Source organism: uncultured Pseudoteredinibacter sp., from assembly GCF_947500695.1.
Taxonomy (GTDB): domain Bacteria; phylum Pseudomonadota; class Gammaproteobacteria; order Pseudomonadales; family Cellvibrionaceae; genus Pseudoteredinibacter.
This window is the reverse complement of record NZ_CANMSS010000003.1, coordinates 57,672-115,342: the sequence shown is the minus strand read 5'-3', so window position 1 is coordinate 115,342 and position 57,671 is coordinate 57,672. Positions and strand designations below refer to the sequence as shown.

The 57,671-nt window shown below is 47.8% G+C and carries 59 protein-coding genes and 1 tRNA gene (2 of these 60 cut by a window edge); 23 read left to right on the top strand and 37 right to left on the bottom strand.

The genetic code is table 11. The features are described from left to right. Positions 1–2,067 carry the 3' portion of a M3 family metallopeptidase gene (locus Q1A08_RS07190; RefSeq protein WP_299771318.1) on the top strand. It extends 72 nt beyond the left edge of the window, so 2,067 of the gene's 2,139 nt are visible here — the last part of the coding sequence; its start codon lies off the left edge, out of view; the stop codon is at positions 2,065–2,067. A gap of 155 nt (positions 2,068–2,222) precedes the next feature. Here Q1A08_RS07190 and ribA read toward each other — a convergent pair whose 3' ends face one another. The 12 genes from ribA to Q1A08_RS07130 all read right to left on the bottom strand — a co-directional run bounded on the left by ribA (position 2,223) and on the right by Q1A08_RS07130 (position 12,046). Further along, a complete protein-coding gene (gene ribA, locus Q1A08_RS07185) occupies positions 2,223–2,825 on the bottom strand; it encodes a GTP cyclohydrolase II (protein ID WP_299771316.1) in 603 nt (200 codons plus the stop codon). A 40-nt stretch (positions 2,826–2,865) separates the two neighbouring features. Continuing rightward, positions 2,866–3,351 carry a phosphatidylglycerophosphatase A gene (locus Q1A08_RS07180; RefSeq protein ID WP_299771314.1) on the bottom strand — a complete coding sequence of 162 codons (486 nt, stop codon included), beginning with the start codon at positions 3,349–3,351 and terminating at the stop codon, positions 2,866–2,868. After that, a complete protein-coding gene (gene thiL / locus Q1A08_RS07175; protein ID WP_299771312.1) occupies positions 3,351–4,319 on the bottom strand; it encodes a thiamine-phosphate kinase in 969 nt (322 codons plus the stop codon). Before thiL ends, Q1A08_RS07180 begins: the two co-directional genes overlap by 1 nt. Positions 4,320–4,330: 11 nt before the next feature. After that, complete coding sequence (nusB, locus tag Q1A08_RS07170; protein ID WP_299771310.1) at positions 4,331–4,780, bottom strand: transcription antitermination factor NusB; 450 nt, start codon at positions 4,778–4,780, stop codon at positions 4,331–4,333. 55 nt (positions 4,781–4,835) lie between these two features. Next, entirely contained in the window at positions 4,836–5,303 is a 468-nt protein-coding gene (ribE, locus tag Q1A08_RS07165; RefSeq protein ID WP_299771308.1) for a 6,7-dimethyl-8-ribityllumazine synthase, read from the bottom strand. A 42-nt stretch (positions 5,304–5,345) separates the two neighbouring features. Further along, the gene (gene ribBA, locus Q1A08_RS07160) at positions 5,346–6,458 is read right to left on the bottom strand and encodes a bifunctional 3,4-dihydroxy-2-butanone-4-phosphate synthase/GTP cyclohydrolase II (RefSeq protein WP_299771306.1); all 1,113 of its coding nucleotides are present in this window, start codon (positions 6,456–6,458) and stop codon (positions 5,346–5,348) included. Between the two features lie 59 nt (positions 6,459–6,517). Beyond that, entirely contained in the window at positions 6,518–7,186 is a 669-nt protein-coding gene (locus Q1A08_RS07155; protein WP_299771304.1) for a riboflavin synthase, read from the bottom strand. Between the two features lie 91 nt (positions 7,187–7,277). Beyond that, on the bottom strand, positions 7,278–8,444 hold the full coding sequence (ribD, locus tag Q1A08_RS07150) for a bifunctional diaminohydroxyphosphoribosylaminopyrimidine deaminase/5-amino-6-(5-phosphoribosylamino)uracil reductase RibD (RefSeq protein ID WP_299771302.1): 1,167 nt from the start codon (positions 8,442–8,444) through the stop codon (positions 7,278–7,280). A gap of 64 nt (positions 8,445–8,508) precedes the next feature. After that, positions 8,509–8,976: a transcriptional regulator NrdR gene (nrdR, locus tag Q1A08_RS07145; RefSeq protein WP_299771300.1), complete on the bottom strand. Its 468-nt coding sequence runs from the start codon at positions 8,974–8,976 to the stop codon at positions 8,509–8,511. 52 nt (positions 8,977–9,028) lie between these two features. After that, positions 9,029–9,295, bottom strand: coding sequence for a hypothetical protein (locus tag Q1A08_RS07140; RefSeq protein WP_299771298.1), 267 nt, complete (start codon positions 9,293–9,295; stop codon positions 9,029–9,031). A gap of 133 nt (positions 9,296–9,428) precedes the next feature. Next, positions 9,429–10,691 carry a serine hydroxymethyltransferase gene (gene glyA, locus Q1A08_RS07135; RefSeq protein WP_299771296.1) on the bottom strand — a complete coding sequence of 421 codons (1,263 nt, stop codon included), beginning with the start codon at positions 10,689–10,691 and terminating at the stop codon, positions 9,429–9,431. Positions 10,692–10,876: 185 nt separating this feature from the next. After that, on the bottom strand, positions 10,877–12,046 hold the full coding sequence (locus tag Q1A08_RS07130) for a cytochrome c peroxidase (RefSeq protein ID WP_299771294.1): 1,170 nt from the start codon (positions 12,044–12,046) through the stop codon (positions 10,877–10,879). 248 nt (positions 12,047–12,294) lie between these two features. On the opposite strand from Q1A08_RS07130, the gene Q1A08_RS07125 reads away from it, so the two are divergent. Continuing rightward, a complete protein-coding gene (locus Q1A08_RS07125; RefSeq protein WP_299771292.1) occupies positions 12,295–12,831 on the top strand; it encodes a phosphoglycerate mutase family protein in 537 nt (178 codons plus the stop codon). Positions 12,832–12,898: 67 nt separating this feature from the next. Here Q1A08_RS07125 and Q1A08_RS07120 read toward each other — a convergent pair whose 3' ends face one another. The 3 genes from Q1A08_RS07120 to Q1A08_RS07110 form a co-directional block, all read right to left on the bottom strand. Then, a complete protein-coding gene (locus tag Q1A08_RS07120) occupies positions 12,899–13,684 on the bottom strand; it encodes a thioredoxin family protein (protein ID WP_299771290.1) in 786 nt (261 codons plus the stop codon). A gap of 164 nt (positions 13,685–13,848) precedes the next feature. Beyond that, complete coding sequence (ilvN, locus tag Q1A08_RS07115) at positions 13,849–14,355, bottom strand: acetolactate synthase small subunit (RefSeq protein ID WP_299771288.1); 507 nt, start codon at positions 14,353–14,355, stop codon at positions 13,849–13,851. A 1-nt stretch (position 14,356) separates the two neighbouring features. Beyond that, positions 14,357–16,090: an acetolactate synthase 3 large subunit gene (locus tag Q1A08_RS07110; protein ID WP_299771285.1), complete on the bottom strand. Its 1,734-nt coding sequence runs from the start codon at positions 16,088–16,090 to the stop codon at positions 14,357–14,359. 462 nt (positions 16,091–16,552) lie between these two features. Between Q1A08_RS07110 and Q1A08_RS07105 the strand changes: the two genes are divergently transcribed. Beyond that, on the top strand, positions 16,553–16,993 hold the full coding sequence (locus Q1A08_RS07105) for a DUF4124 domain-containing protein (RefSeq protein WP_299771283.1): 441 nt from the start codon (positions 16,553–16,555) through the stop codon (positions 16,991–16,993). A gap of 84 nt (positions 16,994–17,077) precedes the next feature. Here Q1A08_RS07105 and Q1A08_RS07100 read toward each other — a convergent pair whose 3' ends face one another. The 7 genes from Q1A08_RS07100 to zapE all read right to left on the bottom strand — a co-directional run bounded on the left by Q1A08_RS07100 (position 17,078) and on the right by zapE (position 23,699). Further along, a complete protein-coding gene (locus tag Q1A08_RS07100; protein WP_299771281.1) occupies positions 17,078–17,476 on the bottom strand; it encodes a ClpXP protease specificity-enhancing factor in 399 nt (132 codons plus the stop codon). A 12-nt stretch (positions 17,477–17,488) separates the two neighbouring features. Continuing rightward, entirely contained in the window at positions 17,489–18,127 is a 639-nt protein-coding gene (locus tag Q1A08_RS07095; protein WP_299771279.1) for a glutathione S-transferase N-terminal domain-containing protein, read from the bottom strand. Between the two features lie 92 nt (positions 18,128–18,219). Next, positions 18,220–20,271 (bottom strand): ubiquinol-cytochrome c reductase, encoded by a 2,052-nt coding sequence (locus Q1A08_RS07090; protein ID WP_299771277.1) that lies wholly within the window; start codon positions 20,269–20,271, stop codon positions 18,220–18,222. 3 nt (positions 20,272–20,274) lie between these two features. Beyond that, positions 20,275–20,868, bottom strand: coding sequence for a ubiquinol-cytochrome c reductase iron-sulfur subunit (gene petA, locus Q1A08_RS07085; RefSeq protein ID WP_299771276.1), 594 nt, complete (start codon positions 20,866–20,868; stop codon positions 20,275–20,277). Positions 20,869–21,299: 431 nt separating this feature from the next. Further along, positions 21,300–21,692 carry a 30S ribosomal protein S9 gene (gene rpsI / locus Q1A08_RS07080; RefSeq protein WP_299771275.1) on the bottom strand — a complete coding sequence of 131 codons (393 nt, stop codon included), beginning with the start codon at positions 21,690–21,692 and terminating at the stop codon, positions 21,300–21,302. A 12-nt stretch (positions 21,693–21,704) separates the two neighbouring features. Next, on the bottom strand, positions 21,705–22,133 hold the full coding sequence (rplM, locus tag Q1A08_RS07075) for a 50S ribosomal protein L13 (RefSeq protein ID WP_299771274.1): 429 nt from the start codon (positions 22,131–22,133) through the stop codon (positions 21,705–21,707). A 456-nt stretch (positions 22,134–22,589) separates the two neighbouring features. Then, entirely contained in the window at positions 22,590–23,699 is a 1,110-nt protein-coding gene (gene zapE / locus Q1A08_RS07070) for a cell division protein ZapE (protein WP_299771272.1), read from the bottom strand. Between the two features lie 206 nt (positions 23,700–23,905). Between zapE and Q1A08_RS07065 the strand changes: the two genes are divergently transcribed. From Q1A08_RS07065 to Q1A08_RS07055, 3 genes are read left to right on the top strand one after another with little or no spacing between them, the layout of a single operon-like run. Next, positions 23,906–24,397, top strand: coding sequence for a DUF1043 family protein (locus Q1A08_RS07065; RefSeq protein ID WP_299771270.1), 492 nt, complete (start codon positions 23,906–23,908; stop codon positions 24,395–24,397). A gap of 27 nt (positions 24,398–24,424) precedes the next feature. Then, positions 24,425–25,534: a trypsin-like peptidase domain-containing protein gene (locus Q1A08_RS07060; protein ID WP_299771268.1), complete on the top strand. Its 1,110-nt coding sequence runs from the start codon at positions 24,425–24,427 to the stop codon at positions 25,532–25,534. 2 nt (positions 25,535–25,536) lie between these two features. Then, positions 25,537–26,214, top strand: coding sequence for a Crp/Fnr family transcriptional regulator (locus tag Q1A08_RS07055; protein WP_299771266.1), 678 nt, complete (start codon positions 25,537–25,539; stop codon positions 26,212–26,214). Positions 26,215–26,252: 38 nt separating this feature from the next. Here Q1A08_RS07055 and Q1A08_RS07050 read toward each other — a convergent pair whose 3' ends face one another. The 4 genes from Q1A08_RS07050 to hemA all read right to left on the bottom strand — a co-directional run bounded on the left by Q1A08_RS07050 (position 26,253) and on the right by hemA (position 30,380). Next, entirely contained in the window at positions 26,253–26,993 is a 741-nt protein-coding gene (locus Q1A08_RS07050; protein ID WP_299771264.1) for a HesA/MoeB/ThiF family protein, read from the bottom strand. Positions 26,994–27,102: 109 nt separating this feature from the next. Continuing rightward, positions 27,103–27,939, bottom strand: coding sequence for a peptide chain release factor N(5)-glutamine methyltransferase (prmC, locus tag Q1A08_RS07045; RefSeq protein WP_299771262.1), 837 nt, complete (start codon positions 27,937–27,939; stop codon positions 27,103–27,105). A gap of 31 nt (positions 27,940–27,970) precedes the next feature. After that, positions 27,971–29,053, bottom strand: a complete 1,083-nt coding sequence (prfA, locus tag Q1A08_RS07040) for a peptide chain release factor 1 (protein WP_299771260.1) — start codon at positions 29,051–29,053, stop codon at positions 27,971–27,973. Positions 29,054–29,114: 61 nt separating this feature from the next. Then, complete coding sequence (hemA, locus tag Q1A08_RS07035; RefSeq protein ID WP_299771258.1) at positions 29,115–30,380, bottom strand: glutamyl-tRNA reductase; 1,266 nt, start codon at positions 30,378–30,380, stop codon at positions 29,115–29,117. Positions 30,381–30,576: 196 nt separating this feature from the next. Between hemA and Q1A08_RS07030 the strand changes: the two genes are divergently transcribed. From Q1A08_RS07030 to Q1A08_RS06980, 11 genes are all read left to right on the top strand, one after another. Continuing rightward, positions 30,577–32,304: a tetratricopeptide repeat protein gene (locus Q1A08_RS07030; RefSeq protein ID WP_299771256.1), complete on the top strand. Its 1,728-nt coding sequence runs from the start codon at positions 30,577–30,579 to the stop codon at positions 32,302–32,304. 10 nt (positions 32,305–32,314) lie between these two features. After that, a complete protein-coding gene (gene lolB, locus Q1A08_RS07025; protein WP_299771254.1) occupies positions 32,315–32,917 on the top strand; it encodes a lipoprotein insertase outer membrane protein LolB in 603 nt (200 codons plus the stop codon). After that, positions 32,917–33,756: a 4-(cytidine 5'-diphospho)-2-C-methyl-D-erythritol kinase gene (ispE, locus tag Q1A08_RS07020; RefSeq protein WP_299771252.1), complete on the top strand. Its 840-nt coding sequence runs from the start codon at positions 32,917–32,919 to the stop codon at positions 33,754–33,756. The genes lolB and ispE overlap by 1 nt, the downstream gene beginning before the upstream one ends. Before the next feature lie 16 nt (positions 33,757–33,772). Beyond that, positions 33,773–33,847 (top strand) — tRNA-Gln (locus tag Q1A08_RS07015). A gap of 155 nt (positions 33,848–34,002) precedes the next feature. Beyond that, positions 34,003–34,932, top strand: coding sequence for a ribose-phosphate pyrophosphokinase (locus tag Q1A08_RS07010; protein WP_299771880.1), 930 nt, complete (start codon positions 34,003–34,005; stop codon positions 34,930–34,932). A 162-nt stretch (positions 34,933–35,094) separates the two neighbouring features. Further along, on the top strand, positions 35,095–35,730 hold the full coding sequence (locus tag Q1A08_RS07005; protein WP_299771250.1) for a 50S ribosomal protein L25/general stress protein Ctc: 636 nt from the start codon (positions 35,095–35,097) through the stop codon (positions 35,728–35,730). Positions 35,731–35,880: 150 nt separating this feature from the next. Further along, on the top strand, positions 35,881–36,354 hold the full coding sequence (locus tag Q1A08_RS07000) for a nuclear transport factor 2 family protein (protein ID WP_299771248.1): 474 nt from the start codon (positions 35,881–35,883) through the stop codon (positions 36,352–36,354). Between the two features lie 3 nt (positions 36,355–36,357). Then, the gene (locus tag Q1A08_RS06995) at positions 36,358–36,624 is read left to right on the top strand and encodes a hypothetical protein (protein WP_299771246.1); all 267 of its coding nucleotides are present in this window, start codon (positions 36,358–36,360) and stop codon (positions 36,622–36,624) included. A 17-nt stretch (positions 36,625–36,641) separates the two neighbouring features. Next, positions 36,642–37,223 (top strand): aminoacyl-tRNA hydrolase, encoded by a 582-nt coding sequence (gene pth, locus Q1A08_RS06990; RefSeq protein WP_299771244.1) that lies wholly within the window; start codon positions 36,642–36,644, stop codon positions 37,221–37,223. Positions 37,224–37,301: 78 nt separating this feature from the next. After that, positions 37,302–38,702: a hypothetical protein gene (locus Q1A08_RS06985; RefSeq protein WP_299771242.1), complete on the top strand. Its 1,401-nt coding sequence runs from the start codon at positions 37,302–37,304 to the stop codon at positions 38,700–38,702. A gap of 132 nt (positions 38,703–38,834) precedes the next feature. Next, complete coding sequence (locus tag Q1A08_RS06980) at positions 38,835–40,631, top strand: M2 family metallopeptidase (RefSeq protein WP_299771240.1); 1,797 nt, start codon at positions 38,835–38,837, stop codon at positions 40,629–40,631. Between the two features lie 517 nt (positions 40,632–41,148). Here Q1A08_RS06980 and Q1A08_RS06975 read toward each other — a convergent pair. Genes Q1A08_RS06975 through Q1A08_RS06955 form a run of 5 tightly spaced genes read right to left on the bottom strand, consistent with a single transcriptional unit; the run spans position 41,149 to position 45,007 of the window. Further along, a complete protein-coding gene (locus Q1A08_RS06975; protein ID WP_299771238.1) occupies positions 41,149–41,475 on the bottom strand; it encodes a deaminase in 327 nt (108 codons plus the stop codon). Between the two features lie 3 nt (positions 41,476–41,478). Further along, a complete protein-coding gene (locus Q1A08_RS06970) occupies positions 41,479–41,811 on the bottom strand; it encodes a glutaredoxin domain-containing protein (RefSeq protein WP_299771236.1) in 333 nt (110 codons plus the stop codon). Positions 41,812–41,850: 39 nt separating this feature from the next. Continuing rightward, positions 41,851–43,320 carry a VWA domain-containing protein gene (locus tag Q1A08_RS06965; RefSeq protein ID WP_299771234.1) on the bottom strand — a complete coding sequence of 490 codons (1,470 nt, stop codon included), beginning with the start codon at positions 43,318–43,320 and terminating at the stop codon, positions 41,851–41,853. Between the two features lie 44 nt (positions 43,321–43,364). Then, positions 43,365–44,306, bottom strand: a complete 942-nt coding sequence (locus Q1A08_RS06960) for a MoxR family ATPase (RefSeq protein WP_299771232.1) — start codon at positions 44,304–44,306, stop codon at positions 43,365–43,367. A gap of 11 nt (positions 44,307–44,317) precedes the next feature. After that, positions 44,318–45,007, bottom strand: coding sequence for a nitroreductase (locus Q1A08_RS06955; RefSeq protein ID WP_299771230.1), 690 nt, complete (start codon positions 45,005–45,007; stop codon positions 44,318–44,320). Positions 45,008–45,267: 260 nt separating this feature from the next. On the opposite strand from Q1A08_RS06955, the gene Q1A08_RS06950 reads away from it, so the two are divergent. Continuing rightward, complete coding sequence (locus tag Q1A08_RS06950; protein WP_299771228.1) at positions 45,268–46,983, top strand: amidohydrolase; 1,716 nt, start codon at positions 45,268–45,270, stop codon at positions 46,981–46,983. A gap of 43 nt (positions 46,984–47,026) precedes the next feature. On the opposite strand, the gene Q1A08_RS06945 is transcribed toward Q1A08_RS06950, so the two are convergent. From Q1A08_RS06945 to Q1A08_RS06935, 3 genes are all read right to left on the bottom strand, one after another. Continuing rightward, positions 47,027–47,599, bottom strand: coding sequence for an isochorismatase family protein (locus Q1A08_RS06945; RefSeq protein ID WP_299771226.1), 573 nt, complete (start codon positions 47,597–47,599; stop codon positions 47,027–47,029). Positions 47,600–47,687: 88 nt separating this feature from the next. Then, complete coding sequence (locus tag Q1A08_RS06940; protein WP_299771224.1) at positions 47,688–48,110, bottom strand: biopolymer transporter ExbD; 423 nt, start codon at positions 48,108–48,110, stop codon at positions 47,688–47,690. Positions 48,111–48,231: 121 nt separating this feature from the next. Further along, on the bottom strand, positions 48,232–48,390 hold the full coding sequence (locus Q1A08_RS06935; RefSeq protein ID WP_299771222.1) for a hypothetical protein: 159 nt from the start codon (positions 48,388–48,390) through the stop codon (positions 48,232–48,234). Positions 48,391–48,603: 213 nt separating this feature from the next. Here Q1A08_RS06935 and Q1A08_RS06930 point away from each other — a divergent pair, with 213 nt between their 5' ends. After that, positions 48,604–50,040, top strand: coding sequence for a coniferyl aldehyde dehydrogenase (locus Q1A08_RS06930; protein ID WP_299771220.1), 1,437 nt, complete (start codon positions 48,604–48,606; stop codon positions 50,038–50,040). 67 nt (positions 50,041–50,107) lie between these two features. Here the strand turns inward: Q1A08_RS06930 and Q1A08_RS06925 are convergent, their stop codons facing one another. Together Q1A08_RS06925 and dinB are read right to left on the bottom strand one after the other, a co-directional pair. Then, on the bottom strand, positions 50,108–51,100 hold the full coding sequence (locus Q1A08_RS06925; protein WP_299771218.1) for a hypothetical protein: 993 nt from the start codon (positions 51,098–51,100) through the stop codon (positions 50,108–50,110). A gap of 208 nt (positions 51,101–51,308) precedes the next feature. After that, positions 51,309–52,376: a DNA polymerase IV gene (dinB, locus tag Q1A08_RS06920; protein ID WP_299771216.1), complete on the bottom strand. Its 1,068-nt coding sequence runs from the start codon at positions 52,374–52,376 to the stop codon at positions 51,309–51,311. A 158-nt stretch (positions 52,377–52,534) separates the two neighbouring features. On the opposite strand from dinB, the gene Q1A08_RS06915 reads away from it, so the two are divergent. After that, positions 52,535–52,942 (top strand): hypothetical protein, encoded by a 408-nt coding sequence (locus tag Q1A08_RS06915; RefSeq protein ID WP_299771214.1) that lies wholly within the window; start codon positions 52,535–52,537, stop codon positions 52,940–52,942. Between the two features lie 240 nt (positions 52,943–53,182). Beyond that, positions 53,183–54,100, top strand: a complete 918-nt coding sequence (locus Q1A08_RS06910) for a hypothetical protein (protein WP_299771212.1) — start codon at positions 53,183–53,185, stop codon at positions 54,098–54,100. A gap of 71 nt (positions 54,101–54,171) precedes the next feature. Here Q1A08_RS06910 and Q1A08_RS06905 read toward each other — a convergent pair whose 3' ends face one another. Then, positions 54,172–55,053, bottom strand: coding sequence for a LysR family transcriptional regulator (locus Q1A08_RS06905; RefSeq protein WP_299771210.1), 882 nt, complete (start codon positions 55,051–55,053; stop codon positions 54,172–54,174). 331 nt (positions 55,054–55,384) lie between these two features. Here Q1A08_RS06905 and Q1A08_RS06900 point away from each other — a divergent pair, with 331 nt between their 5' ends. Together Q1A08_RS06900 and Q1A08_RS06895 are read left to right on the top strand one after the other, a co-directional pair. Next, positions 55,385–56,569, top strand: coding sequence for an acyl-CoA dehydrogenase (locus tag Q1A08_RS06900; RefSeq protein ID WP_299771208.1), 1,185 nt, complete (start codon positions 55,385–55,387; stop codon positions 56,567–56,569). 103 nt (positions 56,570–56,672) lie between these two features. Then, a protein-coding gene (locus tag Q1A08_RS06895) for a CaiB/BaiF CoA-transferase family protein (protein ID WP_299771206.1) crosses the window boundary here: on the top strand, positions 56,673–57,671 show its 5' portion. The gene runs 252 nt beyond the window's last position; the window shows 999 of its 1,251 coding nt (coding positions 1–999); the start codon lies at positions 56,673–56,675; its stop codon lies beyond the right edge, outside the window.

Here is a 57,671-nt window from a genome sequence, read left to right as displayed (position 1 = left end):
AAACAAGACAATACTCTGAGTAACAATCAGGTATTCGCCAAATGGACCGGCCCATACGAAGGGGTCCCTGCTTTTGACAAAGTGAAGCTAGAAGAGCTTAAACCTGCATTAGAGCACGGCATGGCCAACAATTTGGCGGAGATCGAAGCTATCGCCAACAATCCAGAGCCGCCTACCTTTGCCAATACTCTTGAGGCTTACGAGGCTGCCGGTAAGGATTTAGATCGAGTCTACGCTTACTGGGGCATCTGGAGCTCGAATATGTCGAGCCCAGAGTTTCGCGAAATTCGCTCTGAAATGAGCCCCAAACTGTCGGCTTTTTACAGCAAGATCACCCAGAACAAAAAGCTCTTTGCCCGCATTAAAGCGGTTTATGAAGGCAAAGAAATGAAGACTTTGCGTCCAGATCAGCAGCGCCTATTAGAAAAGACTTACCTAGGTTTTAAGCGCTCAGGTGCAGAGTTAAACGGCAAGGAAGCTAAGCGCTACGCCGAGATCAACCAACGCTTATCACAACTGCAAAACCAGTTTTCCAATAATGTATTGGCCGATGAAGAAGGCTATGTGACCTTTTTCAGCAAAAAACAAAGCGCAGGCCTGCCGGAATCTTATCTTGGCGCCGCTGCTGCCGCCGCCAAGTCTAAAGGTAAGGAAGGACAGTACGCAGTCAGTAATACTCGCTCTTCTATGTCGCCATTTTTAACTTATGCCGACGACCGCGAGCTACGCAAGCAGGTATGGACCAATTACTACAGCCGTGGCGACAATGGCGGCGAGCACGATAACAATGCCATCATTGCCGAGATCCTTAAGCTACGTCATGAGCGAGTAGGCCTTCTAGGCTATAAGAACTACGCCTCCTGGCAACTTGAATCGCGTATGGCTGCAAAACCTGAAAACGCCATGAAGCTAATGGAGTCAGTTTGGCCTGCCGCTATCGCCCGTGTCGACCAAGAAATTGCCGACATGCTGGAAATTGCCAAAACCGATGGTGTAGAAAAAATAGAACCCTGGGATTATCGCTATTACGCCGAAAAAGTGCGTAAAGCCAAATACGATTTAAATTCTGATGAAGTTAAACAATACCTCCAGCTTGGAAAGTTGCGCGAGGCAATGTTCTATGTTGCCGAAAGATTGTTTAACTATAAGTTCACCCGAGTAGCAGAAGGCAGCGTGCCGGTATTTCATCCGGATGTAAAAGTTTGGGAAGTGACCGACAAAACCACTGGCAATCATATTGGTTTGTGGTACCTAGATCCTTTCGCTCGCAAAGGCAAACGCTCTGGTGCTTGGGCCACCAGCTATCGCAGCCACACGACTTTTGAAGGCAAGACCAATGTACTGTCCTCAAATAACTCAAACTTTGTAAAAGGTGAGCCAGGCAAAGCTGTACTGATCTCTTGGGATGATGCCGAAACTTACTTCCATGAGTTTGGCCATGCACTACACTTTTTGTCTTCCAATGTTGCCTACCCCTCTCAAAACCGAGGCGTGCGTGACTACACTGAATTCCAATCACAATTATTGGAACACTGGCTGAGCACAGACGAAGTTATCGACAACTATCTGCGCCACCACAAAACCGGCAAACCAATGCCAGCGGAGTTAATCGCCAAGATCAAAAAAGCGGCCTCGTTTAACGAAGGCTTTGCGACTACTGAATACTTGGCTTCGGCACTTATTGATATGAAGTTGCACAGTACCGACCCAAGCAATATTGATCCGGATAAGTTCGAGCGTGAAACCTTGGCAGCGATGAACATGCCAAGCGCCATCGTAATGCGTCACCGCACCCCACACTTTAGCCACATTTTTAGCAGCGAAGGATATGCCGCGAGCTACTATGGTTATTTATGGGCCGAGGTACTTACCGCCGATGCCGCCGAAGCGTTTGCTAATGCGCCAGGTGGTTTTTACGATAAAGGCATGGCTAAGAAGTTAGTAGACCATCTATTCAGCGTACGCGATGCTGTGCCACCCGCTGAGGCCTACGTGAAGTTCCGCGGACGTGAAGCCAATATTGAAGCACTAATGCGCTTGAGAGGCTTTCCGATTCCTAAGAAATAAGTCTAGTTAGTGGCGATTGAACTAGGGCCATTTGGTCCTAGCTCAAATCCCGAGCAAAGATAACACCCAGCAAGAAATAAACGATTTTAATTCTTTTCAAAAACAGTCTTCAATCAATCACTTCCACTGCTGTTATTCTCTACTACCGTGGCAACTTAGGCCTCACCCTCACCCTCAAGCAAGTGCCCCAGCTTACCCTTCTTAGTTTCAAGGTACTTCGCATTATGGGGGTTGCGACCGGTTTCGTGAGGAATTCGCTCTACCACATTTACCCCTAGCTCATTGAGAGCTTTTACTTTACGAGGGTTATTGGTCATCAGTTTTAGAGCGTGAATATTAAGATGATCGAGCATTTCGCGCAAAATAGAGTAGTCGCGCATATCGGCACCAAAGCCTAAGGCCTCATTGGCCTCTACAGTATCGGCGCCTTTGTCTTGCAAATTATAGGCTTTGATTTTATTCAACAAACCAATACCACGACCTTCTTGGCGCAAATAGAAAATCACACCACGGCCTTCTTGGGCTACTCGATGCATCGCGGCTTGTAGTTGTGCACCACAGTCACAGCGCAAACTAAAAAGCCCATCGCCAGTCAGACACTCAGAGTGTATACGAGCCAATACCGGCTCATCACCTTCAATATCACCCATGCTCAAGACAACATGCTCTTTATCATTAGCCGTGTCTTCAAAACCATGCATGGAGAAAATGCCCCAAGGGGTTGGTAATTTGCAAGACTCAATATAGCGGATAGTCACAACAATTCCTCATCAAAGCGGGCAACAAGAGCCCTAGCAATTAACGCAAATAAAATGCCGCCAACTGCAGAATCAGCAGAGCATAGAGGCCTGCTAAAACATCATCAATCATAATGCCAAAACCGCCGCTGACTTTTTTATCCAGCCAGCCAATAGGCCAAGGTTTAGCAATATCGAAAATTCGAAATAGTACAAAGCCGGCCAGCAACCATTGCCAACCGAGCGGCACGGCCAGCATAGCTAACCACATTCCAATAAATTCATCCCAAACAATACCGCCGTGATCATGCACCCCCATGACTTTAGAGGCGTGCTCACAAAGATAAACACCAACCACAAAGCCAATCAACAAGACAGCAAGGTATGTATAGATTGAGCTTGCTTGTAATAAGAACACAAAGGGCAAGGCCGCAATAGTGCCAAAAGTGCCCGGAGCCTTGGGCGATAAGCCAGAGCCAAAGCCAAAGGCTAGAAGTAAACGGGGGTCGCGAATTAGATCTTTAAAACTCAGATTTACAGTGCTCATTAGAAATGCTGGTAGCCTATTGATTCAAGCTCTGCTGGTGCGCCACGAAACAGCGCCTTTACACCTTGGTGCTGATTAGTGGTATGACCGACCAAGCTTACTTGCAAGCCTAAAGCCGCTGCAGAGTCTTCAAATTGCTGCTGTACAGTTTGCGGCACCAGCATACATAACTCATAGTCATCACCACCACTGGCGGCCAGCTGCACAGCGCTTTGCTCATCGAAGCTTTTAATCAATGCCGTAGACAAAGGCAATCTATCAAGATCGACCAAAGCACCAATATCACTACGCTCACAAATATGCCCAAGGTCAGCCAGCAGACCATCGGAAATATCTACCGCGGCAGATAACATTGGAGCAAGCGTTTGAGCCTCTTGAACCCTTGGCACGGGGTGATAATAGCGATTCAAAAAGTGTTGCAAGGATTGCTCATCGGTACTCAGCTCACCACTAAAGCTTTTTACTGCCGCAGCGGCATCGCCCAAGGTGCCACTCACATAAACCAGCTCCGCGGCAGAAGCACCATCGCGACGCAAAGCCAGTTTTGGCTCTACTTCACCATGAACCTGAACCGTGATACTCAAAGGCCCTTTAGTAGTATCGCCACCTACTAAATGGACATCGTATTCACGAGCAACACGCAAAAGACCCTGTGAAAATCCAGCGAGCCAACCCTTATCCATATCAGGCAGGGTTAATGCCAAAGTAAACCAGCGAGGTTTTGCCCCGCAAGCCGCTAAATCACTTAGATTCACTCGCAGGGCGCGCTCACCAATTAAGGCAGGGTCAGCTTGTGCAGGGAAATGCACATCAGCCACTAAGGTATCCATGGACACCGCTAGTAGGCGATCAGCTGAAGGGTAAAGCAAAGCACAGTCATCACCTATTCCAAGTTCGATACCATCCGCTACCGGGGGCGTTAAACCACCGTTTTGGAAGTAGCGTTTGATTAAATCGAACTCGTTCATAGGTATCTTCGCTATTTGCGCTTATTGCTTGCCTTCACTTCAATGGCACGATCTGTCTCAGCCATTTTATCCAGCACCGCATTAATAAATTTGTGGCTATCGGTGGCGCCAAATTTTTTCGCCAACGATACAGCCTCGTTGATAACTACCTTATAGGGTACATCGATACGATGTTTTAGTTCGAAGCAAGCCATCAACAATAATGCGTTGGTGATAGGGTCCAGCTCTTCCAGGCTGCGATCTTGCAAATGTGGTTCAAAGCTCTCCCTTAAACCACTATATTGCTGAGGAACGCTGTGCAATATTTCACGGAAGTACTCAACATCAACATGAGTCATGTCATTGTCAGCGTGAAATTCAGCTTCGATTACATTCAAGCTTGCGCCGGCCATTTGCCATTGATACAGAGCTTGCATTGCATAATGCCTCGCCTTGCGACGAGTTGCGGGAGTTACAGACATCGTATTACCTATCTCAAAGAGCGCGTGACCAGCTGGCAGCCACGCTTATTCACATTTACAAATTGTTCAGTAGAGAAACCATCTCTAGAGCTGTGGTCGCAGCTTCTTCACCTTTATTACCGGCCTTGGTACCAGAGCGCTCAATTGCTTGCTCAATGGAATCAACGGTCAATACACCAAAGGTAACTACAGTATCGCTGTTAAGGCCAACTTGCGCCAAACCTTTAGTACATTCACCAGCGACGTAATCGAAGTGTGGAGTACCACCGCGGATTACCGCACCCAGTGCGATAATGGCATCGAACTCGCCTTTAGCGGCCAGGCGCTGAGCAACAAGAGGAAACTCAAAAGCACCCGGTGCGTACACGATGGTGATTTGATCTTCACTAATGCCATGGCGACGCAAAGTATCCAAAGCGCCGTCTTTTAATGCCTCTACTACAAAGCTGTTCCAGCGACTTACGATCAGTGCATATTTACCCTGGCAGTTGGTGAACTGACCTTCGATGGTTTTAATACTCATAATGAAATTCCTTCGTCTCTAATTTGTAGAGCTGACTAAAATTTATTTACAACTTAAATATTCTTCAACTTCCAACTGGAAGCCAGATAGTGCGCTAAATTTAAACGGCGCACTCATCAAACGCATTTTACGCACACCCAAATCTTGTAAAATCTGGGAGCCAGTACCTACGCTTTTATAAACCATATCTTGACTAGGGCGCTGCTGCTTGCCAGAGATCATCCAATCGATGCTCTCTTCAATGTCGTCAGTAGTTTCGTTGTGACACAATAAGATCACCACGCCACTGCCCTCTTCAGAAACCTTCTGCAAAGCACGCTGAAAACTCCAAGGCTTATAAGTTTTATCGCTTTCACGCAAAATACCCAAAACATCACGCGCAGTATCACTATTGTGAACACGCACCAATACGGATTCTTCATTTTGGATATCGCCTTTCACCAAAGCAAAGTGTTTTTCCTGGCGAGGCTTATCGAGATAAGTGCGCAAGCTAAACTCACCAAACTCGGTGCTTACATTGCGCTCATTAACACACTCTACGGTTTTTTCGTTAAGTGTGCGGTACTGGATCATATCGGCAATGGTGCCAATTTTAAGATCATGTAATTGAGCAAACTTTTCCAAATCTGCACGACGGGCCATGGTGCCGTCTTCGTTCATAATTTCAACGATGGCAGCGGCCGGCTCAAAACCAGCAAGGCGCGCTAAATCACAGCCTGCTTCGGTGTGACCTGCACGGCTCAATACCCCACCAGCCTCAGCCTTCAATGGGAAAATATGGCCGGGCTGCACAATATCTTTAGGCTGAGCATCGCGAGCAACTGCAGCACGCACGGTACGCGCACGGTCCGCAGCAGAAATACCGGTACTTACACCCTCAGCGGCTTCGATAGATACCGTGAAATTAGTAGAGTGGGCAGCGCGATTGTCACTCACCATTAACGGTAAATCCAATTGACCACAACGGTCTTCGGTTAAAGTTAAGCAAATCAAGCCGCGAGCATGGGTGGCCATAAAGTTAATGTCTTCGGCGCGCACCTGCTCGGCCGCAATAATTAGATCGCCTTCATTTTCGCGATCCTCATCATCCATCAGGATAACCATTTTACCCTGACGAATATCGTCAATCAGTTCTTCTACGGTGTTGAGTTGCATAATTCACTCTCTATCTTTAGGAGGCCGTACGCTTGTGCTAGGACAGTGTGTTACGACAGTTATTTGCGGCCGGCAAAGCCGTGCTCTTGCAAAAACGCCATCGACAGATCAGAACTGCCTTCGGCGTGCGCGGCCTGCTCTCCTTGCAGTAAACGCTCTAAATAGCGGGCAATGACATCAACTTCCAAATTGATTTTGCTACCGCTGCGGTATTGCCCCATCACCGTTTTATCAAGGGTATGAGGCACAATGTTCAATTCAAATTCAGCGCCTTGTACAGCATTAACTGTCAGGCTGGTGCCATCGACAGTAATCGAGCCCTTGTGGGCAATGTACTTGGCTAGGTTATCGGGTGCACGCAAGCGAAAACGCTCAGAGCGGGCGTCACTGTGGCGACTGATCACCTCGCCAACACCGTCAACATGGCCGCTGACAATATGACCACCTAGTCGTGTTTGCGGTGTGAGCGCCTTTTCCAAGTTAACGGCCTGCCCTACCTGCCAACTAGCAACGGTGGTGTTATCGATGGTTTCCACCGAAACATCAGCCCAATAGCCGTCACCCGGCAAATCAATAACGGTTAAACAAACACCATTAGTGGCAATTGAGTCACCCAATGCCACATCGCCTAGATCAAGACCGTTACTCTTTACTCGCAGGCGAATATCACCACCGCGAGGCTCTGCGGCGACAATTTCGCCCACTGCTTCAATAATGCCGGTAAACATATCAATCCACTATTCAATTGCCTATGGCCGATGCGCTCCCATTGCCGGCTTAAGACGCCAACACGCTAAGCGATCGTTCGATATCGAGAACTTATGACTCTATATCGGGGCGAGCTAGGATTTTCCAATCCTGCCCGATCGGCTCAATACTTTCGATCATCAATGGCAGATGAGCGGCCATGGTATCCAGCGGCAGCTCAAATATTGGCCGCGCTTTGCTACCCAGCAGCTTTGGCGCCATATAGATAATCAACTCATCCAGCAGGCCACGCCTTAAAAAGCTGCCCGCTAGGGAGGCGCCGGTTTCTACCAACACCTCATTACATTCTCTTCTGCCCAACTCAGTCACCAGCCAGTGCAGATCAATTCGCCCTTCGCGGGGCTTGGCCTGTATAACTTCTAGCTCAGTGCAAGCTGATCGAAGCTCTTGAGCCTTTTCGCAAGCTGGATCTTCTAGGGTACAAATTAAAACCTTGCCCGGTTTACTCAATAACTGAGCTTTTGGATCCATCCTTAGCGCCGAGTCCAAAATCACTCTTAGCGGCTGCTTTTCAGTGGCCAACTGGCAAAGCGCTTCATCTAAGCCAAGGTCGTTCGCACGAACATTCATGGCTGGGTTGTCATGCAATATCGATTCAATACCACTGACAACCGCGCAACTGCTGGCTCGCAGGCGCTGAACATCACTACGGGCTGCGGCCGAGGTAATCCACTTACTCTCACCATTAGCCATTGCTGTACGAGCATCTAAGCTCATCGCAAGCTTAAGCCGAAGCAGTGGCCGACCGTGCATCATACGGGCGATAAAGCCTGGGTTTAATGCTCGGCAATCTTCTTCCAAGACTGGCCCATCAACAACAATGCCCCGTTCTTTTAAATACTCCAGGCCTCGCGCACTCACTTGCGGATTAGGATCTTCCATGCCAAAGACCACGCGCGCAACACCTACTGCGGCTAAAGCCTCACAACAGGGCCCCGTTTTGCCGTGGTGACTGCAGGGCTCTAGAGTGACATAAGCCGTTGCGCCGACTAGCTCAGTGCCGGCGTTATTGGCCGCAGCTATGGCTTCCACCTCGGCATGCCCTAGGCCAGGCTTTTGATGCCAGCCTTCAGACAATAGCTGGCCATTTTTAACCATTACGCAGCCTACCCTAGGGTTAGGCATAGTGCTGTATTGGCCACGCTTAGCTAATTCGATAGCCCGCGCCATCCAGTGCTCATCATCTTGCTGAACGCTAGACTTATCTAACTCTTGCATAGCTCTCGCGTAACTCTTCAATAACTCTTAAATAACTTCTAAGCAGCTTTTAAGTGGCTCAGCCCTACTCTTTATGCTCTGGGCTGCCTTCTAGACGCTCGATCTCTTTACGGAACTCATTGAGATCCTGGAAGCGACGGTATACTGATGCAAAGCGGATATAAGCAACCTCGTCTAATTTTTGCAGCTCCTCCATGACCTTCTCACCAACTCGCATGGCGGGCACTTCGCGCTCACCGGTAGCTTGCAGATAGTGCTTAATCTGGGTCACCGAAGATTCAATCTGCTCCATGCTGACTGGTCGCTTTTCCAAGGCTCTTAACAAGCCAGAGCGCATCTTCTCTTCATTAAAGGGTTCGCGGCTGCCATCTTGCTTAATAATCCTAGGCAATAGCAGTTCGGCCACCTCATAGGTGGTAAAACGCTCGCGACAACTCTGGCATTCTCGGCGACGACGCACCTGGTCGCCTTCGGCTACCAAGCGCGAATCGATAACTTTCGTATCTTCTTCGCTGCAAAATGGGCAGTGCATGTGCAATCCTTATTTGGCATAGGCTATATCGGCGGGCCGCATAATAGCACAATTAAGGCTCACGCATCTTACCGAGCTGCATCCAAGGTAAGGGAATACTCAGCGCGATACATAAAAGGGCCCACCACAGGCCAAATTGGCTTAAATAGTAGGCCAAGGCAAAGACCAATAGCGTCACCAGCGCGCCTTGCCACAAGTATCGAGCGTAGCCCGTTGGCAATGCGCCATTGCGGATCAATCCCAACAACAGTGGCATGCCCAAGTGTAGAGGCAAATAAGTGATAAAGCCTATCAACCAGATAAGCTGGCTACTATTCATATTGCTCCCTCAATAGTCGGCAGCGGCACAAGCTTGCCAAGCCGCGTATCAAAACAGTAAAACAACAGCATCGCAGAGACAAAAACGCCCAGACGACAAAGCCGACTGGGCGCTATTAGCATCGCTATAAAGCTTAGCCGTATACTGGGAAATCCTTACAGATTTCCAATACCTTGCCTTTCACTTCTTCAATAACCTGATCGGAATTGCCGTTTTCTAGCGATTCCAATACATCACAGATCCAATGTGTTAGCTGAACGGTTTCTTCTTCACCAAAGCCACGAGTGGTGATCGCCGGAGTACCTACACGTAGACCAGAGGTGATAAATGGAGAGCGCGGATCATTAGGAACCGAGTTCTTATTAACGGTGATATTGGCATTACCTAAAGCTTCATCAGCGTCTTTACCGGTGTATTCCTTACCAATAAGATCAACCAGCATCAGGTGGTTCTCAGTGCCACCAGAAACGATCTTAATACCACGCTCGATAAAGGTCTTGGCCATGGCCTGAGCATTTTTAACCACTTGCTGCTGATAAGTTTTGTACTCATCGCTCATGGCTTCTTTAAAGCTCACCGCTTTTGCTGCAATAACATGCATCAATGGACCACCCTGACCGCCAGGGAATACAGCTGAATTTAGCTTCTTCTCGATCTCTTCATTGGCACGTGCCAAGATAATACCGCCACGTGGACCACGTAGGGTTTTGTGGGTGGTAGACGTCGTTACATCAGCGATCTGAACAGGGTTAGGGTAGACACCTGCAGCAACCAAACCAGCCACGTGAGCCATATCTACAAATAAGTAAGCGCCCACTTTATCGGCGATATCGCGAAAACGCTGCCAGTCCATAATCTGCGAGTAAGCCGAGAAGCCAGCAACAATCATCTTAGGCTTATGCTCTAGCGCTAAACGCTCAACTTCTTCGTAATCAACTTCGCCAGTTTCAGCGTTCAACCCATACTGAATTGCGTTATAGGTCTTACCAGAAAAGTTAACCTTAGCACCGTGAGTTAAGTGACCACCGTGAGCCAAGCTCATACCCAATACTGTGTCACCAGGAGCACACAAAGCTTGATAAACGGCGGCGTTCGCCTGTGAGCCTGAGTGTGGCTGCACATTGGCGTAATCGGCACCAAATAGCTCTTTTGCACGCTCGATAGCTAGGGCTTCTGCAGTATCAACATATTCACAGCCACCGTAGTAGCGCTTACCTGGATAGCCTTCGGCATACTTATTGGTCAACTTGGTGCCTTGGGCCGCCATAACCATAGGGCTGGTGTAGTTTTCAGAAGCGATTAGCTCGATATGCTCTTCCTGACGGGTTTCTTCTGACTGGATAGAAGCCCACAATTCTGGATCATAAGCGGCAATGGTTTGGTCTTTATCAAACATGGCAAGCCTTTTTCTGCTGTGTATGGTGAGGGTTAAAGAGAATAAGGCGCGGATTGTACACCAAACCGCCGCTGGAGAAAGCCCTTGCCGAGCTTTCCATAGAGCAGAAATTACCAATTGTCTTTTCAACAGCCCGGCAAGACCAAACTGCCGACTATTTAGGCCCCCAAACAGCTAAGACACAGCTACTGCAAGGCCTCGTATCGTCTGTCTGTTAAGGTTTTCATAAAGGCGACAATGTCTTCCACCTCACCATCAGAAAGACCAAGATCACCTAACTCCTCGCGATTGACGGTGCTTTGCACTTCAGCTGCGCGCCAAGGCTTTTGGGTTTCAGGGTTTATCGCACCCGCCACATCACGGCTATTGTAAAAATGTACTACTGTGGCCAAATCTCGAAAAACACCATTGTGCATATAGGGGCCAGTCACGGCGACGTTGCGCAGACTTACAACCCGAAAAGCCCCTTTCAAACTCTCATCACTTATCGCAGGATTCGCGAGCAAGCCTTCATCTTGATAGTCCGAAGCCAAGCCGTTTAGCCTGCGAACTGTCTCATTAGCAGGCACCCCAAGATTATCGTAAGTAAAATCGGTAAATAAACGCTCGGATTTACTTGCTCCCGGCTCCGGCACCGTATGGCAAGCCGCGCAATTGCCTTTATCTTCGGCCTTAAATAGCTCAAAGCCTCGCTGCTCTTGCTCGCTAAAGCTTTCTTTGGCAGCCATAACGCGATCAAACTTCGAATCAAAGCTCGCAAATTCTGAGCTGCGCTCAAAGGCCACTAGCGCATCACTAATCGCGCTATAGGCCAGGCCCGCTGAGGCGAATACGCCTGCCCCATAGATCTTCTCGAAATCAGCAGCGTAGAAGCTTTCCACCTTAGCAGCCAGCTCAGCAACCGTGGTTTGCATCTCTACTGGATTTACAAAAGGCCCCTTGGCTTGCTCATGTAGGGACGCTGCCCGCCCGTTTAGAAAGAAACCACCTTTATAGAGCGACTCTTCCGGGTCAGAGGTATCGAAGAAAAAGTCTGGCGCAAAAGCCAAATAGGCAATGCTTGGGGTATTGATATCACCCAAAGATTTGCCATCCTGCCCTATCGAAACTGCGCCAGGCTCGCCGCGGCGGTGACTCGAAACATTAGGACGAGCATCCATAAAAGCACGACTGGCATCATGGCAGCTCGCACAAGCCTGCTGGCCATCTCTGGATAAACGCAAATCGTTAAACAACGCCCTACCGAGAGCGACTTTCTTTTGTAGCTGCGATGTTTGCGTACTGGGCTCGGAACAAGCCATCAAAAACACAGCGCCAATAATGCTAAGGGCAATGGTGAAAATTCTGGCCCACATGGTAAACACTCAACAGATCACTAAAAACGGGCGCACACCTTACCCCAAGACAGACTGATTCTCATTAGCCAAAAGCGACTAATTAAGATTTAGATGATCTAGGGCAGCCCTGAGCGATCTATAAACAGTCCTGAACGACTTATAAACAGTCCTGAACGACTTAAAAAAAGCCCTGAGCCACATATAGACAAGCCTAGGAAGCACAGGCAGACTGCCGAGTCTTCGCTCCAAATACAGAGGATTTGCGGATGATACTTAAACGGTGTTTCTTGCTTGCGGGGCTTTATACAAGCCTATTTGTTGGCATTGGCTATAACAGCCAAGTTGCTGCCCTTGGCGATCACAGTATTTACTTTGTGCGTCATGCCGAAAAACAAAAAGGTAAAGACCCAGAATTAACGCCAGCTGGCCAATGTCGCGCCCAGTTCTATGCCCAATTTTTTTCCAAAACAAAGCTAGACAGGCTCTTTGCCAGCAAGTATCGACGCAATCAACAAACTGCAGCCCCAGTAAGCGCACAGCAACAATTAACAGCGCTCAGCTTTGATCCTAAAAAACAGCAGGATTTTGCTAAGCAGCTTGCCGCCCTAAGCGGCACGAGCTTAGTAGTGGCTCACAATCATTTGAGCGAGATAATTCGCGCATTAGGCGGACAGTACGAAGGCAATATCGATCACAGCGAGTATCGTTATATTTTCATGCTGGATTTGAGAGACGGCAAACTTGTACAGCAAAGGCAGTTTGTAGGACCGTATTTTTCTGATGGCTGCACAGCGACGCCATAAAAGCAGAGTTGAAAAAATAGAATCAGAAAAGCAGAGACCGCAAAGCCTCTGCTAAACTGCAGCACGGCTATTCCCAGGAGAATTTTTTATGGGACGGGAATAATAGCACTAGCTCTTGTTGATTTTTAACGGCATCTCTCGCCTGCTGCCTAAACTCTGCAGCGCGCTTTTGCACCCCATAGCGAAAACGAGCCAATTCACGCCACTCATCATCTTCTTTTTCAGAAAAGTCCACGCCATTCTCTTGGTAATTTTCTAAAACAGGACCTAAGCGCTGATAGGCGAGCTTGATTCTTTTTGCCTGAGTTTCTTCATATTGTTGAATCTGCGATAAATAATCAGCCAGGCGTTTATTGCCATTTAACTCAGCATCAGCCGTGTATTCAGACATTTTCGCAAAATAGCTTTTGTACTGCTGATAGGAAACACTATCGGCGCTTAACCACTGTGTCATTGAAGGACGATTGATTAGGGTCTCCGTGTCAGGATCGACCACCATCACTGTTGGCGTTCCATAATAAATAGGCAAGCCGAATCGCTTGGCCACATCAAAACCTTTATTGAGATAAGCCACATCCACAAAAACCACCTCATAGTGATCTTGCAAAGTCTTTTTTAGCTCTGGCTTATTAAAATTCTTCAATAAGCCCTGGGTATCGTGGCACCACTGAGCACCCAACACCAACAGCAGCTTTTTATTTTCTCGCTTAGCCAGCGCCAGCTTAGCATCAATCTCAAGCTGAACATCAGCTCCCCTGTAAAAAGGATCACTTGCGGGTTCGCTATGCTTTTCTGCTGAACTTAATGGAGCAAAAAACAACAAAGCACTTAGAAGGACATAAAAAATACGCATTGAGCAGCCTAAATTATCAACAATCAAACGAGCTAATGTAGTGACATTTAGACACAAAGGCAAACCAAGCGATGGCAAATTGTGATAGCAGTCTTTAGCTGCCTGTAAAAACAAAAAAGCCCCGCTAATGCGGGGCCTTGTGGCAACTCATGGAAAAGCTGCCTTTATAAGCTTAAAACCTTTTCACCGCGAGCAATACCGGAAACACCCGAGCGAACCACTTCGAGAATTTGAGCATCACTAACCGCCTGTACAAAGGCATCCAGCTTATCGGAGGCGCCAACGATTTGAATCGTGTAAACAGTGCTGGTGACATCAACGATTTGACCTCGAAAGATATCCACACAACGTTTTACTTCTTCACGTAAAGCACCCGTCGCTTTCACTTTTACCAGCATCAGCTCGCGCTCGATATGGGAACCTTCGGTCAAATCGACTAGCTTCACCACATCAATCAGCTTATTAAGGTTTTTTGTGATCTGCTCAATATTGTGCTCACTACCGATAGTGGTCAGCGTCAAGCGCGACAAACTGGCATCATCGGTTGGCGCCACATTAAGTGTTTCAATGTTATAACCACGCTGTGAGAATAAACCAACCACTCGCGATAGCGCACCGGGAGCATTCTCCATCAATAAGGAGATAATACGTTTTGATTGTTTCTCTGACATTTTAGGTGCGCTCCGTCTTACTCAACCACATATCGCGCATGGCACCGTTAGGCGCTACCTGCATTGGATATACGTGCTCGGATTGATCCACATAAATGTCCATAAAGACCACTCGATCTTTCATGGCGAAACATTCTTCTAACTTCGACTTAAGCTCGCTACGCTCGGTGACTTTAATACCAACATGGCCGTAAGCTTCCATTAGCTTTTCGAAATCAGGTAGAGATTCCTCATACAAGCTTTCAGAGTAACGTCCATCGTAGTGCAGATCTTGCCATTGACGAACCATGCCCAAGGCCTGGTTATTTAAGCAAATAATCTTCACCGGCAGATGATACTGAGTACAAGTAGAAAGCTCCTGAATACACATCTGGATTGAACCTTCACCGGTAACACAAACAACCTGCTGATCACGCTCGGCAAACTGTGCGCCCATAGCTGCAGGCAAGCCAAAGCCCATAGTACCGAGGCCACCGGAATTCACCCACTGGCGCGGACGATTAAAGTGGTAGTACTGGGCGGTAAACATCTGATGCTGACCCACATCGGAAGTAATAATGGCATCACCACCAGTGACTTCGTGCAGTGCTTGAATCACTTCTTGAGGCTTAATTTGCCCCGTTTCTTCAAAACGATTCTTAGTGTACAAACCGTGACGGCCACGCCAATCTTCTATCTGCTGCCACCAATCCGCTAGCGCTTGCTCATCTGGGCTTTCTTTACTCTGCGCCAACAACTCCAGCATCTCACTCAAGACGCTCTGTACCGAACCCACAATAGGAATATCAGCCTGAATGGTTTTCGAAATTGAGGCCGGATCGATATCAATATGAATAATCTTGGCGCCCGGACAGAATTTCTCTGGAGTATTGGTCACGCGGTCATCAAAACGCGCACCAATGGCCAAAATAACATCGGCATGGTGCATAGCGGTATTCGCTTCAAAAGTACCATGCATGCCCAACATACCGAGAAACTGCTTATCGGTACCAGGGAAAGCACCCAAACCCATCAAGGTATTGGTCACTGGATAATTCAGTTTGCGAGCCAACTCTCGAAGCTGCTTAGACGCATCCCCAAGAACAACACCACCACCGGAATAAATAACCGGACGACGAGCTTCTAACAACAACTGAACGGCTTTTTTAATTTGACCGCTATGGCCCTTTTCCGCCGGAAAATAAGAACGGATTTTTACCTTCTTAGGATATTCATAAGGGAAGGTTTCCGCCGGGCTGGTCACATCCTTAGGCACATCAATAACAACCGGACCAGGGCGACCTGTTTCAGCAATATAAAATGCTTTTTTAACAATCTCAGGAATCTCAGCTGCGTCTTTCACTAGGAAGCTGTGCTTCACAATAGGTCGGGACACACCCACCATATCGGTTTCCTGGAAAGCATCTTCACCAATTTTCTCGCTTGGCACCTGACCAGAGATAACCACCATCGGAATGGAATCCATATAGGCTGTCGCAATTCCAGTAATCGCATTGGTAGCGCCAGGGCCAGAAGTAACCAGCACCACACCCGCTTTACCTGTGACGCGCGCGAACCCGTCAGCCGCATGCGTCGCCGCCTGCTCATGGCGCACAAGAATATGCTTGACCGCTTTGTTGCGGAAAATCGCATCATAAATATGTAGGGCAGAACCACCAGGATAGCCGAATACGTATTCAACTCCCTGATCTTGTAAGGAGCGTACCAGCATATCGCCGCCGGATAGCATTTCCACTTGAATTCTCCTTAAGAATTATCAAAACACAACAAGCCCGGTTCTACACAAGGTAGCCAGACTGATAAATTTGTCTATCGCCCTTTTATGTCCGTCACAGGTTAGTGCACGGATCCAGGGAGGACGTATCGGTTGATACACCCCCGCGGTGAGGATGGTTTTGCAAACGGTTGGCTTGCTCGGGTAGATGCTTGTAACTCCATGATGGCGGAGTTTTATTGCTGAGGTTACAGCCAGGATCTACACCCATCTTGCGTAAGCTTAATTCTGGACAAGTCTAAGCTAAAGTCAAGATGTTCGAAGGTCTATAGAGCCTTTAGCATGAAAATTCACCCAATATGATCAATTTCTAAGAAAAGACTAGCCCGCCTGTCTTAGAATAACCTTGTTCAGCACTAAGTTTAGCCATGGGACAGCTTTCAGTCTTATAATAGCTGTAGTATTTGAAAGGGATCTACCAGCATGCCATATATAGCCAAGTTGATATCAGCAGCCTTCATCGCTAGCTGCTTTTTGGTCACCGCCGTTATGAGCAACGACGCCCATGCCGCAAAGAAATTCTACAAATGGGTCGATAAAGATGGCGTAACCCACTATAGCGAGCGCCCACCAAAGGGCCAGCAAGCTGAAGTCGTAAATACCTACACCGGTCGAGGTACCCCTCCCCCCAATCAAGCGGCCAAAGAAAAAGAAGAAAAGCCTGAAGAAGAAACTAAGGCAGCCCCACAGCCCATTAAAAACCCCGAGGTATGCCAATCAGCCAGGCGCAACCTAGAGATTTTAAATCGTAACAATCGCGTACGACTGAAAGATGAAAACGGCGAGCTAACAATACTCAGCCAAGAGCAAAAGGAAAAGCAGCGCAAAACTGCCGAAAAGGCCGTTAAAGATCACTGCGGTTAGATACAATTAGCCTGCACAAAATCGCAGACACAAAAAAGCCGAACATGATGTTCGGCTTTTTTGTGTCTGCTTCTGGCGTGAGCTTTACTTCACTACCTTCAAGCTTGGACGCTTAACCCCTGAATCTTCAGGCTTGCTAGGCTTAGGCGGCTCTGGACTCGGATCTACTTCCGGCTCAAACACCAAGCCCTGACCATTTTCTCGAGCATAGATTCTTAGCACCGCGCTGTACGGAACAAAAATATCAGTAGGTACGCCACCAAAACGGGCACCAAAGCTAAGAGCCTCATTATCCATTGCCAGACCACTCACTGCGGTTGGGGAGATATTTAAGACCACCAAGCCATCCTCATTGACATATTGCTGAGGGACTTCAGTGCCTTCGGTATAGGCGCTCACAAGCACGTGTGGAGTGCACTCATTATCGACAATCCATTCGTACAGGGCACGCACCATATATGGGCGACTGCTGCTCATGCTCATAAGTCTTCGCCTCTAGCCGCGCATTTCGCGCTCTAGTTCAGACAAGCTCTCCTGGAAAGCTTCGCGCTCAAACAAACGTCCCATGTAATCATGTAAAGGCTGAGTTTGCTTGGTTAATGGCAATTTGATTTCCAATAAATCCAAACGCCACAAGATCGGCGCCAAACAGCAATCTACCAAAGTAAACTCTTCGCTCATAAAGAAAGGCATTTCTGAAAAGATCGGTGCAATAGCCAATAAGCTATCTTTAAGATCTTTACGCGCTTTTGCAGCAGCTTCTTTGTTTTTACCAGAAAGGATTTCGTCCACCTTTGGACTCCAATCTTTCTCAATACGGTGCATCCACAGGCGACTTTGAGCACGCGCCACTGGGTAAACCGGCAATAGTGGAGGATGAGGAAAACGCTCATCTAAATACTCCATCATTACTTTTGATTCATACAAGGACAGGTCACGATCAACCAAGGTAGGCAAATCGTTGTATGGGTTCAGGTCAGCCAGTTCTTCAGGCTTATTGTCCGGATCAACATCAATGATATCAACCGATACACCTTTTTCGGCCAAAACAATACGTACTCGGTGGCTATAGTGATTCCTAGCATCCGAAAAATATGTCATGGAGGAGCGTTTTGCGCCTACGCCAACTGCCATTATTCCACCTCTATCTTCAAACTATAAAAAAAACGAACGGGCGGGCCTCTAAAAGAGGACCGCCCGGTAGCTGTAAAATCCTTTTTGGGATTCTAGTGAATGTCGCGCCAGTACTCGCGGTTCAGCAAGTAAACAAATACGAACAATACTAGGATAAACAGCAATACATAAATACCAATGCGCTCACGATCTAGTGCCGCAGGCTCAGCAACATATTCCAAGAAGTTAACTAGGTCGTAAACGGCCTTTTCGTACTCTTCTGGACTCATGCTACCTTTAACCGCACCCACTTTCAGCGTACCACAAGGGTCTTCCATAATTGGATCGCCAGTGATGGGGTCGCGACGTGGCTTGCCATGATCGTAAACTGGACCAGGTGCACACTCTTGCAAGCCTTGCATTTCCAACATCACATGAGGCATTGCAACCTTGTCAAAAGTGCGGTTGTTTACACCTGTTGGACGACTATCATCTTTATAGAAAGTCAGCATGTAGGTGTATAACCACTGCGGGTTACGAGCACGCGCTACCAAAGTCAAATCTGGAGGAGTCGCACCAAACCACTTTTTAGATTTGTCAGGGTCCATTGAGTTAGTCATTAATGAACCCACTGCGGAGCCATCAAAAACCATCTGCTCACGCATCAATTCGCGATCAATACCCAAATCATCCGCTACGCGGCCATAGCGAGAAAAGCTCGCTTCGTGACAACCCATGCAATAGTTGATAAACCACTTAGCACCGTTCTGCAAAGACTCTTTGTCGTGTAGATCTGGAGTCATTTCATAACAGTCGATGGCGCCACAAGATTTCTCACCACCAGCACCCACAGCCTTAATCGGCACAATGGTGAGCACTAAGAATAGGATGAAACCACCCCAAACCAGTGGTGCTGGCAAGCCTTTCATCTGTACACGCTCTGGCTCTGGCTGACATTTCTCACGAGCCGTCCAGAACGGCATGGCGATAAAGTAAGCAAAGTAGATTACGGTACAAATCTGAGCCAACAGCGTGCGGCCAGGAGTCGGAGCTTTAACACCCAAGTAACCCAGAATTACGAAAGAAGCTGCGAATACCAACAGTGCGATACGGCTGAAGTTACCCTTGTAACGCATAGACTTAACTGGCGACTTATCCAACCAAGGCAACACAAACAAGATTGCAATCGCTGCACCCATGGCAACCAGACCCAAGAACTTAGAACTCAAAGGCCCAATATCGAAGGTTACCGCTCGCAAGATGGCGTAGAACGGGGTGAAGTACCATACCGGCGCAATATGCGGCGGAGTCTTCAGGTTGTTTGCTTCTTCGAAGTTAGCGTACTCCAAGAAGAAACCGCCCATTTCTGGCATGAAGAAGATCACGAAACAGAACACGAACAAGAATACGGAAATACCGATTAGGTCGTGAACGGTGTAGAACGGGTGGAAAGGAACGCCGTCTTTTGGAATACCGTTTTCGTCTTTGTTCTTCTTGATCTCAACACCGTCTGGGTTGTTTGAACCCACTTCGTGTAGCGCTAGCAGGTGCAATACCACCAACAGCAACAATACGATAGGCAATGCGATTACGTGCAAGGAGAAGAAGCGAGTCAAGGTAGCGCCGGAGATCAAGTAATCACCACGTACCCACTGCACCAAGTCTTCACCAACCACTGGAATAGCGCCAGCCAAAGATACAATTACCTGGGCGCCCCAGTAGGACATCTGACCCCAAGGTAATACGTAACCCATAAAGGCTTCTGCCATCAAGATTAGGTAGATCGCCATACCGAAGATCCACACTAGCTCACGCGGAGCTTTGTACGAACCGTATAACAGGCCACGGAACATGTGCAGATATACCACCACGAAGAAAGCCGAGGCTCCAGTGGAGTGCATATAGCGGATGAGCCAACCGTAATCGACATCACGCATGATGTACTCTACAGAAGCGAATGCGCCATCGGCACTCGGCTCAAAGAACATGACCAGCCAAATACCGGTCAACAACTGGTTAACTAAAACCAACAGTGATAAAACACCGAAGAAGTACCAGAAGTTAAAGTTTTTCGGGGCATAGTATTTGCCCATGTGGGTATCCCAGGCACGCTGCACAGGTAGGCGAGCGTCGATCCAGTTCCACAGATTCACTAACATATTCATCAATTAGGCCTCCTGGTCCAAACCGATAGTAATCACCGCATCGCTATCAAAGCGGTATGGCGGGACTTCTAGGTTGATCGGAGCAGGCACACCCTGGTAAACACGGCCCGCTAAGTCAAACTTAGAACCGTGACAAGGGCAGAAGAAACCGCCTTTCCACTCAGCACCACCTAGATCGGCTGCGCCAACCTCAGGGCGATACATAGGCGCGCAACCCAAGTGTGTGCACAAGCCTAGCAATACTAGGAATTCAGGCTTAATTGAGCGAACCTCATTATCTGCATAAGGCGGCTGCACCGACTCTGTAGAATTTGGATCACGCAATAGGCCGTCGACGGTTTTCAGGTCGTCAAGAACTTCCTGAGTACGACGCACGACATAAACCGGCTTGCCACGCCACTCTACGGTGACCATTTGACCAGGCTCAAGCTTGCTTAGATTATATTTAACCGGGGCACCAGCAGCTTTCGCTCTAGCGCTCGGATTCCAGGACCCAACAAAAGGTACGGCAACACCCACTGCCCCGGCACCACCTACAACGCAGGTAGCAGCGGTTAAGAAGCGGCGACGCCCTTCGTTCACTCCGCCATTGCTCATGACGATCTTCTCCCATTCCAGTACTGCAGGCAGTAACTGATTGAATTACAAAGGTTTACGGTTGATTCTGTGCTTATGGTGTGATTTTAAAAATTGACACATGGTATAGAAATTGGGTTGAACTGACAAGGATAACCGCCTGTTTTTCAAGGCTTTAGCCATATTTTTCCCAGAAGTTCTGACCAAGATCATTCGCAGTTAATGTTTCTGCCCAGATGTCATACAAGCAACTTCTAATACGCCCAACAAGAATAGCAGGCAAAATTGAGGCCGCCTCGCCACTTCGAGACAAAAACCGATCAATATCTATCAATTTACAACCCCAAGACTCGATGATAAGCATCAAAGTTAGAGCTATAGCCTCGGCCAGGTCATAAAAAAACCCAGACTGAGACAGCCTGGGTTTTTCGAAAGCCAGTTCGGCCAGCGAATTAACGCTTGGAGAACTGTGGCTTCTTACGTGCTTTACGTAGACCAACTTTCTTACGCTCAACCTCACGAGAATCGCGAGTAACGTAACCTGCTTCACGCAGAGTTGGGCGTAGACCTTCGTCATAAGCCATCAATGCACGAGTCAAACCGTGACGGATCGCACCTGCCTGACCGAAGCTACCACCACCTTTAACGGTGATAGTTACGTCGAAAGTTTCAACGTTATCAGTGGCTTCTAGTGGCTGACGCACGATCATGCGAGCAACTTCACGACCGAAGTAATCTTCGATAGTGCGACCATTGATGGAGATGCTACCAGTGCCCTGGGTAATAAAAACACGAGCAGTGGAAGTTTTGCGACGGCCAGTGCCGTAGTATTGTGTAGCTGCCATTGTCTTTATTCCTTATACGTCCAGTTCTTTTGGTTGCTGTGCAGTATGCGGGTGCTCGGCACCAGCATATACTTTCAACTTGCTGAACATTGCACGGCCTAGAGGACCTTTTGGCAACATGCCCTTAACAGCGCTCTGAATAGTGCGCTCAGGAGCTTTTTCGATCAACTTTTCAAAGCTGATAGACTTCAAACCACCAGGATAGCCAGTGTGGCTGTGGTAAATCTTGTTCTTAGCTTTGTTACCAGTAACGTGTACTTTCTCGGCGTTAATTACAACGATGTAATCGCCAGTATCAACGTGAGGGGTAAACTCAGGCTTGTTCTTACCGCGTAAACGGTCGGCAATCGCCACGGCCATGCGGCCTAGGGTCTTGCCTTCAGCGTCGATCACGTACCAGTCGCGCTGGACGGTTTCGGGCTTGGCACTGTATGTCTTCATGTTATATCTGCCTTTTAGGGTTTCGGCTTGCAGCACCTATTCACAAAGGGCGAATCAGGGAGCCACAAAAATGGAGCGCGGATTCTATAGCGGGGGTGAGCAAAAAGCAAGCACCTCAAACACTAACTTAGTAGAGGAAACCGCCTATTGCGGCAAACATTTGCTGGGCGGACCGCAAAAAGCAGCGTCCATGCTAGCTTGCGTTCGTTTCCATAACTCACACATCCGCCCAGCAAATGTTTGCCACAATAGGCTCAATACAAGTTACCGCCCAAACAACAGAGTCCTTTCGTACAAGAGAATATAGAGTATTAGGGGTAAGGGGGCCTTGATGGGGCATCTTCGACTTGGAGGAGAAGGTGAGCTTGGATGGACCCAGCTTTTTGCGCCCCCAGCAAGGCCCCCTTACCCCTAATACGCGGCCAGACTTGCACTATTTTGACGACCGCAGGCCAACTAAGGCTTATGCGGCAACGCCAGATAATCGTGACTCTGCATCTCCAGCAGACGACTCACTGTGCGGTCAAACTCAAAACTTAAGTGGCCACCGGCGTAGATCTGCTCTAAAGGCACCTCACAAGAGATGATCAGCTTTACACTACGATCATAGAATTCATCGACTAGATTAATGAAGCGACGAGCCTGATCATCGGTCTCACGCCCCAATTGAGGCACATCCGAAAGTAATACAGCATGGTATTCGCGGGCCAGTTCAATATAGTCATTCTGGGAACGAGGCCCATCACAGAGCGCCATAAAATCAAACCAGACTACATCCTCTGATTCGAAGCGCGCCATGATTTCACGGCCCTCAATTTCTAAGGGCACATTGGCACGAGCCTCTTCCAAATCAGGCGCCAAACCCTCGAAGCTGCGCTGCAAGCTAATATCAGCCTCTTCATCTAACGGGTGATGGAAAAGCTCGGCCTGCTCCAAAGCCCGCAAGCGGTAATCAACACCTCCGTCTACATTGACCACCAAAGTGTGCTCATTAAGCATCGCAATAGCCGGCAAGAAGCGCGCACGCTGTAAGCCATCTTTATATAGACCATCAGGAACAATGTTGGAGGTAGCTACTAAGGTCACGCCGCGGGAGAACAAGCCCTGCATCAGGTTACCCAGAATCATGGCATCGGTGATATCAGAAACAAAGAATTCATCAAAACAGATAACACGAGCCTCTTTGGCCAAACGGTTCGCTACGATTTCGAGGGGATTTTTTTCACCTGGTAAGGTTTTAAGCTCTTGATGGACACGGCGCATAAAACGATGAAAGTGTACTCGCATTTTGTTTTCAAAAGGCAAGGACTCATAGAAGTTATCCATCAGGTAGGTCTTACCGCGACCAACACCACCCCAGAAGTACAAACCTTTCTCAGGAGCCAAAGATTCCTTCTTGCGCCCCAGCAATTTAGACATCAAGCCGGGCTTTTTAGCCGCAGCAGGCTTGGCAGTTAAGCGCTCATAGAGATCTTGCAAATGATCCACCGCCATCGCCTGAGCAGGATCATGGCGAAAATCATCTTTCTTAAGGTCGCGCTGATAGCGCTCTATAGGGCTACTCATATCTTAACTTCCGAAGGGCGATCGCAAAACCGCGCCACTTTAACCAGCCATCAACATAGAAGCAAGCCGCAATAGCGTATGTAAAGAAGCGTGATACCACCAAAGTCCAGATCCACACAGCGACCATTTATCCTATATAATAGATAGTAGCAGGGGCAAAATCTTAACAGCCCAACTGCCACCGATGTTTGTTAAGGAGACCATCCGTGACTGAGTTTGAACTGAGCCACCTAATTATTACTGGCGTGGGCATGTTAATTGCCGGCGGCATTATTGGCCTAGCCATTGGCCGCAGCACCAGCCAACAAAGCAAAGCCGCAGAAACCATAAAAGAAGAACTAGAGCAGCTAAAAGAAGAGCAGCGCGACTACCAACATGAAGTTGCCGAGCACTTCGCTGAAACCGCCGATCTAGTGAACAACATGAACCAAAGCTACAAAGCTGTGCATGAGCACCTTGCCAACAGCGCCCTTAAGCTATCCAACCCTGACGTTAGTCGCCAGATACTTGAAGCAGGCACCAGTCAGCCGGCCCTAGAAAGCCAAGCGATGGGCGAGCTACAAGAACAACCTAAAGACTGGGCCCCTAAAAACCCAGGCGACAAAGGTACCTTGAGCGAAGACTTCGGCCTAGAGAAAGCCAAAGAAAGCGAGCAAGAAGAAAGCGAGCCCGAGAAAAAAGAAGAAGAAAAAGCCTAAATTAAAGGCTTTGGGGGAAAAGCAAACTTGAAAAAGCTACTGGATTTTGTAGGTTTACCAGTATTTGCTGGGGTCATAATTGCTGTGGCCCTACTGTTTTTATTCCCCCAACTTCGTCAACCCAGCTTTTTTCAATTTAATTCACAGCAACAGGTGGAGCAACAGGGCCCCGCCTCTTATTCCCGCGCTGTCCGAATAGCAGCCCCTGGCGTGGTGAATATCAGCACCAGTCAAAAGCGCAACTTTAGGGATCACCCACTACTTAATGATCCTTTATTCCAGCAGCACAACAATATTAGAAACAATAGCCCACTAGGTTCTGGTGTTGTCGCCTCAGAGGATGGCTACATTCTCACCAACTATCACGTCATTGAAAGCGCCAACGAAATTCAAGTTCAGTTTTTCGATGGCAGTACGGAATATGCCGAGCTTGTAGGCACTGACCCTAAAAGCGATCTTGCCGTATTAAAGGTAAATAAAGAGAACCTAAAACCACTGCAGGTTAGGCGTTCAGAGGAAATGCAAATTGGCGATGTTGTACTCGCGATCGGCAATCCTTGGGGAGTTGGCCAAACAGTGAGCCAGGGCATTATCAGTGCTACCGATAGAGGCCTAAAGCAACTGAGCCCCTACACTTACTTCTTCCAAACCGATGCCGCCGTAAACCCTGGTAATTCGGGCGGCGCCGTAATTGATGCCTATGGCAAATTAGTCGGTATCAGTACTGCCATCCTTAATAATCAGAACGCCACTGGAATTAGCTTTGCCATCCCTGCTGACTACGCCATGTACGCCCTTGATGATATTGTGCAATATGGCTATGTGGTGCGCGGATGGCTTGGCTTTGGTGCTGATAGATTAAGCGCAGCCGCAGCCGCCTCGGGTGGACTGGTTAGCAACGATGGAATATTTGTCACCAGCATTACACCAGGTAGCCCAGCCGAGCAAGCAGGCTTACAACTTGGCGACTACATCACCAGCATTAACGACATTCCCCTTAGCGCCAGCAACCCAGCACCAGAGCAAGCAACCAGCCGCTTGCGCCCAGGAAGCCTGATCAATATCGACTTTATTCGACAAGGGCAAGCAATGAAAACCGTACTGCAGGTTGGCTTGCTACGCCCTGACGAAGACTAATCATGTCTCATTTTTATCGCGGACACGACTGGATAGAAGAACTCCCTCAAGCTGTACAAAAGCAAATAGAACAGCGCATGCAAAGCCGCGAACTACAAAACGGCCAACCACTTTATCAACCCGGCGATCAAGCCCAAGCACTATTTCAAGTCGAAAGCGGGCTAATAGTTTTAAAGCGCAGCAACAAAGAAGGCGAAGAGTATCTAGCCACCTTCCACGGCCCTGGCGAATGCTTTGGCGAAATACCGTTACTCGCCAAAGAGGCCAAGCGCGGCTTTAATGCTGTAGCCAGGGGTAACACCGTTGTGCGCTGTCTAAGCCAAAGTGATTTTTATGACTTAAGCCAACATCACCCTGAAATTTTCCCGCAGCTCACCCAAAAGCTTTGCGCCATCATTAGCAGCTTACTCGGGCAGGTGGAGTCACTGTCCCAAGCCAGCCTAAAACAGCGCCTAGCTAATTTAATTGTTGATGCAGCAGAGCGCCACGGCAAAGAAGAAAAAGACGGCATCAGCATTAATATCCCACTATCGCAAACCGATATTGGTAATATGCTTGGCGCCACTCGGCAAAGCGTTCAAAGAGAGTTAAAACCTTGGCGAGACCAGGGCTGGATCGGACGCAGCAGCGGAAGGTTATTGATTCATCATCTCGATGAAATTCGCAAGCTCGCTGTTTAAACCCGCGTACTAACCCTGTAAATCAAGCCTGCGAAAATTTAAACTGAACAAACAGAGCAATCTGCTTTTTTAGGCAAGCGCAAACTTTGCCAATTTAGATCCCTAGCATCAAACCGCTTCATTTCACCGACAGCAAGCGGTCCTTCCAGTAAACTTCGCAATGCCATCAAGGCCTGCATGCTACCAATCACCCCCAACAAGGGTGATAACACCCCCTCTTCTGCGCAACGACGCCCCTCGTCACCATCATCGTCGTAAAGACAGGCGTAACAAGGCGAGTCTTCCTGCGCGGGATCAAAGGCCAGCAATTGACCATCCATAGCAATAGCCGAAGCTGAAACCCAAGGCTTTTTCGTTTTCACACAAGCTTGGTTTATTGCAAAGCGAGAAGAAAATCGATCAGTGCAATCCAACACCAAATCTACCGCAGCAAAATGTTCAGCAAAAGACTCAGCTGAGAGACTGGCATTGATTTCATGCACTTGAACATCGGCATTTAAATCACGAATAGTTGCAGCAGCAGAAGAAACCTTGGCTTTACCAATGCTACTAAAGCGATGGGCAATTTGACGTTGCAGATTACTTAGCTCTACCACATCAAAATCAAACAAACTTAGTTGCCCAACACCAGCCGCCGCCAAGTACATCGCCACAGGCGAGCCCAACCCCCCTAAGCCGACAATGGCGACATGTGATGCCAATAACTTTTGCTGGCCTACGATATCAATCTCAGGCAATAAAATATGGCGACTGTAGCGCAGTAACTGCTCATCGTTCATTGGCTTCTACCGTTGATAGTTATATTAACTTCACGCACGCGAACTCAAATCGCACTACAAAGCTCACGCCGAAAACAGAGACTCACTCTAGAGCCCGAGCGAGTAAACTCTATGGCCAACGCGCAAAGCTGATTCGTTCATGCCCAGCAATATCTTCACGACTGGCAACATCTACAAAACCCCGTTCAGACAACAGCTCACGCACTAAGGTCGCTTGCTGATACCCATGCTCTAATAATAGATAGCCACTCGAGTTTAAATAAGATGGAGCCTGCTGAATAATGAGCTTGAGATCCGCCATGCCCTCATCATCTGCAATCAAAGCCGACAATGGTTCAAATCGAACATCACCTTGCTGCAGATGAGGATCAATAGGATCAATATAAGGCGGATTACTAACAATTAAATCAAAGCTCGAATCCGCCTCTACTGCAGAAAACCAAGAGCTCTGCAAAAAGCGCACATTTTGAATATTGTTTGCCATTCGATTTCGCTCGGCCAATGCCATCGCATCAACGCTCAGGTCTACCGCCAACAATTGGCAAGATGGCCACTCGCTCGCCAAGGCCAAGGCAATTGCTCCCGTCCCAGTCCCCAAATCCAGTGCGGAATCAGCGCCACCAGGAAAACAATCTAAAACCTGCTCTACCAGAGTTTCAGTATCAGGCCTTGGAATTAAGGTACTACTATTGACTTCGAGAGTAAGATTCCAGAAATCTCGCTTTGCAATAATATGGGCGACTGGTTCACCGCTTATGCGGCGCTCTAGCAACTTTTGGAAGTGCTTTAGCTGCTCTTCACTGAGCTGTTTTTCAGGCCAAGTAAATAAATAACTGCGCTCACGGTCCAGGCAATAGCATAAGAGCAGCTCCACATCGAGCTGAGCCGTATCGCTATTGGGCAACCGCTGGCGAGCACAGCTCAGCAGTTCGGCAATGCTGTTCAAAATCAGCCTCGATTAAAATTTTAAACTAAAATTATTCAGCCAAAGCCGCCAACTGATCAGCCTGGTATTCATTTACCAAAGGCTGCACCACATCGTCCAAGCGCCCTTCCATAACCTCTGCCAACTTGTACAGCGTCAGATTAATACGATGGTCTGTCACTCGGCCTTGCGGATAGTTATAGGTGCGAATTCGTTCAGAACGATCACCACTGCCCACCAAATTACGGCGCTCATCGGCAATTTCCTGGGCAGCTTTCTCAGCTTGGGCATTGTTTAAACGTGCCGCCAACAAAGACATGGCCCGCGCCTTATTTTTATGCTGAGAACGTTCATCTTGACACTCCACGACCACACCGGTTGGGATATGGGTAATACGAATAGCCGAATCGGTTTTGTTCACGTGCTGGCCACCCGCGCCGGAGGCTCGGAAAGTATCGATGCGCAAATCGCCTTTATTGATATTAACCTCTTCGGTTTCGTCGGCTTCGGGCATTACCGCCACAGTACAAGCCGAAGTGTGCACACGACCCTGTGACTCCGTTTCTGGAACACGCTGAACTCGGTGAGCACCAGATTCAAACTTTAATTGAGAATAAACACCCTGACCTGAAACTCGGGTAATAATTTCTTTAAAGCCACCATGATCACCTTCATTCTGGCTCATGATTTCTACTCGCCAGCCTCGGGTTTCGGCATACTTGCTATACATGCGATACAAGTCGCCGGAAAAAATAGCCGCCTCATCACCACCGGTTCCCGCGCGAATTTCCAAGAACACGTTTTTATCGTCATTTGGATCTTTCGGCAGCAAAAGTTTTTGCAACTCAAGCTCCATTGGCTCCAACTGAGACTCAGCTTCTTTTAACTCTTCCTGCGCCATCTCGCGCATATCCGCATCACCATCTTTCAACAACATTTTGGCTTCTTCAATATCTTCCAAAATGGTGGTGTAGCGCTCATAACATTTTACGACCGGCTCAAGTTCGGCGTATTCCTTAGATAATTCACGAAAGCGATTTTGATCCGCAATCACTTCACCATCACTGAGCAGAGCCCCCACTTCTTCGTAGCGATCTTGCAAATGGTCTAATTTATCTAAAATGGACTGTTTCATAATTCAGCTAAACTCTCAGAAATTTATCGGTAAGCTTTCAGCTCACCAATAGCGCAAAGCGCTATTTAGATGATTCTTTTGATATATCTATGCCCAACAACTCTTGCGAAATATCGATCACTTCAGCACGGCCATCAGCACTTGCCTGTTTTAATTTAGTTGTTGGCGAATGAATAAGTTTATTTGTTAACGAGCGCGCAAGCTGTGTCATAGCTTGTGCAGCATCAGTGCCCGACTCTAAAGCTCGCAAGGCTTTTTCCAGCTCTCTATCTCGCAACTGCTCGGCTTGCTGTCGGTAAGCTTTAATAGTCGACACTGCCTGCAAGGCACGCATTTCAGCTTGATACTGGGCAACCCCTTCAGCGACGATTAGCTCAGCTTTTTTCGCCTCATGCTCACGGGACTTGCGGTTCTCATCAATTACCGCTCGCAGATCATCAACGGTGTATAAATAGACATCGTCCAGCTCATCAACCTGAGCCTCAATGTCTCTCGGCACCGCAATATCCACCATAAACATGGGTTTGTGCCGACGCTTTTTCAAGGCCGTCTCTACGGCACCCTTCCCTAATAAGGGCAGCTGGCTAGCCGTTGATGAAATAACAATATCCGCTCGATGCAATTGCTCGGGAATATCGGCCAATAAAATCGCTTCAGCGCCTAATTCTTCCGCTAAGCCCCTGGCACGCTCCAAAGTGCGATTGGCCACGATTAGTTTTTTGATGCCATTATTATGCAGATGCCGAGCAACCAACTCGATGGTTTCCCCAGCACCTATCAAAAGGGCGGTATCTTCTTTCAGATCAGAGAAAATTTGCTGCGCCAAACTAACCGCTGCAAATGCAACCGAAACAGGATTTGCACCAATTTCAGTTTCGCTGCGTACCCGCTTAGCGATATTAAAGATTTGCTGAAAACCATAGTGCAAACCTCGGCCCACCGAACCCGCCTCGGTTGCATCAGCATAAGCTGATTTCATCTGCCCCAAAATTTGGGGCTCACCCAAAACCAAAGAATCCAAGCCCGCAGCAACTCGCATCATGTGCTCGATGGCTTCAGCATCTTGCAATACATAGTGATAGGGTTCTAAAGAAGTTCTAGTGAGCGCATGATAATCACCCAACCACTGCAACACATCAGTCCCAAGCAATTCACCCCAAGCGTATAATTCGGTGCGATTGCAAGTCGACAAAATGGCCGCCTCTTCTATTGCCAAGCTGTCGCACATAGACTTAAGCGCCCCTGCGATATTGCCAGGGGCAAAGGCCACTCGCTCGCGGATATCTACCGGGGCGGTGTTATGATTGATGCCTAATGCGATGAGCATGACGACCTTTTACTACAGCAGAGACTTGAAAACAGCCCGCTATTGTCCCCTAAAGCCAGCCCCAAGGCCAGCTCAGCGGATAACAATAAGCCTCTAAAATCAAAGCGATTAGTGCTCAAGGGCACTAAGTTGCTATAGTAAGGCCTATAGTAGAATACTGGCCTTATCGGGCCCTAGCCGAATACGAGCATAAGTAGTGAGCAAAAGACATATAGTAATCGCCGGCCTTATCAGCCTCGGCCTAAGCGCCTGCAGCCAGCAACCTCAACCAGAGCCTGCCCCAGTCAGCCCAGTGGCTGAACCCGCACCCGCTCCCGAGTTGCCCGCAAAGCCTTTTGCCCAAGACACCCTGTACTCTCTCTTAGTTGCCGAGTTCGCCGGTCGACGCGGCAACACTGACATCGCTCTCGACAATTACCTAGAACAAGCGCAACAAACTCGCGATATCGGCCTTGCCAAGCACAGCACTCAAATTGCGCGCCAGTTGCGCAAGAGCAAAGCCAGCTTAGAGGCCGCGCTATTGTGGAGCCAGCTTGAGCCCAGCAGCGAAGAGGCTTTGTTTATTGCGACTACCGAGCTAATCAATGCACGGCGCTTTGTTGAAGCCTTAGAATATTCGAGAAAATTGGAATTGCGTGGTAACCAAGCCTTACACCTGACTGTTACCAGCCAAGCCAGCAACAGCGAAGGTGCACAGCTCGGCATCATGGCCGAGCAACTGCAGATGTGGCTAGACGAAGATGGCGATGACAAAGAGCTAATAACGGCGCTCGCCATATTGCTGCAACAGCAAGCCCCTGAAGAATCCATGAAACTTGCCAAACGCGCACTAGCGATAGATCCAGACTATACCAGCGCCGCAATGGTTGAGGTGAAATCACTACAGCGATTAAACCAACTTGAGCAAGCTCAAAAGCGCTTAGGAGAGCTGCTTGAACAGCAACCCAACAATAAGCGCCTGCGAGTTCAATATGCTCGCCTGATGGCGAACATCGACTTACCCTCTTCCGAGCAAGAGTTTGCCGCCCTACATCGAGACTACCCAAAAGATACCGAGCTACAACTGGCTTATGCTCTGGTGCTTTATGAGCAGGGCAAAACCGATGCCGCCGAAGAGCAATTTAGTTTGCTTTTGGATTATGAACAAAGCTACTCCATGGCGAATTATTATTTAGGCCGAATTGCCATGAACCGCCAGCAACCCCATGTAGCAATGGGTTATTTTGATGAGATTCAACCGGGCGACCCTAACTTCCTGCCAGCATGGGTTTTCCGTAGCGATATACTGATCGAACAAGGACAAAGCGAAGCCGCCATCAAATTGCTGCAAGGCTCCGCCAGACAGTTTCCCAAACTAGCGCAACGCTTTTTACTGGTAACCGTAGAATCCCTTAACAAATACGGCCAAAGCGAGCTGTCTGTTGAAATGCTCAACCAAGCGCTTGCCGGAGATCCGCAAAATCGCCACCTGTTATACGGCCGCGCCATGAGCTTTGAAAAGCAAGATAATATCGCTGCTATGGAGGCGGACCTACGCGCAATACTGCAAAACAAACCCGATAACGCCAGCGTATTAAATGCACTGGGCTACACCCTCGCAACCCGCAGCGATCGAAAAGACGAAGCTTTTGAGCTAATCAGCAAAGCCTTCAAATTAAACCCTAAAGATCCCGCGATTATCGACAGCATGGGCTGGATCGAATATCTGCGTGGCAACCTTGAAAGTGCGCTAGGGTTTTTACGCCAAGCAATGAATGCCTACCCTGACCACGAGATAGCGGCCCATTTAGGCGAAGTCTTATGGCAACTTGGTCGCTCGGAAGAAGCTCAAAGCATTTGGCAGCAAGGTTTCAAACTACACCCCGGCAGTGAAATTCTGCAAGAAACCATCCAGCGTCTAAACGCCAAAATGCCGCAGCCCTAAGAGCAAATAAATGACAAAAACTTATAGCACGGCGAAGCTATTGCTGCTTGCCCTGTTTCTATCGGCCTGTAGCAATATCAGCCAGCAGCCAAGCAATAGCAGTCAAAGCCCAAACTTTACTGACAATAGCGCAGAGCAAGAGGCACGCCTGGCATTACTCAACCCATTAAGCAAATGGCGTATGCGAGGAAAAATTGGCTTGCGCAGCCCCCAGCAAAACGGCTCAGGCTTTATCGACTGGCAGCAGGATGGCGAGCAGTTTCGCCTACAGGTTAGCGGGCCACTGGGCCAAGGCAGTACAGTAATAGCCGGCAATAAGCACGAGCTCAGCATCCAGGGCGAAGAGATTATCGACAATCCACAGGCACAAGCCGAGCAAGCTTTAGGCTGGCCATTGCCCCAACAGCAGATGCCATACTGGGTTCGAGGCTTAGCCGCCCCCAATACAAACAGCCAGAGTGAGTGGTCAGAAGGCTTATTGCAAAAGTTGCAGCAAGGCGGCTGGGATATCGAATACCTTCGCTATAGCCGCCACCGCATCCCCCTGCCCGAAAAGATCAAATTAAAGCGCGGCGACATCCAGTTGACCCTTGTGGTTAAGCGGTGGCAGTGATGCAAAAGCAACACATTAGCTTGGCTGCACCCGCCAAACTCAATCTCTTTCTCCATATTCTTGGACAAAGAGCCGATGGCTACCATGAGCTGCAAACAGCCTTTCAGCTTCTGGATCATGGTGATCGGCTAGATTTAACGCTGCGCCAAGACGATGGGATTCACCTAGAGCCCGTAATTCCTGGGCTCGCCGTACAGGACAATCTAGTATTTAAGGCAGCAAAACTACTGCAAAGCCATTGCCAGCAAAAACAAGGTGCCGATATCTATTTACACAAGATATTACCCGCCGGAGGCGGCATCGGTGGAGGCAGTAGTGATGCTGCCAGTACCCTAGTCGGACTAAATCATCTGTGGCAATGCGGACTCAATAAAAAGCAGCTTTGCGAGCTTGGCCTAAGCCTTGGGGCAGATGTTCCAGTCTTCATCAATGGCCAAACAGCATGGGCCGAAGGAGTCGGCGAGCAATTGCAAGCCCTTGAATTAGAAGAGAAATGGTATTTAGTGCTTGCTCCAAACTGCCATGTTTCTACCCCTGAAATTTTTTCAAATAAATGTTTGACAAGAGACAGTTCGGCCATTACAGTAGCGGCCTTTCTTGAGCAGGGTGGTCGAAACGATTGCCAGCAGCTGGTCAGCTCACTCTATCCAGAAGTGGCTGAAGCACTCAACTGGCTTAGTCAGTTTGCACCAGCTAAAATGACAGGAACAGGTGCTTGTGTATTTGCCAGCTTCGATGATCAATCATCAGCTGAAGCCATATTCAAGCAAAGGCCAGAACACCTAGAAGGCTTTATTGCCAAAGGTATTCAAGAGTCACCTATCCTAGTATTTATATAATGCTCAACACCTTTACTGGGGTGTAGCCAAGCGGTAAGGCAGCGGGTTTTGATCCCGTCATGCGAAGGTTCGAATCCTTCCACCCCAGCCATCTTTTCTTCTGATAAACGTTCATTAATCCAACAATTATCTCTTTTATCCCCCCTTAAAACACGGTAGAATGCGCGCCCCTGATTTCGCCTGTTGCCACAAGCCAGGCTGATTAACCGTGAACTCCAACGCTAAGGAATTACCGTGGCCGATTTAATGGTTTTTACCGGGAACGCAAACCCGGAATTAGCAAAGAAGATTGTTAGCCGTCTAGGCATCCCCCTAGGTGACGCGACAGTAAGTCAGTTCTCCGATGGCGAGATTGCGGTAGAAATTAATGAAAACGTGCGCGGTCGCGATGTTTTCGTGGTGCAGTCCACTTGCGCCCCCACTAACGACAACCTAGTAGAACTGATCGTAATGGTTGATGCCTTACGTCGAGCCTCCGCAGGTCGAATTACCGCCGTTGTGCCTTACTTCGGCTATGCCCGCCAAGATCGTCGCGTACGTTCTTCTCGAGTACCCATTAGCGCCAAAGTAGTGGCCGATATGATGGTAGGCGTTGGTGTAGACCGCGTGTTGACAGTTGACCTTCATGCCGAGCAGATTCAGGGCTTCTTCGATGTACCCGTGGATAACGTCTATGCGTCACCGGTATTGCTAGACGACATCAATCGCCAGAAGTATGAAAACCTAGTGGTCGTATCCCCTGATATCGGCGGTGTAGTTCGCGCGCGTGCCGTTGCCAAGCAACTAGATGTGGATCTAGCGATCATCGACAAGCGTCGCCCAAGCGCCAATGTGGCCGAGGTGATGAACCTGATTGGTGAAGTAGATGGCCGTACCTGCTTGCTAGTAGACGATATGGTTGATACGGCGGGAACACTTTGTAACGCCGCTGCCGCGCTTAAAGAGCAAGGCGCAACTAAAGTGGTTGCCTACTGTACCCACCCAGTACTGTCTGGCAATGCACTAAAGAATTTAAGCAACTCTATTCTAGATGAGATGGTTGTCGCCGACTCCATCCCTCTGAATAAAGATATTGAAAAGCTGGGCACTGTACGTCAGCTGACTCTTTCAGGCATGCTAGCCGAAGCTATGCGCCGCCTGGCCAATGAAGAGTCGTTGAGCGCCATGTTTCGCTAACAGGCCAGCAAGAAAAGATTTGATTGCGAGCATTTAGCACGCAAGCAGAAACGCAAAGCTCTCGAGCCTTGCATTACCACTCCCAGCTATAAAGCCGGGATTTCATAAGCCCACTGCAATTCTGGTCGCGGAGAGCAGTGGTAGACAGATTGAGGAAATATCATGTCTGAAGATTTTAAATTGAATGCCCAAGCCCGTGACGTGCAGGGAAAAGGTGCGAGCCGCCGCCTGCGTCGTCTGGAAAACAAAGTTCCTGCTATCGTTTACGGCGGCAAGAAGAAGCCTGCTAACATCACCGTTGCACACAACGAGCTGATCAAGCACTTAGAAAACGAAGCGTTTTACTCTCACATCATTGAGCTAGACATCGATGGTAAAACTGAGAACGTAATTCTGAAAGACTTACAGCGTCACCCAGCCAAAGCTTTGGTTATGCACGCTGATTTCTTGCGCGTTTCTAAGACCAAAAAGTTCAAGACTACTGTACCTCTACACTTCATCAACGAAGACATTTGTGAAGCTGTTAAGCTACAGGGTTGCACCGTTGCTCACAGCATGACTGAACTTGAAATCACTTGTTTGCCAGCCAACTTACCTGAGTTCATCGAAGTTGATTTCGCTAACGCTGAAGCTGGTACGGTAATCCACATTTCTGACCTAACTCTACCTAAGGGTGTTGAGTCTGTAGCTCTAAACCACGGCGCTGACCACGATCTAACTGTTGCGATCGTAAACAAGCCTAAGGGCGCAGCTGCTGAAGAAAGTGAAGAAGAAGGTGGTGAAGAAGCTGCCGAGTAATCGACACTCTTCTCTCTCTAAAAAGCCGGCTTATGCCGGCTTTTTTATGCCTATAGCTTTGACCCCAGACATGCCAAGCATTCCACCTGCAACTATCGCGCGCAGTAACTTTCTTATAGACTGGCTCTTTTTCAGAGTTGGGAGCCTCCAATGATTAGAATAATTCTTCTTTGCTGCTGTTTTGCAGCCGCAAACTCCTACGCAGGCACAAAAGAAGCGGTAAATAACACCTTAGACAGATTCCACCAATATGCCGCCGAGGCAAATGGCGAGGCCTACTTTGAACTAATGAGCGAAGATATGGTTTACCTTGGCACTGATGCCAGCGAGCGTTGGAGCAAAGACGATTTTAAAGGCTACGCCTTGCCTTATTTCAACAAGGGCCGAGGTTGGCTGTATACCGCAAAAGAACGCCATATCATTATCAGCAAGGATGGTAAAATGGCTTGGTTTGATGAGCTACTATGGAACAAAAAATATGGCTTAGTGCGTGGCTCGGGTGTACTCAGCCTTGAAAAGGCAGGGAAACAAGAAAGCTGGAAATTCAGGCAGTATAATCTCGCCTTTCCAATCCCCAATGCATTAGCTGGCGAAGTAGTCGCTAAAATTAAACAGCACAAATAACCTATGAAAACGATTATTTTCTACCTGGCCCTAGTAGCCTCTGCCGCAGGCATATTGATAGCCATTGCCGCACTCGCAGGCTTTGGCGGAAATAGCAAGACTGAGACGGCTGTGTTTTTAGGTTTCATGTTTGCAGTAAGCAACGCCGCCATTGCTTATTCAGTTCATATGATCCGAAAAGGCAAAGACATTGGGCATAAAGCTTATCCGGCCAGTCTTGTTTCTTTATTATTAGTGATTTTGATGATTTACCGCTGGTGGTCCGTTTAACCAGCTCAAGGAATATTATGAACAACCCTATTCGTATGATTGTCGGCCTCTGCAATCCCGGCACTGAATATGATGGCACCCGCCACAATGCTGGCGCCGATTTTGTTGACGAACTGGCTCGCCAATACGCTGGGCAGCTTAGCGCCGAAAGTAAGTTCTATGGCGAAGCAGGCCGCATTAGTGTCGGCGGCAAGGATATTCGCTTATTAAAGCCAACAACCTTTATGAATAGAAGCGGCCAGTCCGTAAGCGCGATGGCAAAGTTCTTTAAAATTGCTCCAGAAGAAATCCTAGTCGCCCACGACGAGCTGGATATGGACCCGGGCGTCGCCAAACTCAAAATAGGTGGCGGCCATGGCGGCCACAATGGTTTACGAGATATCATCAAAGCCCTTGGCAATAATAATAACTTCGCTCGCCTACGTATCGGCATTGGCCACCCAGGCAACGCAAAAGAAGTGGCCAACTATGTTTTAAAACGCCCATCAGGCAGCGATAAGCAAGCGATCGACGACGCTATTTATGAAGCCAGCAAGGTATTACCTACAGCGGCAGCCGGCCAATGGAATGAAGCCATGAAAGAGCTGCACAGCAAGTAATCTTCCCCTTTTGCTGGAAAACTAGTCCTTTAGTGCTACTTTTAACTAATTATCTAAGCACTAAAGGATTTAGTTGTAGTGAAAAAGCTAGTAATTGCCCTAATGGCTCTGGGCATCTGCTCCTGCCCCTCTATCGCTCAAGATTTAAGCCCCAATGACCTCGATATTGTCAGCCTAAACGATACTGGCGATATTGCTGACAGCCACGCTGACAACCCTGCCATTTCCGACAACGGTCGATTTATAGCCTTCCAATCGGCCGCAACAAACTTAGCTGCGGGCCACGGAGGCTTTACCGACATCTACCTAAGAGATCGTCAAAACAATAGCACCATCCGCATTAGCCAAGGGCTTGCTAACAGCCCAAGTAACGGAGATTCCACGCGCCCAGCAATCACTCCTGACGGACGCTTTATCGCTTTTACATCGCTAGCCACTAATCTAGTCGCAAGCGATAGCAACGCCAGTAAAGATGCCTTTTTATACGACCGAGTAAATAACAGTCTCGTTAGAGTTAGCGTTCGTAGCGATGGTAACGAAGGCAGCCAAGATACCGGGGATCAAGTATCGATCTCCGATGATGGCCAACTCCTTACATTTATAGGCGGCGGCGACCTCGCTACACCCGCCGCCGCAAACAATGAACATGTCTACCTACATAACCGCAGCAGTGGTCAAACCACTCTGGTAAGCCAAGTTTCTGGAACAGAGGGCAACGGCGCCTCAAGGCGGCCGTATATTGAAGGTTCAGGTAATCACATCATTTTTATCTCTGAAGCCAGCAACCTCGTAGCTGGCGACAGCAATGGCATAGGCGATATTTTTAGCTGCGAAGTTAGTAGCGGAACTATGAGCCGAGTCAGCCTTACGGCAGGCGGTAGTGAAGTCACCGACCTAGCTTCAAACTTTCGCCCCATCATTGCCGCCAATGGCCGCATCAGCACAATGATTCACCCCTCCAGCCAAATGCTACCCAGTGATAGCAACGGCCGACGAGATATCATTATTCACGATAACAGCAACGGCCAAAATACGGCTGTTAGTCAACACAGCAATGGAAGCCTTGGCAATCACAACAGTGCTGGCTCAGCAATTAGTGAGGATGGGCGTTTTATTAGCTTTTGGTCAGATGCTAGCAACCTGGTAGATAATGATACCAACGCCAGTCGTGATGCCTTTTTATACGACAGGGAGAATCAAAACACCTTTCGCATCAACCTTAGCAGCAGCGGCCAGGAAGCCGATGGCACAAGCTCCCAAACGGATATCTCAGGAAACGGCCAGTTCATTGCCTTTGGCTCAGCCGCCAGCAATATTACCCCTACAGCTAACCCCAGTGGCCAACGACAAATACTGTTAATGCGAAACCCGATGATGGCGAGCAGTAGCAATCATGCGGTGCCTAGCTTACCTATCCCCATGCAATTTATCTTGTTTGGCGCTCTTCTGGGCTTAGCTGCTCGCTTTAGAGCAAAATAGCGAGTTGGCCGCTTGAGCACCAACTAATCTTGTTCGTCTAATCATCAGTGTCATAACAACTAGAACTGGAGATGACGATGAAACCCTTAGCACTCGCGACATGCGTTTCGGCGCTGGCCTTATTTGGCTGCAATGAGCAAAACCAAACAGCTGCAAGCCAGAATCAAGCTGCCGAGCAAGCAAATGCACAAGCCTCTGCGCCGAGCGCCGAGCGCCGAGCAAGCTGCTGCATTCCTTAAAAAAGCCAACGATGAACTGGCTCAATCCCTGGAAGATTATGGCCGTGCCTCTTGGATAGCTGCGACCTATATTAATTTCGACTCCCAGTACCTAGAGGCCAAAGCGGCTACTGAATTCAGCCTTCTCAGCGTAAAGCTGGCAAAAGAAGCGGCCAAATATGACCAAGTGCAACTTGACGCATCTAGCCGCCGCCAGATGAATGCCTTAAAGAAAACCTTAAGCTTTCCAGCCCCAAATGATCCAGCACAAGCTAAACGCCTAGCGGAGATCGGCTCCAAGATGCAGGGCATGTACGGCAAAGGCAAATACTGTAATGATGAGCGCTGCTACAACCTTGGCGAGATGAGCGCTGTTTTCGCTAATAGCCGGGACCCAGAACTTTTAAAAGAGCTATGGGCTGGCTGGCGCCAAGTATCCCCGCCAATGCGCCCACTGTACGAAGAGCAAGTTAGCATTGCTAACAAAGGCGCCAAAGACCTTGGTTTTGAAAACCTGAGTGTTCTGTGGCGCTCCAAGTACGACATGGAGCCAGATGCATTTGCTGCCGATGCCGACGCCCAATGGCAAAAAGTGAAGCCTCTCTATGATTCACTACAATGTCATGTGCGCGCCAAACTGAATGAGCATTACGGTGACGATGTTGCACCGGCAAGCGGCAAAATCCCAGCGCACTTACTCGGCAATATGTGGGCACAAACTTGGGGCAATGTTTACGAGCTCGTTAAGCCTGAAGGTGTTGAGCAAAGCTATAACGTCACTCAGCTGATTGAAAAATCAGGCATGAGTGAAATGGATATGGTAAAAACAGGTGAGGCGTTCTTTAGCTCTTTAGGCTTTAAAGAATTGCCGGAAACTTTTTGGGAGCGCTCACAATTTACTAAGCCAGAAGATCGTGATGTTGTCTGCCATGCTAGCGCCTGGGATATCGACAATATCGAAGATTTACGCATTAAGATGTGTATTCAAAAGAACGGCGAAGACTTCCAAACCATCCATCACGAACTAGGTCACAACTATTATCAGCGCGCCTACAATCAGCAGCCAATGCTGTTCCGTGAAAGCGCAAACGACGGCTTCCACGAAGCCTTGGGTGACGTTGTCGGTCTATCAATCACTCCGAGCTACTTGGTTCAAATTGGCCTATTGGACAAAGAGCCCCCAGCCTCCGAAGATCTCGGTTTCTTAATGCAGCAAGCTTTGGATAAAATTGCCTTCTTGCCATTTGGCCTACTCGTAGATAAGTGGCGCTGGCAGGTATTCAATGGCGACCTACAGCCTGCAGATTACAACAAAGGTTGGTGGGAACTGCGTGAAAAATACCAAGGTATTACTCCGCCACTAGCGCGCAGCGAGGCTGATTTTGATCCAGGCGCCAAATACCACGTGCCTGGCAACACGCCTTACACTCGCTACTTCTTGGCCTTTATTCAGCAATTCCAATTCCATCGTGCATTGTGTGAAAAAGCAGGCTATCAAGGTCCATTGCATCGCTGCTCTATTTACAACAATAAAGAAGTTGGCGAGAGCTTAAAGACCATGATGGCCATGGGCTCTAGTCGCCCTTGGCAAGATGCTATGGAAGCGGTAACGGGTCAGCGCGAGCTGGATGCTTCGGCGATCATCGATTACTTTGCGCCATTAAAAATTTGGTTAGACGAGCAAAACAAAGGCCGTCAGTGCGGCTGGTAATTTAACTCCGTCTTCTATTACCTTCCCGCTGCTCCACTCTGTCCATTAAATGGATAGAGTGGGCAGCTCCTCTTACCAAGAGCTCAAGCTGCCCTCAGCCTTAGAGGCCCTTCAAGCCAACGTCCATTAAGCCTTCCAAGCTATTTCCCGGCGCAACATCACCCACAAACTAATCATATAAGCGAACACCACTGCCAACACAATCGCACTCAAGCTATTTTCAGGAAATAGATAAAACGCAGACACCACCATTAATGTTCTGAGAACGGCATGAATAATTCCTAAGGGGTGCTGAATAATCCAAGAGAAAACCAAAACTCACAGAAAACTGAAAGTGAATAGTCCAAGATTGATTAGCAGCTTAGGAATGACCAAGATAGGGGCTTAAAAAACTCCCCACTTCCGCCTCACAACAGCCGAGCTCCACAACAACTCCAGCATCACGCAGCATTTTAATTCCCCGGCCATTATTACGAGGGTCGGGATCTAGGGCACCTCTGAATAATGCAGGTTTTGCTCAGCGGAGCCCTAGCATCGCTACTACAACATGCTTAATACCAGCATCAATTAGAGTTGGCGCGCAAGATGGCGTGCGACCTACAAATGAGCATGGCTCCAAGGTCACATAGGCTGTTAGCTCAGCCCTATCGCAATTGCAGGCATTGAGCGCCTGCACTTCTGCGTGATTGCCACCAACGGCTTGAGTAAAACCACGAGCGACGATGAGGTCTTGCTTGACAAGCAGACAAGCCACGGGGGGATTCGGCAAGCAAGCTGGTAAAGCATATCGAGATAACGCCAGCGCTTGCAGCATAAAAGCCTGCTTTTGCGTATACCGCTGCAATTGCTAACCTTCCAAATATTTTAAAATACGCTTTGTATCAAAACCCTTTATTACCTTGCCATTTACCAGCAGCAAAGGGACACCGCGACCACCAAGCGCCTTGAATTGATCATACCCCTCGCTTGAGCTTTCTACATCATACTCATAATAGGGAATATTATTCTGCTCTAGGAACTTGCGTGTTTTTTTACAATAAGCGCACCAGTCTGTGGCGTATAGAATAACCCTTTCTTCATGCTGAGCAGCATATTCGGGGGCTGGGCTATGAAAGCTAAACAGCTCATCGCGAAACTGATACAGCACAAGTAAAATTGCAACAAATATAAACTTTTTCAATACTCACCCACTACCGCGCTTGAAACCAAGGTCTCTATATTAACTATGCTTTAAAAGATTGCCTAGAATACGCTCAAGATCCCTTAATGAGTTACAACAATGCACCTCTGAGCAATAAGGCCGATATGAAGCCATAATAGAATCGCCAGTATCCCAGCTATTGATATGCTCTGGATTTAGCCATAGAACCCGCCCCGCCTGAAGATAAACCTTCTGCCATATATCGGCACGGCCATTGCCATTATTATTGCGAGCATCACCCAACATGATAACCGTGGTCTTTTGATCAACATCCTTCAGTGTATTTTCGGAAAAGTCCGCCAAGGCCTTGTCATAACTGGTAGACTGATTTGCCCACTTCGACATTATTTCAGCAAGCGCGTCCTCTAATTTATTTTCCTTAAACAGATCGGTTACTTCACCCATATCAGAGGAAAACACAAAAGAACGACTGCGAGGCAACACCTCTTGCAAGCTATGCACAAACAACAGTAAGAAGCGCGCAACTCGACTTACCGAACCACTAACATCGCAGATCACCATTACTTTGGGGCGATCCACTACGGTGGTTTTCCAGCGAGTATGGAACAAGACGCCATCATAGGCAGCATTGGCCGCTATGGTTTTTCGCACATCTAACAGGCCGCGTTTGCGCAATTTTCTCTTGCGACTGTGAAGGCTTGCCAGACGCTTAGCAGCCTTACGCACCAAATCAGCCATTTGCTGCATATAGTGGTTATCGATATTGGTAAGCTTTACTTTCTGCAAAGTGGTTTCACGCAGCTGCTGCCCCTTTGCCTCGGCATAGAGCAGATATTGCTGCTCAACATAATCTTTAACCTGTTCTTGCAGCTGGGTCTGGGCAGATCTGAGTCGATTGGCCAAACGTTGCTGGGCTAGCTCATTGCTTACGTCTAGAGCCAGCAGCTCTTGATTTAATGCTTCGTTACCCATGCGATTCATCATGCGATAACTAAACAAAGGCTTTTGGGTAAATAACTGAATATTTTGAACCGATTCTTGCTGTCCAGCTTTGGCTATCGCCATCGCAATAGCTGCAGGATCTGCCGCTTGTAGCATCCTCCCCAAAGGAGAGCTGGCGGAAACTTCTGTAGCAGAGTCCTCCGAAGACTCATCTTGCTCATTGTCTTCAGATTCGCCCCCGCCTTGCCCAGAACTGCTGGACACCTCACTTGCGCCGTCATTTGACGGCGACTCATCAGAACTTTGTTGATTCTGTTGTTCTAAATCATCGCCATCTTCAAGCGCCTCAGAACCTGAGGGCGAAGCAGGCTCTGCAAACTTAAAAAACTCATCAAAATAGTGTTCGTAAGTTTGCTTATCCTGTTCATTCTTTGCCAATACTAAGCCAAGGCCCTGACGCAGGCGAGACTTTCCTTGCAAGCCCAACAGTTCAGCTGTTTTTAAGGCATCTAGAGTCTCCGCAGGGGATATAGGCACCCCCTGCTGACGCAGAGTATGGATAAAATCGGCAAAGACTTTCTGCACTTTGACTAACCTACTTACTAATACGGTACATTTTTTAAAGCGAATTATTTGGGGCTAATTTGCCCCATAATTTTGCGAAGCTCAGGCTCCACAATTTCAATATCGTCCTGATATTTCAACAATAGGCTCAGGGTATCTCTCACCCACTTTTCATCAAGGCTATCAACATTCAGCAGTAATAAAGCACGCGCCCAATCGATAGATTCACTAATCGCCGGCACTTTCTTTAAGGCCATTTGGCGCAATTCATGCACAAAAGCGACCAGCTGGTCTCGCAAGCTGCTATCCATATCAGGAACTTGGCTGGCGATAATTTGATTTTCCAATGCAGTCTCTGGGAATGGAATATGCAGATGCAAACAACGACGCTTCAGTGCATCTCCGAGCTCACGGGTATTATTACTGGTAAGAAAAACAATTGGTTTGCTCTTAGCCTTTACCGTTCCGATTTCTGGAATAGACACTTGGTAATCTGACAGCAGTTCTAAAAGAAAAGCTTCAAACTCTTGATCAGACTTATCAATTTCATCGATCAATAAGACCGCGCCATCTGGCTCTCGTAAAGCTTGCAGCAATGGTCGGGTTTCTAAAAACTGCTCTGAGTAAAAGATATCGCCAAAGGAGTGCAGTCGTTCAACCGATTCATCCAAACCTCTAGCGCCACGCATTACATCACCCAGCTGATCTTTTAATACCTGGGTATAAAGCAGCTGCTTACCGTACTTCCATTCATACAGTGCCTTGGCTTCATCCAAACCTTCATAACACTGCATACGAATCAGTGGCGCAGCTAAATACTCAGCCGTTACCTTCGCCAACTCTGTTTTACCAACACCTGGAGGGCCTTCAACGAGAATAGGCTTTTGTAAATGGCAAGCTAGATACACAGCTGTAGCAATTGGGTCGCTACAAATGTATCCACGCTTTTCAAATGCTTCTTGCAAAACTTCTGGCGAAGCGATCTTATCTGCGTGCTTAATAATCATGCCAAGTGTACCTATTCGTAGAAGCTAACGTTTTCACCTAAGTCGGCGCGAACAGTTCGGGTGTTATTGGCGGCATGGTTTTTATCCTCGTATCCGAATGAAATACCACAAAGGATTTGCATGCTGTCGTCTTCGGGCAAACCCAGCTCTTTACGAACCAAATCGGGGTAATAAGCCAATGCACCTTGAATGCAACTACCCACACCGTAAGACTCCATAACAAGATTTAAAGTCTGCAAATAAATGCCCACATCCAAAGCATTCACAATACCGAAGCTCTTTGGCATTGCGATAAAAGCAACATGTGGCGCACCAAAGAAATCATAGTTGCGCAACATGGCCGCGCCACGACCTGCCTTGTCACCACGCTCGATACCCATGGAACCGTATAACGCATATGCGCAATCTACCTGACGCTGGCGATATTCATCGAAGAAACCTAATGTCACATCGAAATCGGGCTTGGAAGGCGCACCACTAACGATGGCCTCAGCCAGGCTTTTGGCAAACTGGCGGCAGCGCTCGCCCGAAATAATGTAGGCCTGCCAGGGCTGAGTATTACAGTTGGAAGGAGCCTGCTGGGATTTTTGAAAAATTTCCTGCAAAACTGGCTTCTCAATCACTCGATCGGTAAAACCGCGCACACTGTAGCGGTGCTCTAGCAAAGAAAATAAATCTGTTTCCTGGGGGGTAATACTCATGCCTTGGACCTATCCTTCTTTAAACCTACTGACTTTTAGCAAGCTGGAGATTACGACAATCAACCTTCAGCTGTTTGACACTACCTTAACGCGCAAATGACGTTTGTCTATGCCAAAAACGCCTTTTCTATCGACCGCTCAGGCCAAAGCAGGCTTTTCTATTCGGCTAGGCCAACAACTGTCACTTTTGGCCAAGTAGCGCGGGCCAAAATTTGATAGCCTGAACAATTTCAGCCAATCAACAATAATTAGAGGCGTCCATGTCGCTATTAAAAACCTTAATCAAGGCCTTAACTGGGCTTGCATTGCTACTGACAATAGTCGTAGTTGCCGTTTATATGCATTTCAACCCACAGCCAGAAGACGAGCAAGCCTTCATCAATGCTCGAATTCTGACCATGAACAGCAATGATGATGTCGCTGAAGCGATGTATGTAAAACGCGACAAAATAATCGCTGTTGGTAGCAATGAAGAGATTAAAAAGTTACTTAAAAACCCATCTCTTGCTCGAGATATGGCTGGCAAAACCATCATGCCAGGTATTATCGATGCCCATGGTCACTTTCCCGGCTCTGGCTTGGCGGCCGTTGCGGCCGATTTAAATAGCCCACCGATTAACGAAGTAAAGACGGTTGCCGATGCGCTTTCACGGCTGCGCGCACAGGTAGAAAAAAGCCCCAAAGGTAGCTGGGTGTACGCGTACGGCTATGATGATACGCAAATTGCCGAACAGCGGTTTTTAACGCGCCTTGAGCTGGATAGTATTTCTACCGAGCACAACATTTATGTGAGCCATATCTCTGGGCATATGGGCATGGCCAACAGCATGGCTTTTGCTTCAGTGGGTTACGATAAAAATACCAAAGACCCAGAAGGCGGCGTTATAGTGCGCAGCGAAGACGGTGAGCTGGCAGGCTTGGTAGAAGAAAATGCTCAATACCCTTTGGTGATGAAGGCTCTAGACCTTGGCTTAAAACAGTTTTATGCCATGTCCCGCTTCGCCAGTGAAAACTATCTGCAAGAAGGGGTAACCTCTGCCCAAGTCGGCTTGGCCAGCAAAAAATTCATCACACCAATTTCAGCTTTTGGCAAGCTTGGCATTTACCCACAGCGCGTCGTCATGTGGCCTGATTTAGAAGCTGCCAGAGCAATTCAAGCCGGAGAGCTTAGCGTTAATAATATTGAAAGCGATAGGGTAAAAGTTGGCGCCCTAAAATTAATAACCGATGGCTCCATTCAAGGCTATACCGGCTTTCTAGGCCACCCTTACCATGTACCGGCCGAAGGCAAAGACGATGACTATCGTGGCTACCCGACCATGAACAAAGAAGAGCTTTTTGCCAGCGTTGCAGAGTTCCACAAAGCGGGCTGGCAGATAGCCCTGCATGGTAATGGTGACGCTGCTATCGATCTGATTATTGAAGCCTTTCGCGAGGCCCAAAAAGCCCATCCAAGGGAAGATGCCCGCCCGATTATTATTCACGCTCAAATGACCCGTGATGATCAATTAGATCAATTTGCAGAGCTCGGTATGAGCCCAAGTTTTTTTAATAGCCATGTTTACTACTGGGGCGATCGTCACAAAGCTTTATTTATGGGGCCAGAGCGTGCAGCAAGAATGAGCCCGATGGCAGGCGCCAAGGCGAGAAACGTACCTTTCACCTTGCACCTAGATACGCCCATTGTGCCAATGACACCATTCTTAGCGGCTTGGTCTGCAGTCACCCGTGAAACGTCCAGCGGTGATGTCTTAGGCCCTGAACAAGCCATTACAGCAATGGAGGCATTAAGGGCTATTACGATCGACGCCGCTTGGCAGATATTTGCCGAACAAGAGCTAGGCTCATTAGAAGATGGAAAGTTAGCCGATTTCATCGTTTTAGATAGAGACCCGCTGTCAGGCCCAGAAGAGCTACGTAATACACAGGTAATTGAAACCGTTATCGGCGGCGTGCAGCGCTTTAGCAAACCTTAAGCTTTTGCTGAAAACTGATCGAAACAATAAATCTCGGTGGTGACTAAGCCTCCATGGCTTGTTCACCACTGAGAAGCTGACAGTACTCACCGGCTATATTACTTAGAAAGATATCGTGCACTTGTTCAGCGCTAAAATGAGCCCCCGATAAACTATCTATTGCTTGAGCAGGGCAGCATTCTGGCACTAGATAATTTTTAAAACCAAGCCCGGCCGCCATTCTAAGCGTCGCATCAACAGAGTTGTTTAACAGTACACCTGTAAAGACAAGCTCTTCAATACCACGAGCCCTAAGTATCTCTTCCAGTTCAGTTTGCGCAAAGGCACAATTCTCTCGCTTGCTTAGTACCAGCTCACCTACCATCGGCTCCAGCTCGGCTTTAAAATCAAACCAAGGCGATGATTGATGATACGGAGAATCTGGAAATCTCGATGAATGGCGAATATGAATCACCGGCCGTTGTTGCGCCCGCCAGTAAGCCAGCAAGTCTGCGCAAGCAGATTCTGCCTCAGGGTGGCTGCGAGCCAAGTCGCCGAAATGATCGATAGCCTGCTGCCAGTCAATAATAAGCAGTGCCGGCGTTGAGGTTTGAAACTGAAAATTAGATTTGTCCACTGTATTTCCCTCTGTGTAGCAAAAGGCAGTGTCAGAAACAAAAACAGGAGCCTAAGCTCCTGTTTTATTGCACCGTTAGATATAAAGCTTAGCGCTTCTTAATGTCTGGTGCCAAAGATACGTTATAAACGTTAGCTTCACGTGCCGCATCAGCAATTGCAATGTACTTTTCAGCACTCGCTTTACCGTCAGCTTTGATAATTACAGAAGCTTGAGGGTTCTCTGCGCTCATACGCTCAATGTTAGCACGTACCGCACGAACATCAACACGACGACCTTCCATCCAAATCTCATCCGTAGCGGTTACTTCCACTAGGATGTTTTGCGGGGCTTCAGGTGGCGGAGGATTATCATTTTCAGGCGGAATATTCACGCCGATACCCACTTCCTTCACAAAAGAGGCCGTTACAATAAAGAAGATCAACATGATAAATACAACGTCCAGCATGGGCGTTAGGTCAATATCAGCTTTTTCTTCTACTTCAACTTTGTTCTTCTTACGACGGCTCATTATTGCTCCGTTATTCTAGTCTTGATTTACTCTGCCGGTATCTCCAAAGTCCTGAACAAATGACAAACCCGTGAAATAAAGCTTAGTTAAAAAAGCCTTACCACACAGCAGTGTGCATTTTTTACTCAGATTGGGAACCTGCTATTTTATCATCGCCTTGGGCAGCTAGTGCCAGCAAGGATGACATGTTAGCGGTTTTACCTGCACAGGCCAAGTGGCAAGTCACCATAATATGCATGGTGTTCGCAATATCGGTGTTGCTATCCGCAATTCTTAACACGCCAAACACTATGTAAATGGGCTATTTTTACCCAATCACGCCAAAGCCACAGTCCTGCGAACCCTTATTAGTACATTTGTGCAATATTTTGCTAATGTGAGAGCTGGTGTCATTGTGGGGCTCCCTAGCTCATCGTCTAGCTCCCCCTTTGTAGGCGCTCTATATCTCAGACAATTTTAACAACGAAATCCGACACAACAGGAGACCCGCACCATGAACCAAGCGGCCAGCCCTAATTTAAACGTTGAAGCCTCTGCCCAACGTGTACAAGAAACATACGAAAAGCAGCGTCAGGCTTACCTAGCAAATCCATACCCAGAGTATGAAGAGCGCCTAGCCAATCTGCAAAAGTTAGAAAACATTCTAAAGAACAACCGGGTTGCCATTACCGAGGCGATTAATAAAGATTATGGCAACCGCTCTATTCATGAGACAGAGTTTCTTGAGCTATTTGGTTCAATTGATGGTATCAAATATTGCCGCAAGCAATTAAAAAGCTGGATGAAACCACAAAAGCGCCACACTTCTATATGGTTTTTTGGTGGCAAGAATAAGGTGCTACCACAACCAAAAGGTGTTGTAGGTATTGTGGTACCGTGGAATTATCCGCTGTTTCTATGCATGAGCCCGCTGGCTAATGTGCTCGCAGCAGGCAATCGCGCCATGATCAAAATGGCCGCCAACTCACAAAATCTATGCCGCCTACTTGCTGATTTGGTGAATAAAGAATTTGGTGAAGACACCCTCGCCATCTTACCTGGCGTGAGCGCTTCAGACTTCACTGATATGCCGTATGACCACCTAGTTTTCACCGGCTCTCCAAATGTTGGTCGCCAGGTAATGGAAAAAGCTTCTAAGCACCTAACCCCCGTTACCCTAGAACTAGGTGGTAAATCACCGTGTATTGTTGCCGAAGACTATGACATCGAACTCGCTTGTGAGCGTATTTTACAGGGTAAACTGTACAACGCGGGCCAGACCTGTGTTGCCCCAGACTATGTGTTCCTACCCGAAAGCAAAGCAGATGCTTTTATCGAACATGCGAAAAAAATTGTTCCGCAACGCTACCCTAATCTAGAGACCAAGGACTTCACCGCCATTATCGACAAGCGAGCATACTCCCGTTTGATTCAGACTTTGGATGATGCAAAAGAAAAAGGGGCTCAAGTTGTCAATCTGCTTGGTGATGTGGAACCTAGCGATGAGCTAGAGAAGATCCCGCCCACGTTAATTCTCGACAGCACAACTGAAATGACAGTAATGCAAGAAGAGATCTTCGGCCCGATTATGCCGGTGAAGACCTATCGCGATATTAACGAAGTCATCGAATTTATTAATGTTCGTGAACGCCCCTTAGCGCTTTACCTATTTAGTAAAGATAAGCCTCTGCAAGATAAGGTGATTAAAAACACTATTTCTGGCGGCGTAAGCTTGAATGACGTGATGATGCACGTTGCACAGCACGATATACCTTTTGGTGGTGTTGGTAATAGCGGCATGGGGCACTACCACGGTAAGGAAGGTTTTATTGAGTTTTCCAAATTAAGGCCTATCTTTCAGCAAGCTCCGAGTCCCGGTACTAAGTACATGGTGGCTCCGTTTGGTAAAACCATGGACTTTATGCTGCGCATGATGCTCGGCAAGCGATAAGCCTTGCTGCAACACAAACCAAAAATAAAAAAGGGCCTTTAAAAGGCCCTTTTTTATTTCGCAAACTTTATAGCTTACGTTTATAGGTTGCGGCCGCTTTATTTCGTTCATCCAAGCGATTAAGTATCGCCGCCATTTCATCAGCTTGAGATTCGGCCTGTTGGCGCTTAGCCGCTTCGATAGAGGCTTTTTCTTGCTCAATGGCTTCTTTAATTCGCTTTTCTTTTAAGCTCGAACCAGTACGACCTTTGGCCACAGCGACTTTTGCAGGCGATTTAACGGCCGCTTTAGAACTGCTGACAGCTGCCGAGCTCTTCGGTGGCTTGCTGCTAACCGCACTGCGCAATGAAGTCTTCGACTTACCTCTTTTGCTGGCCGCCGGCTTTTTCTTTTGCGCTAAACGACGCTGTTCGATTTGCAGCAACACAGCTTGCATTTCTTTAGCTTCCGCACTCGCTTGTTGCTGCCTTAATACAGACCGCTGCTCACGCTCGGCCGTAATTGCTTCTTTGATACGCTTTTCTTTGCTCGCTGAACCACTGCGCCCATTGGCCACTTTTTCGCTCGCCAGCAACTCTTCTTTTTCTGCAGCGCTTGGCTTTCGAGTACCTTGACTAGAGCTTGAGGCGGTTTTATCCCCAGATCCCGTAGTCTTAGTGTTTCTCTCTAACCCTTCGGCCGGAATAAGTTCTTCGACTAACTCGCTTTCGTATTCGGCTTTTGCCATCGAAAACAATTCTCGAATATCGCTACTAACTTGCGTTGCGCCACTGCGCTTGTTAACGCCATCACTAGCGCGGCCCAGTTTGATCGGTCTGGCGCCTAAGGTTTCCTTAGCTTCACTCAATAATTCACGTAATTCACGGCTATTTTCCGCAAACGCCCATTCTTCAACGGAAAATTTCTCTACACCATGCAAGCGAATTGCTGCCTGCAAAGCCCCCTCTTGCCCCTCATCCGCTGCGGCTACAATTGATGCCCACTGGGCTTCAATAGATTCCTTGGCTGAGCCTACATACACATCTTGGCTAACATCACAGCTTACGGTAAAAACAAACACAAACGCTCCCCGGCTTAAATAACACCGATACCCCAAAGGGGTCACTCAAAAAGGGTGGCGATTATAATGAGTTCGGCGGGAATTTGTAGCGCCACTGAAGAAAAAACTAGGATTAACTAAAGCAGGATAAATAATCGGGGATTCCTGCTGCTGGCTCTGCCCAGTTATGGGGCACTTGCATTAGAAAACACTGGAAGCTGATGATTTTTTAGGCAAAAAGATCACTCTGAGGATCTTCAGTTTGTGGCTCTTGAAAACGCACCCCCAAACCGAGCAATCTCACGGGCTGAAAAGAACGCTCAAAGGCCTCGGAAATAAGCTGCTGATAGGCCTCTAAAGAGTAATGTGCAGATTGTTTTTCCACAGTTGTGGATGAAAAGTCATGAAATTTTAGCTTCACAAATGGCTTGCTGATGACATAACTGTCATCGAGGGCCGACAAACGCTTGTGTAAACCCTCCAATAGCCCCGGAATTTGCTCGAAGCAGGCTGCTAAATCAGGTAAATCACTAGCAAATGTATGCTCCACACTGAGTGATTTTCGCCGGCGACTTCGCTCAACTGGGCGATAATCATTACCTCGACACAGGTCATAAAGGCGCCGTCCAAAGCTTCCAAACTTGGCCTGCAAAAATTCCAAGTCATAGTCTTTCAGCTGGTAGCAATGCGTTATGCCCATCGACAGCAGTTTTTGTTCGGTGACTTTGCCAACACCGTAAATTTTATTAACACCAAGGGCCGCCACAAAATCACCTTGTTCAGCCTGAGAAATAACCGTTAAACCGTTAGGTTTTTTCCAATCACTTGCTACTTTGGCTATAAATTTATTGTGGGCCACCCCTGCTGAAACTGTAATCCCCAATTCAGCCTTAATTTCTTGGCGAATTAATTCAGCAATGGCGGCGGCACTATCATAGGCGCCTTGATTTACTTGCTGCGAAACATCCAAAAAAGCCTCATCAAGTGACAGAGGCTCAATCACATCGGTATAGCGATAAAAAATATCCTGCATTTGACGAGAAACTTCTCGATACTTTTCCATATTTGGTCGCATTGACAAAATACCAGGACAAAGTCTGCGGGCATAGGCCATTGGCATCGCCGAGCGCACACCAAATTTACGCGCCTCATAATTACAGGTCGCAACGACACCACGACCTTTTGCTTCGCCACCAATGGCCAAGGGCCTGCCGATTAAGCTGGGATCGTCTCGCATTTCTACCGAGGCATAAAAGCAATCGGCATCGCAGTGGATGATATGGCGCTCTGGACTCATATAAGCTTTAAAAGTCGTAAGATTCTGGGCTACTTATGGATAGACGGGTATATAATATAATGAATCCGTCGCTTGATAGTTTATTGTAACACTCAGGCAGTGTCGGATTTAGACAGTTTTAGCTAGCCGATCAAAGTAAATACCAAAGAGACTCAATTATGAGCGTAGAATCCTGGGACCCAAATGCCAGCGAACAAGAAAAAAGCTATGCATTGGAACACGACGTCTTGCTGAATATTATCAGCCAACGACAAAATAGCGATGAAAAACCGATTGCTGATTATTTTGACGCTGCTGAGCTGCAAAAGCATAGCGCCATGATGAAACAGGGTAGAGAAAATTGGCTATCCGCCGTTACAGATTTTAATGAGGCGCAATTACTGAGTTTGATCGAGTTTCTGACCCTAGCGGAAAAGCAAATTGCTAGCTGGCACGCCGGTGAAGACTCCCCAGTGATATATATTGTTAAATTTATGCGACAAAACAAAATGCCGTTAAAAAGGGAAATGTTGCTTTGGATTAAAGCCAATAGCGATAACCGTTTTTTGCCAAATGGCCCCCTATAAAAATGAAATTTTCTGTTTTTTTTCTAAAATTAATGTGAATTCAAGAAAAACGGCCAATAAATACCAAAAATTGCTATTTTTTTGACCATAAACTCTTGAATTTTGTCAGTAAAGACGTACCTTATACACGCGTCGTAGTCGGCTGGTTATTTTTACTCTCAGATCCGCGCCATAAGCGGGCTGGACAGCCACTAAAAAGAAGTTTCAGTGCTAGATTAATTACATTCAAAGGAAAATAAGATGGCAGCTCGTAAAGCTAACGATCCAGTCGCTAAATTAGAAGCAGAACTGGCCAAAATCCAAGCTCAATTGGTTAAAGCTCGCGCTAAGCAAGAAGCCGACTTGGGTAAAGAAACCACCAAACTAGAAAAAGCCGCTGCTAAAGCCGCTGCCAAAGCGAAAGCTTCCGGCAACAAGGTTGCAGCTATCCGTAAGAAGAAGAAGTCTGCTGCTCAAGCTAAGCAATTGGCTGCTGCGACTAAAGCCGCTGCTGCTGATAAGAAAGCTGCTGCTGACGCTAAAGCTACCGCTTCTGCGGCCAAAGCTGAGCTGAAAGCTGTTAAAGCTGCTAACAAGAGCGCTAACGACCAAGCTAAAGCTATCGCTAAGGCTGAAGCTGCTCTTGCTAAGAAGCAAAAAGCTGCTGACAAGAAAGCTGCTGCTAAAGCTAAAACCGCTGACAAGAAAGCCGCTGCTCGCGCTAAAGTAGCTGCTAAGAAGAAGGCTGAGCGTGAAAAGCTAGCTGCTAAGAAAGCTGCTGCTAAGGCTAAAGCTGCTGCTAAAGCTAAAGCTACCCGTGAAAAGGCTGCTGCAAAGAAGAAAGCTGCTAAAGCTAAGGCCGCTGAGAAGAAAGCCGCTGCTAAAGCTAAGGCTGCTGAGAAGAAAGCCGCTGCTAAAGCTAAAGCTGCAGAGAAGAAAGCTGCTGCTAAAGCTAAAGTTGCTGCTAAGAAAGCCGCTGCTAAGCAAAAAGCTGCTGAAAAGAAAGCTGCCGCTAAAGCTAAAGCTGCTGCCAAGAAGAAAACTGCTAAGAAAAAGCCAGCTGCTAAGAAGAAGCCAGCTGCTAAGAAACCAGCGGCCAAAAAAGCTGCTGCTAAGAAGCCTGCTGCTAAGAAAGCTACCCGTCGCGGTCGCCCTGCCAAGAAAGCTGCTAAGAAGTAATTACAGCATTCTTTGCAAAAACGGCGCTTCGGCGCCGTTTTTTTTGCCTACGATATTATCAAAAGCTCCTATCAAGCAATTTCCGCCACAGATTGAATCAAATAATCGATAAATGCCCGGTTCGCAGGTGACAGATAGCCCCCCTTTTTCCAACCAATGCCCAGCTCTATATATTGCGGCTCGTTAAAGGAAACCGAAACCAAGTCTTTTTCCGCATCCACCAAACGCCTTAAACACAAGCACATACCCTCACCCGAGGCCACCATACTGACCATTAAACGCAAGATATCTGTCTCGATAATAATGTTCGCCTTATGAGCAGCTTGCGACTCTAAACGGTTTAGAATTTGCCGCAAGTGATAACCCTGGTGATATACCAATAAGGGCTCTTCTTTTATATCAAGGAAGTCGACAGCTGTTCGATCTGCGAATGGATGGTCGCTCGCCATACAAAGAACCACCTCTTCTTTTAATAGATAACGAGATTCAATCTGCTCAGAGTGCTGTTGAACATTAACAATGGCCATATCAGTAGAGCCATCTAGCAACATTTGCTCGGCACGCTGAGTACCTTCAGCGCTAATGTGCAAATCAATGCCTGGGTAAGCTCGACGAAAGGCGATCAGCTGCTCTGGCAAAAAATATGAGCCTAACATTGCGGGTGTATCCAAACGTACTTGGCCACTCTTTAAGGCTTCTAACTCCTTAAGCTCATCCTTAGCTTGCTGAAACTCAACCAAAATTCGTTCGGCACGATGCAGCAGCTTTTCACCGGCTGCGGTTAACTCAATACGTCGATCAATACGATTAAACAATCGTGTACTTAACTCTTCTTCGAGCTTTTTCACTGCAATACTCACCGCCGGCTGTGCCATATGTAACTCTAAGGCCGCCTTGGTAAAGCTCTGGCTGATGGCCACCTGGCGAAATATCTGTAATTGACGCTTATCCATTCGAGACCTTTGCTTGAGGACTTGCTACGGGATGCTTATCTAAAAGGGTTAGCTATGTAAGGCACAATAAAGCTGAAACCGATTAACGCGCCCCATATATAAAAGACACTCCCCCGTATAAAAGAGGACATAATCTATATGCAAAGCACCGTTCATATTCAAAGCGCTGTTCAATTTCAAAGCACTACCCATATATAAAATATATGCCAACAATATAAACGATATATTTTATATATGCACCCAGCTAGAGTATAATTAGATTACATGTGAAGTTTTGGCTTTTTGAGCTGCAAACTAAGATTAGCGAAACAACAATCAACCGGAGTACACCATGGCGAAGTCCCCTTGGGCCAGCTTTAACTGGCAAGACCCTTTCTTGATGGATTCAATGTTGACCGAAGAAGAGCGCATGGTGCGTGATTCTGCTCACCAGTATGCCCAAGAGCAGCTGTTGCCACGCGTACGTGAGGCCTATCAAAAAGAAGAGACCGACATCAACATCTTCCGCGAAATGGGCGAGATGGGCTTGCTAGGCGCGCCTCTAGAAGGTTATGGCTGTCCTGGCGTTAGCTATGTAGCTTACGGTTTGATTGCTCGTGAAGTTGAGCGTGTAGACTCCGGCTACCGTTCAATGATGTCTGTTCAGTCTAGCTTGGTAATGTTCCCTATTTGGAGCTACGGTAGCGAAGAGCAAAAAGAAAAGTATCTACCTAAACTAGCCAGCGGTGAATACATTGGCTGTTTCGGCCTAACTGAACCCGATCACGGTTCTGACCCAGGCTCGATGATCACTCGCGCTAAGAAAGTAGATGGTGGCTACCGTCTAACTGGCGCCAAAATGTGGATCACCAACTCACCTATCGCTGATGTTTTTGTAGTCTGGGCCAAAACTGAAGATGATGTTATTCGCGGCTTTATTCTAGAAAAAGGCTGGGAAGGCTTAAGCGCACCAAAGATTGAAGGCAAACTAGCGCTACGCGCTTCTGTCACTGGTGAAATTGTGATGGACAATGTGTTTGTTCCTGAAGAAAACCTAATGCCAGGTGTTCAAGGCTTGAAAGGCCCATTCGGCTGCCTGAACTCTGCACGCTTGGGTATTTCTTGGGGAGCTTTAGGCGCTGCAGAAGCTTGCTGGTACTCTGCTCGTGAATACACCATGGATCGTAAGCAGTTTGGTCGCCCATTGGCACAAACCCAGCTGATCCAAAAGAAACTAGCGGTAATGCAAACCGATATCAGCCTTGGTCTGATGGGTAGCTTGCGTGCATCTCAGTTGAAAGACGCAGGTCAATTAGCGCCTGAGCTAATTTCTATGATGAAGCGTAACAACTGTGTTAAAGCTCTGGAAATTGCCCGTGAATCTCGTGACATGCACGGTGGTAACGGTATTTCTGATGAGTACCCAGTAATGCGTCACATGTGTAACTTAGAGGTAGTTAATACCTACGAGGGCACTCAAGATATTCACGCATTAATTCTTGGCCGTGCTCAAACTGGCCTGCAAGCGTTTTTCTAAGTCTTAGCAAACGCTGTTAAAGCTACGGTTTTTATACCGTTTAAAGGGCCGATACCACGGCCCTTTTTTCTTCTTCACTTTTAAATATATATTTGGAGCAGTCATGTCCAGCCAGACTAATAGCGCCAATCAATCCGGCCCTCTCAGTGGTTTTCGTGTTCTTGATATGAGCCGAATTCTTGCTGGCCCTTGGAGCGCACAAACCCTCGCCGACCTTGGAGCGCAGGTTATCAAAGTAGAGCGCCCGAGAGTGGGTGATGACACTCGCCGCTGGGGACCTCCTTATTTAAAAGATAGTGATGGCCAAGACACAGCCGAAGCGGCCTACTATACCGCGGCCAATCGTGGCAAAGATTCGATTACGGTTGATATTACTCAATCTGAAGGCCAGGAGATTATTAAAAAGCTGGCCCAAAAGTGCGATGTATTAATCGAAAATTATAAAGTTGGCGGCTTAAAAAAATACGGCCTAGATTATGAATCACTAAAGGAGATCAACCCTGCTTTAGTGTACTGCTCGATTACGGGTTTTGGGCAAGACGGGCCCTATGCTCAGCGTGCTGGCTATGATTTTATGATTCAGGGCATGGGTGGCCTGATGAGCATTACCGGCGAAAAAGATGGTGTTGCCGGTGCTGGCCCACAAAAAGTTGGCGTCGCTGTTACTGATTTATTTACCGGGCTGTATGCCACCATTGCTATTCAGGGCGCTCTTTTGGAACGTCAGCGTTCGGGCCTTGGCCAACATATCGATATGGCATTACTTGATGTGCAAGCGGCTGTACTGGCCAATCAAGCTAGTAATTATCTGGTGGGGGGCGTAGTACCTCAGCGCATGGGTAACGCACACCCCAATATCGTGCCTTACCAAGCTTTTGCTACCAGCGATGGCTTTATCATTCTTGCCGTTGGTAACGATGGCCAATTCGAAAAATTATTACAGCTGGCTGGGCGCGAAGAGCTAATGCAAGATGAACGCTTCGCTACCAACCCCGCCCGAGTACAAAACCGCGAGATCGTTTGCGAAGAGGTGGCCAATATTATGGTGCAAGAAAGCCGTGATTACTGGCTGGAAGAATTATCTGTTCGCGGTGTGCCATGC

What these genes read in the sequence shown, in the direction of transcription:
- Q1A08_RS07180 (WP_299771314.1), bottom strand. Translation starts at nt 3,351, where the DNA reads ATGAGCACTGTAAATCTGAGTTTTAAAGATCTAATTCGCGACCCCCGT.
- thiL (WP_299771312.1), bottom strand. Translation starts at nt 4,319, where the DNA reads ATGAACGAGTTCGATTTAATCAAACGCTACTTCCAAAACGGTGGTTTA.
- nusB (WP_299771310.1), bottom strand. Translation starts at nt 4,780, where the DNA reads ATGTCTGTAACTCCCGCAACTCGTCGCAAGGCGAGGCATTATGCAATG.
- ribE (WP_299771308.1), bottom strand. Translation starts at nt 5,303, where the DNA reads ATGAGTATTAAAACCATCGAAGGTCAGTTCACCAACTGCCAGGGTAAA.
- ribBA (WP_299771306.1), bottom strand. Translation starts at nt 6,458, where the DNA reads ATGCAACTCAACACCGTAGAAGAACTGATTGACGATATTCGTCAGGGT.
- Q1A08_RS07155 (WP_299771304.1), bottom strand. Translation starts at nt 7,186, where the DNA reads ATGTTTACCGGCATTATTGAAGCAGTGGGCGAAATTGTCGCCGCAGAG.
- ribD (WP_299771302.1), bottom strand. Translation starts at nt 8,444, where the DNA reads ATGCAAGAGTTAGATAAGTCTAGCGTTCAGCAAGATGATGAGCACTGG.
- nrdR (WP_299771300.1), bottom strand. Translation starts at nt 8,976, where the DNA reads ATGCACTGCCCATTTTGCAGCGAAGAAGATACGAAAGTTATCGATTCG.
- Q1A08_RS07140 (WP_299771298.1), bottom strand. Translation starts at nt 9,295, where the DNA reads ATGAATAGTAGCCAGCTTATCTGGTTGATAGGCTTTATCACTTATTTG.
- glyA (WP_299771296.1), bottom strand. Translation starts at nt 10,691, where the DNA reads ATGTTTGATAAAGACCAAACCATTGCCGCTTATGATCCAGAATTGTGG.
- Q1A08_RS07130 (WP_299771294.1), bottom strand. Translation starts at nt 12,046, where the DNA reads ATGTGGGCCAGAATTTTCACCATTGCCCTTAGCATTATTGGCGCTGTG.
- Q1A08_RS07125 (WP_299771292.1), top strand. Translation starts at nt 12,295, where the DNA reads ATGATACTTAAACGGTGTTTCTTGCTTGCGGGGCTTTATACAAGCCTA.
- Q1A08_RS07120 (WP_299771290.1), bottom strand. Translation starts at nt 13,684, where the DNA reads ATGCGTATTTTTTATGTCCTTCTAAGTGCTTTGTTGTTTTTTGCTCCA.
- ilvN (WP_299771288.1), bottom strand. Translation starts at nt 14,355, where the DNA reads ATGTCAGAGAAACAATCAAAACGTATTATCTCCTTATTGATGGAGAAT.
- Q1A08_RS07105 (WP_299771283.1), top strand. Translation starts at nt 16,553, where the DNA reads ATGCCATATATAGCCAAGTTGATATCAGCAGCCTTCATCGCTAGCTGC.
- Q1A08_RS07100 (WP_299771281.1), bottom strand. Translation starts at nt 17,476, where the DNA reads ATGAGCATGAGCAGCAGTCGCCCATATATGGTGCGTGCCCTGTACGAA.
- Q1A08_RS07095 (WP_299771279.1), bottom strand. Translation starts at nt 18,127, where the DNA reads ATGGCAGTTGGCGTAGGCGCAAAACGCTCCTCCATGACATATTTTTCG.
- Q1A08_RS07090 (WP_299771277.1), bottom strand. Translation starts at nt 20,271, where the DNA reads ATGAATATGTTAGTGAATCTGTGGAACTGGATCGACGCTCGCCTACCT.
- petA (WP_299771276.1), bottom strand. Translation starts at nt 20,868, where the DNA reads ATGAGCAATGGCGGAGTGAACGAAGGGCGTCGCCGCTTCTTAACCGCT.
- rpsI (WP_299771275.1), bottom strand. Translation starts at nt 21,692, where the DNA reads ATGGCAGCTACACAATACTACGGCACTGGCCGTCGCAAAACTTCCACT.
- rplM (WP_299771274.1), bottom strand. Translation starts at nt 22,133, where the DNA reads ATGAAGACATACAGTGCCAAGCCCGAAACCGTCCAGCGCGACTGGTAC.
- zapE (WP_299771272.1), bottom strand. Translation starts at nt 23,699, where the DNA reads ATGAGTAGCCCTATAGAGCGCTATCAGCGCGACCTTAAGAAAGATGAT.
- Q1A08_RS07055 (WP_299771266.1), top strand. Translation starts at nt 25,537, where the DNA reads ATGTCTCATTTTTATCGCGGACACGACTGGATAGAAGAACTCCCTCAA.
- Q1A08_RS07050 (WP_299771264.1), bottom strand. Translation starts at nt 26,993, where the DNA reads ATGAACGATGAGCAGTTACTGCGCTACAGTCGCCATATTTTATTGCCT.
- prfA (WP_299771260.1), bottom strand. Translation starts at nt 29,053, where the DNA reads ATGAAACAGTCCATTTTAGATAAATTAGACCATTTGCAAGATCGCTAC.
- hemA (WP_299771258.1), bottom strand. Translation starts at nt 30,380, where the DNA reads ATGCTCATCGCATTAGGCATCAATCATAACACCGCCCCGGTAGATATC.
- lolB (WP_299771254.1), top strand. Translation starts at nt 32,315, where the DNA reads ATGACAAAAACTTATAGCACGGCGAAGCTATTGCTGCTTGCCCTGTTT.
- ispE (WP_299771252.1), top strand. Translation starts at nt 32,917, where the DNA reads ATGCAAAAGCAACACATTAGCTTGGCTGCACCCGCCAAACTCAATCTC.
- Q1A08_RS07010 (WP_299771880.1), top strand. Translation starts at nt 34,003, where the DNA reads ATGGTTTTTACCGGGAACGCAAACCCGGAATTAGCAAAGAAGATTGTT.
- Q1A08_RS07005 (WP_299771250.1), top strand. Translation starts at nt 35,095, where the DNA reads ATGTCTGAAGATTTTAAATTGAATGCCCAAGCCCGTGACGTGCAGGGA.
- Q1A08_RS07000 (WP_299771248.1), top strand. Translation starts at nt 35,881, where the DNA reads ATGATTAGAATAATTCTTCTTTGCTGCTGTTTTGCAGCCGCAAACTCC.
- Q1A08_RS06995 (WP_299771246.1), top strand. Translation starts at nt 36,358, where the DNA reads ATGAAAACGATTATTTTCTACCTGGCCCTAGTAGCCTCTGCCGCAGGC.
- pth (WP_299771244.1), top strand. Translation starts at nt 36,642, where the DNA reads ATGAACAACCCTATTCGTATGATTGTCGGCCTCTGCAATCCCGGCACT.
- Q1A08_RS06980 (WP_299771240.1), top strand. Translation starts at nt 38,835, where the DNA reads ATGAGCAAAACCAAACAGCTGCAAGCCAGAATCAAGCTGCCGAGCAAG.
- Q1A08_RS06960 (WP_299771232.1), bottom strand. Translation starts at nt 44,306, where the DNA reads ATGATTATTAAGCACGCAGATAAGATCGCTTCGCCAGAAGTTTTGCAA.
- Q1A08_RS06955 (WP_299771230.1), bottom strand. Translation starts at nt 45,007, where the DNA reads ATGAGTATTACCCCCCAGGAAACAGATTTATTTTCTTTGCTAGAGCAC.
- Q1A08_RS06950 (WP_299771228.1), top strand. Translation starts at nt 45,268, where the DNA reads ATGTCGCTATTAAAAACCTTAATCAAGGCCTTAACTGGGCTTGCATTG.
- Q1A08_RS06940 (WP_299771224.1), bottom strand. Translation starts at nt 48,110, where the DNA reads ATGAGCCGTCGTAAGAAGAACAAAGTTGAAGTAGAAGAAAAAGCTGAT.
- Q1A08_RS06930 (WP_299771220.1), top strand. Translation starts at nt 48,604, where the DNA reads ATGAACCAAGCGGCCAGCCCTAATTTAAACGTTGAAGCCTCTGCCCAA.
- dinB (WP_299771216.1), bottom strand. Translation starts at nt 52,376, where the DNA reads ATGAGTCCAGAGCGCCATATCATCCACTGCGATGCCGATTGCTTTTAT.
- Q1A08_RS06915 (WP_299771214.1), top strand. Translation starts at nt 52,535, where the DNA reads ATGAGCGTAGAATCCTGGGACCCAAATGCCAGCGAACAAGAAAAAAGC.
- Q1A08_RS06910 (WP_299771212.1), top strand. Translation starts at nt 53,183, where the DNA reads ATGGCAGCTCGTAAAGCTAACGATCCAGTCGCTAAATTAGAAGCAGAA.
- Q1A08_RS06905 (WP_299771210.1), bottom strand. Translation starts at nt 55,053, where the DNA reads ATGGATAAGCGTCAATTACAGATATTTCGCCAGGTGGCCATCAGCCAG.
- Q1A08_RS06900 (WP_299771208.1), top strand. Translation starts at nt 55,385, where the DNA reads ATGGCGAAGTCCCCTTGGGCCAGCTTTAACTGGCAAGACCCTTTCTTG.